We start from the raw sequence: 57,671 nt of genomic DNA, 5'->3' as shown, positions 1-57,671 counted from the left end.
CCATGATAGCCAAGTTAATTGTGCATGATGACAATCGCGAACAAGCGCTGAGCCGTTTACAACACGCGCTTGAGCAATTTCACTTAGCGGGCTTTAGTACTAACATTGGCTTTTTACATAACTTAGCTGTGCACCCTAGCTTTAAACAAGGCGCGCCTAGCACTCACTTTATTGCCGAGCAAGGCGATTCGTTAGTGTCGGTTGATCAATCTTTGCGCCAAGCAAGCCAGCTTATTGCAGCCTTTACTTATTTAGAGCAGTTAGTTAGCACCCAAGACAAAGCGCCAAATGCAAGCCCTTGGCAACAACTAAGTGGCTTTGCCCTTAATGCACCGCAAAGCGTTAAAATTGCGTTTGTTGATTTAACCCTTAATGCGGTTAAAACGAAAAATGGCTACAGTATTACCCATAATGAGCACGTATTTAATGTTCAAGGCACTTTAAATAATGGCCTTTGTAGTGTATTTATAAACGGCGAAAAACACACAGCCCACGTAAGTCGCGTTAATAACGTGATCACCGTAATGCACAAAGCACTGCAAACTCGCCTAGAGCTAGTAAATAAACACTATATTAGCGATCATCAAAGCGATGCCCTGCCTTTAGCTGCACCACTAAATGGTACGGTAGTAAAACACTTAGTTAAGCTTGGCAGTAGCATTACCAAAGGTGATCCTGTGGTTATTATTGAAGCGATGAAAATGGAATATACGCTCAATGCCCCGCACGATGGTATTTTACAAAGCTATTGTTTTGCCGAAGGTGAACTGGTAAGCCATGGCGCGTTATTGGCTATTGTTGAAGATACGACAGTTGCAAGTGACCCTGCTGAGGGAGGCGCATAATGAGCGTTTTTCCGCAAAAAGTACGTATTGTTGAAGTAGGCGCGCGCGATGGCCTACAAAACGAAAAAGCAGTAACCACTGCCGACAAAGTAGCGCTTATTAACGCGCTTGCTGCTGCGGGTTTAAAAGACATTGAAGCCGGTGCTTTTGTATCCCCTAAATGGGTGCCGCAAATGGCAGACTCAGCTGATGTGATATCGGCTCTTAATTTGCCCGATGTAAACTTAAGTGCGTTAACACCTAACTTAAAAGGCGCACAAGCAGCGCATGCTGCTGGAATTAAAGAATTTGCCATATTTACAGCGGCTAGCGAATCGTTTTGTCAAAAAAACATTAACTGCAGTATTGAGCAAAGTATTGAGCGCTTTAGCGAAGTTATGGAATTTGCCAAAGCGCATAACATTCGTGTACGCGGTTATGTAAGTTGTGTTTTAGGTTGCCCATATGAAGGCGAAATAGACCCTCAAGCTGTACTTTATGTTAGCCAAAAGCTACTCGCACTGGGCTGTTATGAAATAAGCCTTGGCGATACCATAGGTGTAGGCACAGCCAAAAAGGTAACTGAGTTACTTACTTTACTATTACAGCACATTGATAAGTCGCAGCTTGCAGTGCATTTTCATGACACTTACGGCCAAGCGCTCACAAATATTTACGCGGCACTAAACTTAGGTATAGCAACGGTTGACGCGGCAGTAGCAGGCCTTGGTGGTTGCCCTTACGCTCAAGGGGCGTCAGGAAATGTTGCCACCGAAGACGTAGTTTACTTACTGCAAGGGCTTGGCATTGAGCACGCAATTGATTTACAAAGGCTTAGTGATGCAGGATGGCAAATAACAAAAGCGCTTGGCAAACAACCCGTAAGTAAAGTGTCGATTGCATTGCAAGCGAAATAACATCCCAAATAATTTTTATACAAAGTACTTATAAACTAACTATCATGTAGTTAGTTAAACAATTTAAGCACACAATGAGGAGTGACTCATGGCCGGATTTGATAAGGTAGTTTCTAGTTACGAAGCTGCAATGGCAGGATTAAAAGACGGCGATACCGTAATTGCCGGTGGTTTTGGTTTATGTGGTATTCCTGAGGGCTTAATTAAACAAATTAAGCAAATGAAAACCAAAGAGCTCACTGTGGTGTCTAATAACTGCGGTGTTGATGACTTTGGTTTAGGCATTTTATTACAAGACAAACAAATTAAAAAAGTAATTGCCTCATACGTTGGCGAAAACGCCCTATTTGAGCAACAGTTACTCAGTGGTGAAATTGACGTAGAGCTTACACCACAAGGTACATTGGCAGAAAAAATGCGTGCTGGTGGTGCGGGTATTCCAGCGTTTTACACCGCAACAGGTTACGGTACGCCTGTTGCCGAGGGTAAAGATGTAAAAGAATTTAATGGTCGCCCTTATATTTTAGAAGAGTCGATAACCGGTGAATTTGCTATTGTTAAAGCATGGAAAGCCGACCGCTTTGGTAATTTAGTGTTTCGCCATACAGCTATGAACTTTAATCCACTTGCTGCAACTGCTGGTAAAATTACGGTAGCCGAAGTGGAAGAAATTGTAGAGCCGGGTGAACTTGAGCCAAGCCAAATTCATACCCCAGGCATTTATGTAAACCGCGTTATTAAAGGCAACTTTGAAAAACGCATTGAGCGTGTTACCACACGAGATTAAGCAGGAGCATTAATATTATGGCATTATCACGTGAACAAGTAGCAATGCGCGTTGCACAAGAGCTTAAAGATGGCTATTACGTTAATTTAGGCATAGGAATTCCGACACTCGTCGCAAACTATGTTCCAGACGATATTGAAGTTATGTTACAGTCCGAAAATGGCTTGTTAGGCATGGGACCATACCCAACTAAAGCAGAGCTAGACGCCGATATGATTAACGCGGGTAAAGAAACCGTGACAGCTGCAAAAGGTGCAGCCATATTTAATAGTGCAGATAGTTTTGCCATGATACGCGGTGGTCATGTAGACTTAACCGTTCTGGGGGCTTTTGAGGTAGATCAAAACGGTAGCATAGCGTCGTGGATGATCCCTAAAAAGCTAATTAAAGGCATGGGCGGCGCAATGGACTTAGTTGCAGGCGCACAAAATATTATTGTAACCATGACCCACGCCAGTAAGCACGGCGACTCAAAGCTATTAGAGGCCTGCACATTACCGCTTACAGGCGTTAATTGCGTTAAAAAAATAGTCACAGATTTAGCCGTACTAGAAGTTAAAGACGGCGCATTTCATCTGTTAGAGCGCGCTCCGGGCGTATCTGTAGATGAAATTATTAGTAAAACAGCAGGTAAATTACTTGTTGACGGTGATGTACCAGAAATGGTGTTTTAAGCCCTAGGTTTAAACTTTACCTTGTACCGACCTCATTCCCAGTGCCAATGGCGCTGAGTTACCCAAAATCCCTCTAACGAGGGATTTTTTTTGCCTATTTTCTGGGTTTTATTATTATTTTGAGAAGCTGAAATTTTGTCCTAACTTGTAACTGCCCTGCACCACCTTGTTACCTTGTTACCTTGTTACCTTGTTGCACCATTATTGTGAACTTAATGCAGTAAAAACTTCAACCTTCTGATATTATTGATTTTAATAATTGGTTCAGTTATTGCCTTATATAGGCGACTCAAACAACTTTATATTGGAAAACATGCAAACTCCTATACGTGGTCTTCGCTCATTTTGCTTCGCGGCACGAAGTTTAAGCTTTAAGCATGCAGTAAATGAAGTGTATTTAATTCCTTTGCCTGTAAGTCATCAAATTAAACAACTAAAAAGCAACTTGGTATAGCGCTATTCGAGCGCCCGCTTACCACTAAAGATAAGTACTATTTAGTGCAACAAGAGCCTAGTAATGTAAATAATTCGCTTGATTTATTTGCTAAGTGGGTTGTAGCTACTTTAAAAACACACAAACCAAGTCTGTAAATTAATTCAATACTGCTGTTAATTAAAGCCTTAATTAAAAAGCCCAGTAAGAGTTAACTTTACTGGGCTTTTATATGTCAGTGTATTTTATTTAATCCCTTGGCATAAATTCAAGTACCGTGGCGTTTATACAATAACGGTCTGTACCGCGAGGGCCTTCCCCGGGGAATAAATGCCCTAAGTGTATGCCAGTACTTTTAGAGCGCAGCTCAATGCGGGTCATTCCCCAGCTACTGTCGTCATGTTCAGTAACGCTACTTTTTATTGGATGCGTAAACGATAACCACCCAGTTCCAGAGTTAAACCTATCGCGTGTATCAAATAACGGCTCGCCACTGAGCTTATCGACAAAGGTGCCATCGGGTGTATTTTTAAAAATTTTGTATTCTTTGCAATAAGCGCGATCGGTTTTTGAATTAAATGCAACTTTATAGGCTTCACTATCGCCTAGTTTAAATGCGCCAAGGGCTTTGTAAAATGCCTCTGGGCTTGCATAGCCTTGACGTCCGTATACTTCAGTGCCATTTTCTAAAAATAAAATAGTGGGGGTTGCCCACGTTGCCGACTTAATGGTTAAACCTTGGAGTTGATCGGCGTGGCGAAAGCTCATAGCAATACTGCCTTTGTAGTCGTTCGCTACAGTGCTTTTAAATTTTTCACAGTATGGGCAGTATTCGCGTGAGTCTAATACCACTATTTGTTTACCCATTAATAAAGCGGAGTTATCTACTTGTTCGGGCGCTTTTTTGTTAAACACCACGCCAGTTGAGTGATCAGGGCAATAGCCATTTGGATTTTTTTCTAAATAATTTTGATGATATTCTTCAGCTGCATAAAAAGTGTTAAGTGGCTTAATGATAGTTGCAATAGTACCGTATTCTGCTTGTGTAAGCAGTTGTTGATATTGCGATTTAACTTGCTTTGCTACTTTTGCTTGCTCAATAGTGGTGGTTAAAACAATTGAGCGATACTGAGTACCTATATCGTTACCTTGGCGATTTTTTTGTGTTGGGTCGTGGCTTTCAAAGTAGTTTTCGAGTAGCTCCTTTGCGCTAATAATATTACTGTTATAGGTAACTTGTACAACTTCGGCGTAATTGTCCTCGTCAAAGCGGCGTGATTGACTGGTTATATTGCTGTAAGTAGCTTTAAAGCCGTTTCCATCGGCATAACCTGACTCAGCATCAATAACACCATTAAGTGCTTCGTAGCGCTTTTCAGCACCCCAAAAGCAACCTGAGCCAAGTACTAGCGTTTCTACGTGCATAGTCGCTTGAACATTACTTTGCACTACTTTTTCCATTGATAAAGCAACGCTGCTTGCGCTAAATAAAATAGCAACGCTAGATAAATAAATTAAACCCTGATGCGACATAAACTACCTCATAAATAAATGCTAAGGCCGGTTACTGTTGCGAATGTATTTTCAACAAAAAATAGTAACAGGCTTTAATAAAGACCTTACCTGTTGAATTATTATTTCAACTTGGTAAGTAATTAAATACGAGTGAGCGGCCTATAAGGTTTATATTTTATCTCTTAATCCATTTTGCTGGTCGCAATGGGTAAATAAATCAATAGAACTATGTTAGCTTTGAAATATGTTGTATTAACAGGTTTGTTTTATGAGTTCGGCTCCTACCATTTATGCACTTAGTAACAATAGTTTATTAATAGATGCAGCACATTTAGATGCAAACAATGTATTAACTATACAAAAGAAGATTTGGGCTTTAGCAGCGCACTGTAAAAACACGGCAGAGTTTACCGACTTAGTTGCGGGGATGAACTCCCTCACCTTGTATTTAAAGTCATCTGCGGGGTTAACTAAATGGCTAGAGGCATTGCCATTGTTATGGGATGAGCTTAAAAGCAGTGCTTTTACTGGTAAACACCATTTAATAGAAACCCTATACGAGGGTGAAGATCTTGCTTATGTAGCCAGCTTTCATAATTTAAGTATTGATGAGGTAATTAGTATACATAGCCAAGCTCAGTACCATGTTTTGTTTTTAGGCTTTCAGCCCGGGTTTGCTTATTTACATGGTTTAGATACACGCCTACATACGCCAAGGCGCGCTGAGCCTCGCATTAAAGTACCAAAAGGCGCGGTGGCTATTGGCGCTGCCCAAACCGGTATTTACCCTAGCGACACTCCCGGTGGCTGGCATATTATTGGCCACACAAATACCACATTATTTAACAGCACTCGTTCGCAGCCTTGCTTAATGCAACCAGGCGATACCCTTGAGTTTGTAGCGCTAAAAAATCAAGGAGCAGGCGCATGATAAAAGTACTAAAACCAGGCGTACAACTCACTATTCAAGATTTTGGCCGAATTGGCTATCGTCATTTAGGAGTAAGTAAAGCAGGCAGTTTAGACCCCTGTGCACAATTAATAGCTAATCGGCTACTTGGTAATAACGACAACGATGCGGTGCTTGAAGTAACTGTGGGCTTATGTGAGCTTGAATTTAACTGCGATACTGTCATTGCCATTCAAGGCGCAGATTTGCAAGCAAAGCTTGATGATCAATCTATTTACCCTGGTTGGACATACGCTATTAAAAATAAACAAGTATTAAGCTTTGCTATAGGACGAGCCGGTTTAAGAGCATATATTGCAGTAAAAGGTGGCGTGCAGTGCCCGCTAATAATGGGCTCCCGATCAACTGATTTAAATGCATGCTTTGGTGGGCTCGATGGCAAAGCACTCAACAGTGGTGACTGCATCCCAATTAAGCCTTTTAATGGCCCTTTTATAAAAACAGGGGCTCTTGCTCCGCCGCAGCGTAAAATTATCCGCTTGCACCCTAGCCCGTACGCAAAGTTATTAGGTAAAACACTTTTGCATAGTTTTACTTCAGGTAAATTTAAAGCCAGCCCTAACAGCAATAGAATGGGCGTAAGGTTAGTAAATAATGCAGATAACCTGATGCACACACATTCATTACCTTCTGTGGCTGTAAACCCAGGGAGCATACAACTGCCCCCCAACGGAGAGCCCATAGTATTACTTAATGATGCCCAAACTACCGGTGGCTATCCGCTACTAGGTACAGTGATCAGTGCTGACTTACATCAATTTGCACAGTTTAGAGCAGCCGATAATATAGAATTTGAGTATGTAACCTTAGAGCAAGCACGCACAGCCCAACATAAACAAAATGCTCATTTATATCAGCTCAGTTTGGCACTAAATAATAGCAATAATAAAAAATAAAGAGGTTATGCTCGATTTAAAGGTAGATACCGTGTAATAAAAGTACAAATTCCTACGGCAGTAACCTTACTCGCCGTTAATATTATTTAATGTATAGCGTGGTGTTCAATGACTAAATCAACTTACCCTATGGCGTGCGTGTTAATTACCGGTTTTGCTCCTTTTGATGGCGAAACCATAAACCCCTCTTGGCAAGCAGTGCAAAAACTCGACGACCATATAATAATGAAGCATAGAGTATGCGCTATTGAATTATCGTGTGAGTTTAATACCTCTATTGCACAACTACACCACGCGATAGAAGCGCATAATCCGGCGATAGTTTTATGTGTTGGCCAAGGCGGTGGACGCAGCGAAATATCTATAGAGCGCATTGCGATTAATATAGACGACGCGCGCATTAGAGATAATGCCGGTAAGCAACCTATTGATACCCCAATTGCAAAAAATGGCCCCGATGCTTATTTTAGCAATTTACCAATAAAACGCATGTTAAGCACCTTACATGAAAGCGATATTCCGGCGGCCATTTCTAATACTGCCGGTACTTATGTGTGTAACCATGTGATGTATGGTTTGCTGCATTATATAAACGAAAACTATACAAAAATGAAAGGCGGCTTTATTCATATTCCTTATTTGCCAAGCCAAGCTGTGCACCACAATGGCGCACCAAGCATGAGTGAAGAAGTGGTAATAAATGCGCTAAAAGTAATGATAGCCGAAGCTTTGAGTAATGAGCGCGATGTAAAAATAGCAACCGGCACCACACATTAATCATTTTGGTGCAATACGGGCTATATTGGTGCATAAATTATTCTTATTATTTTGTAAATGCGGTGTGACTTACGTTATTAATTCTGCTAAAACAAAGGTGAGTCGCAGGGCTATTTTGCTTTGCAATACACATAAAAACAAGAATGAGGGGTAGTCTATGTGTTCAATTTTTGGGGTGTTAGATATTAAATCTGATCCCGCGCAGTTACGTACGCAAGCCATCGAAATGTCGAAGTTATTAAGGCACCGTGGCCCTGATTGGTCAGGTGTTTATGCATCGAAGAAAGCAGTTTTAGTACATGAACGCTTAGCTATTGTAGGGGTTTCTAGCGGTGCACAGCCTTTATATAATCCAGAAAAAACACATATTTTAGCGGTAAACGGTGAAATTTATAATCATAAAGAATTAGCGGCTAATTTAACCACCGATTTTATCTTTCAAACAGAATCTGACTGCGAAGTTATTTTAGCGCTTTACAAACAAAAAGGTGCCGACTTTTTAGATGACTTAAATGGCATTTTTGCCTTTTGTTTATACGATGAAGAAAATGACAGTTACCTTATTGGCCGCGATCATATTGGTATTATTCCGCTTTACACCGGACACGATGAACACGGTAACTTTTACGTGGCCTCAGAGCTAAAAGCCCTTTCACCAATTTGTAAGCACATTGAAGAATTTCCGCCTGGGCATTACCTAAGCAGTAAAGATGGCGAGCTTAAAGCTTATTACAAACGCGATTGGCAAAGCTTTGATGCCGTTAAAAATAACAGCGCAAAGGCCGAAGATGTTAAAAGCGCACTAGAGGCTGCCGTTAAACGCCAGCTTATGTGCGACGTGCCTTACGGCGTATTGCTCTCTGGTGGCTTAGACTCGTCGCTTATATCGGCTATAACCCAGCGTTTTGCGGCAAAACGAATTGAAGATAACGACGAAAGCGATGCATGGTGGCCTAAGTTGCATTCTTTTTCAGTTGGTCTTGAAGGCTCACCCGATTTAGCGGCGGCTAAAAAAGTAGCCGATATGATAGGCACTATTCATCACCCTATTATATTTACTATTGAGCAAGGTATTGATGCTCTGCGCGAAGTGATTTATCACATAGAGACCTACGATGTAACCACTATTCGCGCCTCTACGCCTATGTATTTAATGGCCCGACAAATTAAAGCCATGGGTATTAAAATGGTGCTATCTGGCGAAGGAGCAGATGAACTGTTTGGTGGCTATTTGTATTTTCATAAAGCGCCGAATGCACAAGAGTTTCATGAAGAGCTTAACCGTAAAGTATCTAAACTGCATATGTTTGATTGCCTACGTGCCAATAAGTCGATGGCAGCATGGGGAGTTGAAGCACGCGTACCATTTTTAGATAAAGAGTTTGTGGATGTGGCAATGCGTATTAACCCACAAGCTAAAATGTGTACAGAGGGCAAAATAGAAAAGCATATTTTACGTGAAGGCTTTGCAGGTTATTTACCAGAGGAAGTGTTGTGGCGTCAAAAAGAGCAGTTTTCAGACGGTGTAGGTTATAACTGGATTGATACCTTAAAAGAGTTTGTAAACGAGCAAGTAAGCGATCAAGAGCTTGCCAATGCAAAGTTTAAATACCCTATAAATACCCCCGACTCTAAAGAAGCATATTTTTACCGCGCTATTTTTGAGTCTCACTTTCCTGGTGATGCCGCCGCTAAATGTGTACCTTATGGCAAATCGGTAGCGTGTTCAACACCTGAAGCGCTGGCATGGGATGCGTCGTTTCAAAACAATGCTGACCCTTCTGGGCGTGCTGCGCTCATTCATAACGATGCGTATGCTAGCAAAAGCTAAGCGAATTTGTTTAGCGCCACACAAGCCAGCATGGCTTAAGTGGCGCTTTATAACACTCACATCGTCCCAAGCTGTTTTTTATAACCACACAGCTAACTTAGCCGGTTCAAGTGCTTTAATTGTTATTTATAAAAAGGGCTTAACCTCTAAATTAATGCAATATATTGCGTCAAAATCGAATCACCCTGCGACTGTATTTTTAAATAAAAATGAGATAACTAAACCTTATTGTAAAATTCGCTGGTTTAACCAAACAAGCGAAATTAAACGCTGTGGGCATGGCACTTTAGCCGCAGCTAACTTTTTACTTAATTATTTTTTTTATTGCCCACAGGTATTTATTACAGGATGTAATGAGCGTTTTAAAATAAAAATTAAAAGGCAACAAGCTCAGCTAGTATTAGCAAGTATTGAGTCGATAGAATCCCCCTGCTACCGTAAATTACAGCGAGTGTTTTCATTATCAATAAAAGCCGCGTACAGCAGTGCCAATAAAAACGGTTACACCTTGTTATTGTTCAATGCACAAGACGATTTAACACGCTTACATGTTGATTTTAAAGCCCTAAGCCAGCTGCATAAAAATGCGGTTATTGCGCTAACAGTACAAAATACCCAAGCACAAAATGCCACTGCACATTTTAGATACTTTGCCCCGCAGTTTGGTGTAAACGAAGATACTGCAACGGGTTCAGCAGTATCGGTTATTGCGCCATTATTATTTAGACTATACGGTTTAAATAAAGTTACGCTTATACAGCAATCACCTAATGGCGCGTTGTTAAACTATAAATTTAACAACAACCAAGTTGTTATTTACTAATAAATTATAGCGGCCTTAACAGGCATAATGCAAAGTAGTTATTATCGTCTTGCCATGTTTGCTCTAAACTTAAGTTTGCTTGTGCAGCAAGCTGTTTAAACGATTCTAGCGTGTACTTATGAGAGTTTTCGGTATGAATACTCTCACCTTGTTTAAAATTAATTTGTTGGTTATTAATTATTACTGCTTGATCGCAAAGGCTCACTAAGTGCATTTCTATACGGTTATGCTGCTCGTTATAACGTGATTCATGCTTAAAATTAGCTAAATTAAATGACCCATTTAGTTCGTTATTGATTCTTTGTAATAAGTTTTTATTAAATGCAGCGGTTACACCGAGTTTATCGTCGTATGCATCTAACAGCACTTGCCGCTGCTTTACCAAGTCAATCCCAATTAAAACATAGCCATTTACACCACATAAATGCTGAAAGTTTCTCATTATTTCAATGGCTTTAAGCGTGTTAAAATTACCTATGGTGGAGCCTGGGAAGTACACTAAATTAGTTTGGCTATCGAGGGCGGTTTCTTTAATAAGCTGCTTAACTATTGCGCTATCGGTAAAGTCGCCCAATAACGGAGCAATAACCAGCTCAGGAAATAACGGCGATAAATGCGCTAATGAATAGTTAAGCATTTCTGTAGATATTTCGAACGGCACAAACGTTTTCACTTTGCTCATATGAGCTAATAAGTGGGCTATTTTTTTTCCTGAACCACAACCGGGCTCTATTATTGATAGATTTTCAGGTAGGATTTGTGCAATCTCTTTTGAGTGCCTTTCTAAAATAGCCAGCTCGGTACGGGTTACGTAATACTCTTGCAGCCTTGTTATTTGCTCAAATAGTGCTGCCCCTTTGTCGTCATAAAAATATTTACAGGGGAGTGATTTTTGTTGCTGAGTTAAGCCACTTATTACATCCGTTAAAAATTCACAGTTGCTTATAGTGGTATTTATATTGCACTGCTTTACTGTTGTCATTTGGCTCATATTTTATCCTTAGCGAGTCTTATACCACTACACATCCAGGCTTGATGGGGATAATAAAAGTTTCTGTAGGTTGTACGTAAATGATTTGCAGGAGTAAGCACACAACCGCCACGTAATACCGTTTGATTGCTCATAAACTTACCATTGTACTCTCCTGCCACGCCTGCAATTGGCTTAAAACCAGGGTAAGGTAAATAAGCACTGTTTGTCCATTGCCAGCAGCTATCTGTAAGCTGCCCAATAGCAGCGCTACTATCGGCCATATTTGGCAATAAAAGTGACGAATGTGTTGTATTGCTTGGTGCGTGTTGTTGGGCTGCATATTCCCATTCAAACTCTGTAGGCAGGCGTGCATTAACAAAACTTGCATAAGCGCTAGCCTCATAGTAACTAACATGACAAACCGGCGCGGCTAAGTTAAGGGGTAATAGTCCGTAATGGGTAAACTCAAACCACTCCCCGTTTATATAATACCAATACAATGGCTGTGTTAAATTATTAGCCTGTATATGTGCCCAGCCATCACTTAGCCAATGTTGCGGGTTGCTATAGCCAGAGCTATTAATAAAGGCTAAATACTCTGCATTAGTCACTAATCTATTAGCAAAGCTAAATGGATGAACCAGCACCGGGTGTTTCGGTTGTTCGTTATCGTAGGCAAATTGGTTTTCAGCATTGCTCCCTATATTTATAATTGCTTGGTCAAAGTTTATAAATTTTATAGCGGCACTGGATTGCTGGTTTGGTATTTGAGTTGGCTTTAGTGATTGGTACGCAGGAAATATTGGGTTAATAGAAAAGTTATACTTAATATCCATCAACATTAGCTCTTGGTGTTGTTGCTCATGATTTAGGCCAAGAGTAATTATTTGCTCTATTTCTGGGGTTATTGCAGTATTTAACACGCTAATAACGGCCTCATCAACATATCGTCTGTATGCTATTACGTCATCAAGACTCGGCCTCGATAGGCTTCCTCTGTTACCCCGCTTAAATTGCTCACCAATTCCGTTGTAGTAAGAATTAAATAATATTTTAAACTCAGGGTTAAATACTTTGTAATTACGGCTATGAATGCCAAGTAAAAATGTTTCAAAAAACCAACTGGTATGCCCAAGATGCCATTTACTTGGGCTTACATCGGCCATTACTTGTAATTGACAGTCTTCTGCACTTAACGCACTAATGAGTGATAGGCTATATTTACGTACCGATTTAAAATGATCACTAAGCTCATTTTTTCCAACTAAATGTTTAATATCATTAGTCATAGTCGCAATTTACTCCTTTAACTACTTTACTGTTAAAATATAACCTAATGTTAAATCATATACTAAGTATTCCTAGATTAAAGGTGCGGTTATATTAGGCACCTTTAATTAGCAGCTTATTAGTATTTACATACTTCGTGACAGTAATTATTTACCTATGTGTTTTTATAATTCTATTCTCGGATAATATGCGCTGATTTATAAGTGTTCTCGTATATGTATTAGGGCCTGTTGGCCTTTGCGGATTAAAATTTGTTCAAACTAGGGGCGATTTAATCGCGGCGCGAGATTTGTAACCTAGTGGGCTAAGTAAAAACCGAGCAAAGCTTCCGCGTCCTGCTCACGCCCCTTACCTACATCCATGTAGGCAACAAAGAGTCAATCGCTCCTAGGCAGAACCCTTCGGGCAGCGTATGTTTGGCATTGATGCTGCGTTATCGCCTATTTATGGGGAATAACCACACCACATAGGCTCTGCCTTGCCTTAATACCAAACACACGGCTGCAAATTTAACCTTGAAAGATCAACAGGCCCTAGTAAATAGTAAACTAATTTAACAAGTTAGAGAGTGTTTGTTTTTTATACTTAAAAGCAACAAATATCACCATTTTGACTATAATATCAGCAGTCTAAATACAAAATCATTTACATTTAGTATTTAACTCATACACTAGTAAAGTTAATGATCAAAAATCAGATTAGTTAGTCTTCTAATTATTTGTGTTTAAACTAATATAATTACAAGACTAATATAATTAATTACGACACTGGGTAACATCCAGGGTTAGAACAACAAATGAGGTATTGCATGAGCGAAGAGCATGACAAATATAGTATTGATAGTACGGACTATACCGTAGGTCAAGACAACGTACAAAAATGGGGGTTAGATATACATAACTCTGTTTTCGGCATAAGTGCTGGTCTGATTGTCATCTTTTTGATCGCTATTTTAGTTACCGATCCACAAACAGCTAAGTCTGCACTTGATAGTATAAAAACAGATATTATTAATAACTTTGACGCCTTATTTATGTGGGCTGCTAACTTTTTCGTTATTTTTTGTTTAGCACTAATTGTATCGCCTTACGGTAAAATACGTTTAGGGGGAGATGATGCAGTACCTACTCACTCTCGCCTTTCATGGTTAGCTATGTTATTTGCTGCAGGTATGGGTATTGGCCTAATGTTTTGGGGTGTTGCAGAACCGCTTGCTTATTATACTGGCTGGTTTGAAACACCTTTAAATGTAGCTCCTAATACACCAGAGGCTGCAAAACTAGCAATGGGCGCAACTATGTTCCATTGGGGTCTGCATCCGTGGGCTATTTATGCAGTTGTCGCACTTTCACTTGCATTCTTTACTTATAACAAAGGTTTACCACTGTCTATCCGTTCTATTTTTTATCCTATTTTAGGTGATAGAGCATGGGGATGGCCTGGCCACCTTATCGACATTTTAGCTGTGCTTGCAACACTCTTTGGTCTTGCAACTTCACTAGGGTTAGGAGCACAACAAGCCTCTGCAGGTATAGATCATGTATTTGGTACCTCTGGCGGTGTTGGTTCACAAATTTTAGTTATTATTGGGGTTTCACTTTTAGCTATTATTTCGGTAGTTAGAGGGATTGATGGCGGAGTAAAAGTACTTAGTAATGCCAATATGTTAATTGCCTTGGTTTTACTTGTGTTTGTATTTTTAGTTGGCTTTGCTGTTGCTATAGGTAATGTTCCTACTACCATAATGGGCTATGTAGAAAATATTATTCCTTTAAGTAATCCTCATGGTCGTGAAGATGAAACCTGGATGCACGGCTGGACTGTATCGTACTGGGCGTGGTGGATTTCCTGGTCACCGTTTGTAGGTATGTTTATTGCGCGTGTTTCTCGTGGTCGTACTATACGTGAATTTTTAATTGCGGTATTACTAGTGCCTACTGCTGTTACTATTTTGTGGATGTCTATATACGGCGGTATTGCTATTGATCAGGTGGTTAATAATGTAGGTGAGCTAGGTACTAACGGCCTTACTGAAGTACCACTTGCTATGTTCCAAATGTTTGATGCATTACCTTTGTCTAACATTTTATCGTTTGTAGCGATTATTTTAGTATTGGTGTTTTTTATTACGTCATCGGATTCTGGTTCATTGGTAATTGATTCGATCACCGCTGGTGGCAAAATTGATGCACCTGTACCACAACGTATCTTTTGGGCTGTGACCCAAGGTGCGGTAGCTGCCGCACTACTTTGGATAGGTGGTACTGAAGCTATACAAGCGCTGCAAGCTGGCGCTATATCTGCCGGATTACCTTTTACTATTGTATTGTTGTTTATGTGTTTAAGCTTAGTGTTGGGCTTACGTACTGAACCTCGTACTAAAAAGTAACCGTACTTATTACCCTTACTGGTAACTATAAAAAGTACTAATAAAAACGCCGCAAGTTATGCGGCGTTTTTTTATAGCTATAAAATAAAGTTTATACCCACAAATCATCTATCGGCGTATCTAAGCGATAATGATGACTCAGCTGCGCTTGTAACAACTCAGCTGTGGCCAATGCATCTGTTAAGGCATTATGATTATTATACGCAGGGAGTGAGTAGCGCTTACGACAATCGTTTAATCGCAACGAGCCTATTTTAGAGTTAAATAGCCGCCCTATTAAACCCTGACGTGCTGTTAATGCTCTTTTCTCAATATCCATAGTATCAACTAACGCAAACTCTATGCCTTCGTGCAGCCTAAGTAGCAACGCATTATTTAAAAATGGCCGCTCTATTGCTGCATAATGTACCACCACTACTTTACCGCTTAGCGCGGCAAGCAATGGCTCAATAATACGATTAAAGTCTGGTGCATCATCAACCTCTGAGTGCGTAATACCATGAATGATTATAGATTCTTCATGTAAGTTTCTGCGCGGTTGTACTACCCAATGGCGGCTGTGCTTGCAGTATATTCGCTGTAAGTTAAAAGGCACTAAACCCACACTCACTATGTCATCTGCTTCGCTATCTAAGCCGGTGGTTTCAAAGTCCATTGCTACAAATGGCACATCAGCTATTGCTGCACCAGGCTGATTAAAAGCCGATGCATAAAACTGCTGTAACAATGCACTTTCACTGCCATTTGCTAATTGCTGATACCTAAGCGACCAGTCAACTATTGCTTGCTTTTGCTTGCTCATAGAAAAATCACTTCACACTTGTATTTGAAATAAAGCTAAATTTTAGATAATTTTGCGCTTTTTCAAGGATCGCAAATGCCTCTTTTAAATTACGCTGCTCAAACGGTGAAAGTTGATGTGGATCTAAATTATTATCGGGTTCTTCACCTTGCTCTATTTGTAATGCTTGATGACGAATTCGCATCATAGCTATATATTCCAGTGCATCACGTAAATCTTGTGCTTTACCCTCGGGTAAGCTTTTTGCAGCAATTATATCCTCAAGGCGGTCAAACGAGTTTTGTTTTCGTGAACCAATCGCTAATGCATGCACCCGTATTACATCAGAAAGTGGTGCGGTACCACGGCGTTTTAAGTTCATTGAGTGCTTATGCTGGCCGTTATGCTCTAAAACAAAACCCTTGAAGAACCCAAGAGGCGGCGTTCGATTACGCGCATTAGCAGCCATATTTGCCAAAAACACCCTATTTGCTTTGCTTTGTTTAGCAACAAAGACTTTGAGCTCATCGGCCCATTTTGTTTTACCCCAAACGCCGTCCAAATCAAAAAATATGGAGCTGTGTAATAACGTTTGTGGCTTTGGCTTTGCTATCCAATCTGCAAATTGCTCAAACCACTGGGAGCGAGTTTTACGCCACTTTTTGAATGACGCCATAATTTCGCCATCACAATAGGTGTAGCCACATTGTGCTAAACCATCGCAAACAAAGTCTGCAATATTTTGAAAGTATTCGTTATGCAACTCATCGTTGTAACTGTCATCTAAAATAAGCGCATTATCTTGATCCGTCACTATAAGTTGCTCATCGCGTGCCATGGAGCCTAAAGCAATAAAACAATAAGGCACGGGAGCTGGCCCATACTTTTCTTCAGCTAATATTAATAGCCTTTGCTTAAAAGTACGGCCAATCACTGCCATGGCTGTACCAACCATATGAGAGTTTGCATCTTCGTTAACCATACGTACAAATACATTAGGTAACTGGCGGGCATAATGGGTTAAGTCTTCCACTGATTGCTGGGCCAAAATACCACGCACTAATAACAAGCTACTTTGCGACTCGTAACGTAAAATATCAGACAGTGATATTACCCCAATCGGCCTGCGTTTTTGCACTACCGGCAAATGATGTAGGCTATCTCTTAACATAGCTAATACAGCTTCGAAAACGTAGGCATTAGCATCTAAAATCACTAAGTTAGTAGACATAATATGCTGTGCTTGAGTGTCAAACGACAGCCCTGGGGCAACCACTTTATTACGTAAATCTCGGTCGGTAATTATACCAACTACTTGGCCATCATCTTCTTCAGGATCGTCGTTAACGGGCTTATTTATATCTGTAACCAGTACTGATGAAACCGCTTCTTCACTCATTAATTTGGCAACATCTTGCACCGTAGAAGTGGTTAATACTGTCACTACATCGCGATGAATAAGCGATTTTACTTTTGCTGTCGTTAAATCGTTACTATCGGCTTGCTCAACAATAGCTTGGTGCAAACGTACATTGCCGTCGGTTTCAAAGTAATCAGCAAATGCATCAAACTCATCGCAATAACGATTAAACAATTCAACATTAATACAATAAACCAACGTGTCTTCAAGTGCAGTGGCCGGAAAGCGCACTTTGCGGTTCATCAATAGGCCCATTTGGCCAAATATTCCACCCACAGCTAAACGATTATAAAGCTCGCCATTACGACGATACATTTCTACCGAACCGCTTCTTATAACGTACAAGTCGGCAATATCTTGGCCTAACTGTAAAATTTCTGTTTGCGCTCTAAAGTATGCAACTTCAACTTGTTGCGCCAGCTCGTTAAGCGCTTTAGTGGGTAAATCGTTAAAAGGAGGGTGTTGTGCTAAAAACTGCGCTATTTCTATTTGTTCGGCTTGCATAGTTGCTTCCTACATAGCGATATTATGATGTGTTTTATACTAATTTAATGCAATAGGTATTACCTAAAGGCTAACATTATCAATCTTAGGTTAAAACATACAGTGGATACAAAAAAAGAGTCAATAAAGACTCTTTTTAAATTAATTTAATAAAATATTATTTACTACGCTGGGCTTGTTTTTTAGCATTTTTAGCCTCTTTACGTTGCTGTAAAATAGCCTGAGCCTCATTACCAATATGGCCTTCGCCACGCGCTTGTGCAAGCTCTATTTGCTTTTGACGCTCAGCAAAACGTTCTCTCTGCTCATCACTTACATTATCAATACAATGATGACACGACACGCCTTCCATATATTCAGCTTTTAACTTTTCGTCTTCGGTGATCGGCATACGACACGCATGACATTGGTCATACGAGCCTTTTTGCAAGTCGTGATTAACCGCTACGCGATTATCAAATACAAAACATTCGCCTTCCCACATGGTTTCATCTTTTGGTACTTCTTCAAGGTATTTTAAAATGCCGCCTTCAAGGTGATACACTTCATCAAAGCCCTGCTCTTTCATATACGCTGTTGATTTTTCACAGCGGATACCGCCGGTACAAAACATAGCTACTTTTTTATGCTTGCTTGGATCAAGGTTTTCTTTAGCCCACTGCGGAAATTCACGGAATGTTTTGGTGTTAGGATCAACCGCGTTTTGAAAAGTACCTATTTCAATTTCGTAATCGTTGCGGGTATCTATAAGTATCACATCTGGGTCTGAAATTAATGCGTTCCATTCATTTGGCTTAACATAACTACCCACTACTTTTAGCGGATCGATGCCCTCAACCCCCATAGTCACAATTTCTTTTTTTAGTTTTACTTTGGTGCGGTAAAATGGGCATTCGTCATCGTAAGATTCTTTAGTAACAATGTTATCAAGGCTTGGCTGTTGTTCAAGCCATTTGAGAAGATTATCTATGCCAGCACGTTTAGCTGAAACCGTACCATTAATACCCTCAGAGGCGATTAGTAAAGTACCGCGAACTTCATTTGCCTCCATTACATCTAGTAATGGTTTTCTAAGCGCTTCAAACTCAGGTAATGCTACAAATTTATACAGTGCACACACTATAAAGTGCTCGCTGGTTAAATTATCTTTATGAACAGCCGTCATATTTATTCCTATTTTGCTTTTTAATATATACCGAATCGTAAATCCGGCGCATCTTGGGCGCGTATTTTACGCTTTTTGTGATTAAATGCAAAAATTAGCCTTATAATTTGCATTTTACTGTTAGCCATACGCCTCTGTGGGCTATAATGCGCCGATAGAATTAAAGATATAACTTGCTCATTTTGGAGAAACACACCTTGCACTTTACTGATCTTGGGATTGATAATCGCCTTGAAACACAACTAGCACATCAAGGGATCACCCAGCCTACCGACATTCAAGCACATGCAGTGCCTACAGCACTTGCAGGGCATGACATTTTCGCCCAGTCTAAAACAGGGTCAGGCAAAACCTTGGCGTTTTTATTACCCGCTGTTCAACGAGTAATGAAACAAAAAGCACTCAGTAAACGCGATCCTCGGGTACTTATTGTTGCTCCAACACGTGAGCTTGCTACGCAAGTATTTACACAACTGCGTTTATTAATAGCGGGTACAAACATTAAAGCCGTAAAAATACTCGGCGGCGAAAATTTTAATGACCAAATTAAAGCGCTTAGAAACGATCCGCAGTTTGTAGTTGCAACACCAGGTCGTCTAGCCGATCACCTTACAAAGCGTACGTTACAATTGAGCGGCCTTGAGCTACTTATTTTTGATGAAGCAGACCGCATCCTGGATTTAGGCTTTACCGAACAGCTTAAAATGATTAATGACTTGGCCGACCATCGCCTGCGCCAAACATTATTGTTTTCGGCTACGCTGGATCATGCACAAGTAGATGCACTGTCGCGCAACTTATTAAAAAAGCCTAAGCAAATAATGCTCAGCGCTGCAAACGAGCAACACTCAGATATTAAACAAAGCTTGTACCTTGCTGATCATCTTGATCATAAAGAAGCCTTGCTTGAGCACTTTTTGAATCAAGACGATGTTGGCCAATGTATTATATTTACAGCTACCCGTGCAGATACCAGCCGTTTGAGCGAAGCGCTTTGCGCTAAAGGTTTTAAAGCACAGCCATTAGCGGGTGATTTAGCACAAAATAAGCGCCTCGATATTATGGATGCGTTTAGCCGTGAAAACTTCAAAATATTAATAACCACAGATGTTGCGTCACGTGGCTTAGATTTACTCAGTGTTACCCATGTTATAAATTTTGATTTACCTAAACACGCTGAAGAATATGTTCACCGAATTGGGCGAACAGGTCGTGCTGGTTTTAAAGGCAGCGCACTGTCGTTAGTAGGCCCTAAAGATTGGCCAAGTTATTTAGCAATTAAAGCATTCTTAAATGATGAATTAAAGTTTGATAGCGTTGATGGCTTAAAAGCTAAATTTAAAGGGATTAAAGAAAAGAAACCAGTTGCAGTTTTAGCCACAGAAAAAACAGTAGCAGCTAAAAAGCCAGTGTTTAAACGCAAAGCTAAGCCTAAAAAACCATCAGCTCCCATTAAAGCCCCTATTAATATTGATGGCGATACTCCTATGCGCCGCAGAAAAAAGCCTGAACAGGAATAATTATGAGTTACCTTGGAACCACACAAACCTTATTTGTAAAAGAAGTTAGTAACGAAGGTGCTTACCTAGACGGCCACGATTTAGGCGAAGTATTTTTACCAAAACAAGAAATAAAACATGAGCTTGAAGCTGGTGATAGCATTAGCGTATTTATATTTTTAGATAATGCTAATTTACCTACAGCAACAATTAAAAAGCCTCATGCACAAGTAGGTGAATATGCCCTACTGCGTGTTAAAGAAATTAATAGTATTGGTGCCTTTTTAGATTGGGGCTTAGAAAAAGATGTACTAGCGCCGTTTAATGAGCAAAAACCGCGTATGCAAGAAGGCCATTCGTATTTAGTGCGTTTGTACCTAGATAATGCCAGTAAGCGTATTTGTGCATCAAACAACTTTAATCGTTTTTTATCTAAAGATGAGCCGCAATATACTCATTTACAAGAAGTCGATTTGATCATAGCCGGCAAAACAGACATTGGTTACAAAGTCCTTATTGAAGAATCTCACTTTGGTGTTATTTTTTACAATATGGTATTTAAAAGCTTATTTGTAGGGCAAAAATTAAAAGGCTTTATTCAAAAAGTACGTGAAGATGGCAAAATTGACGTTGTTTTAGAGAAACCAGGTATGGCTAAAGTTAGTAACCTTGGCGATGTTATAATGGAGAAGCTAAAAGAGGAAGGTGGCGTTATTGCTTTAGGCGATAAGTCAGATCCTGAAACAATTAAGAAAATATTTTCGACCAGTAAAGCTAATTATAAAAAGGCAATTGGTGGATTATTTAAACTAGGATTGATAGAAATTGAAGCGAAATCCATTCGCTTAAAATAATATTTATTATTATGCGTTGAGTGTAGCCTAAGTGCTGCACTTTGCGCTTATAACTAACCTTTCACTACCCAATAATATATTTATACGGCAAAGTACATTGTGTATATTGCTTAGAGTAATTGAGTACGTCTTCTTTATTTTGTAAATTTAATGGCGCTAAACGAAACACTTTATCTTCACACTCTCGTTTAAGGCTATCGTGGCTATCTACACATTCATTTGTAGATACATGCTGCTGACTTAATCTATCCTCATTTTTATAACAAAGGTGATATGCGTAATTTTGCATTGTTTGTTTAAAATCGAATATATTTACGGGATATATAGCAACAATATCCGTAACTGTCGTCACTCCATCATACACTTTACTAGAAAAAACATATTTGTTTACTGAAAACCCAGCAACAATAATCACTATAGAACCTAATATTAGTCTCAAAATAAAACCCTTACTGCATTTTGATTTTATTAATGTAACATAAAACAAACATCTCGCAAGGGTTCTGGCAATAAAGTCTGAATTTTTGTTAAGTTATTCTATAGATTTATTAACATCTGCTAAAACAGCAACAGGATTGTCTGCTTGAGTAATTGGACGTCCGATCACCAAGTAATCGCTACCTGCATCTATAGCTTGTTTAGGAGTCATAATGCGTTTTTGATCGCCGGCATCACTTCCTACTGGGCGAATACCAGGCGTTACTAGCTTAAAGCCTACGCCTAACTCTGCTTTTAATTGTTGTGCTTCTTGAGCAGAGCAAACAACACCATCAAGCCCCGCTTCTTTTGCCAGCTTCGCTAAATAAATAACTTGCTCTTGTGGTGTTTTTTCTACGCCTAAACGCTTTAACTCTGTCTCATCCATACTCGTTAGCACGGTAACAGCAATTAATAATGGGGCTTTATCGCCAAATGGAGCTAGTGCTTGTTTTGCTTTACTCATCATCTCAAAGCCACCACTTGCATGTACATTAACCATCCATACACCCATTTTTGCCGCTGCAGTCACTGCTTTTGCCACTGTATTAGGAATATCATGAAATTTTAAATCTAAAAATACATCAAAACCTAAATCAATTAACTCTTTTACAAATGCAGGGCCAAAGTAAGTAAACATTTCTTTACCTACTTTAAGGCGACATGAATCAGGTGATAGCTGTTTTACAAAGTCTAAAGCGGCTTGCTGATCATCGTAATCGAGTGCAATAAGAATTTTTTTTGATTTTTCGAAAGGCATAACTATCCTACTTTATAGCGAAAGTGTTATTTGAAAACTAAAAGATTAAAATCCGTCTAAGCCCTTGCTTGGTACAGTAGTTTCCCAATGCTTGCAAGAAGGACAATTCCAATAAATTGTATAACTAGTAAAGCCACAATGCTGACATTGAAAGTCTGGTTTGGTGGCAATATAAGAGGTGACCAGTTTATCTATTTGGTCGAGCACATCTTTAGTGTTTTTATCTTGAGCGCCCATTAGTTGTAATAAAAAACTAAACCCGCGTATGGTTGGTTGGCGCTTTAAGCTATCAGTTAAAAATTCAAAAGCTTGCTCTGTATTACCTTGCTCTAATAAAGCTTGGCAATGTTGTATTTTTATTAGCACGCCACCTTTGTCGAGTAACTCACTGACCAGCTGATGAAATTGATGAGTTAAATTTAGATGCTTATAGCAATGTGCTAATTTGTCGACAAATAAGGGAGCAAAAAATGTAAATTGGCAAATTAATTCGCGCCAATAGTAAATTGCTTTTACGTAGTCTTCTTTAGTATATGCAGACAAACCAAGTTCGTATAAAGGACGTATCGCTTTATGATTCAAACTAATGGCTTTGCGCATTAATGAGGGGTTATTATCACTTAACGCCAGCTCACAGTAAAAGTTAGCTATGGCTTTAAAGTGTTGTTCTTTTGAAAATAATTCACTATGCGCTTCAAACATATTAATCCCTTTTTGCCACTCTCGGGTTTGCGAATATAGAGTGATAATAGGATCTAATGCTTCACTGTGGTCCATTTTAACAAGCCAAACTAAATGCTCTTCGGCACTATCTAATAGCCCAGCCATAACATAATCTTCTGCTAATTCTAAACGACTGGCAGCAGCTTGTTGCTCATTAAGACTTGGGTGTTTTAAAAGGAGTTCGTGAATTTTTATTGCGCGGTCTAGCTCGCCTCTGCGACGAAACATAGTTGCAAGCGTTGAATAATGTTCAACCGAGTCAGCTGCAACTTCTAGTAAATTAATTAAATGTTCAAGGCCTTGATCTTCTTCCCTATCGAGTAAAAACTTTAAGCCTTTACTATATTCAGAGGTGATCTGCCGATTAAATTGATGAGCTTGATTTTTAGCACTGTTTTTTCCCATTATCCAGCCGTAACCGGCAGCCACAGGAAGTAGTAAAAATAACAGCTCAATCATAATTATGAGTCTTTATCAGCAGCAGGCTTTTTTTTATTTTGTTCAGGTGCTAACTGTTTTTTTAAACGATAATTTTGCCACTTAAGTTGTGAAAACAATTTAAAGCTTACAAAACAACCAATTACAACACCTAATAAAAAGCAAATACTTATTATAACGGCTAAAGGCAATGTATTGCTGGCTATAATATAGTTTATTTGTACTAATTGTGGATTTTGAGAACCCAATACAAATGCACTGATCAAGCAAAGTGCAACCAGAATAATTTTTAATACCTTAAACAAGTACCCTACTCCAATAAGTTAACTAGGCAATGCTCTCGTTTACACGATCACGTAATTCTTTACCTGGTTTAAAATGTGGTACATGTTTACCATCTAGCTCTACTGTTTCACCAGTCTTAGGGTTACGACCAGTACGTGGAGCACGGTAATGCAAAGAAAAACTACCAAAACCTCTGATCTCAATACGATCTGAAGAAGATAATGAGCCGGCCATTTGTTCAAGAATTTCTTTTACTGCATTCTCAACATCTTTCACTGGAACGTGTGCGTGTTGCTGTGCAAGTGTTTCTATCAGTTCTGACTTAGTCATAGCATTTCCTTAAAAGAAATAATGGAAGGGCATAAACTGCCCTTCCAATTAAAGACTGATTAATTAGTCTTTTTGTGCATTTGCGAAAGCAGCAGCCATTGCGTTTTCAAACACTGGCTCGTCTTTCTTAAGCTTTTCTATTACTTCTTTCTCTTCAGCTTCGAAAAGAGCTTTAACAGATAAGCTTAAAGTGCGGTTCTTGCGATCAACACCAACATATTTAACTTCAATTTCGTCGCCTACAGAAACAACAGTAGTTGCATCTTCAACGCGCTCTTGAGCGATATCAGCTACACGGATGTAACCTTCAACGCCTTCGATAAGTTCAATAGTTGCGCCTTTAGCATCAACTTCAGTCACTTTACCTTTAACAATAGCACCTTTTTTGTTTGCATCAAGGTAGTTATTGAATGGGTCAGCTTCGATTTGCTTAACACCTAGAGAGATACGTTCGCGCTCTGGGTCAACTTGCAATACGATAGCAGTGATTTCGTCGCCTTTCTTGAATTCACGTACAGCGTCTTCGCCAGGTGTATTCCAAGAAATGTCTGAAAGGTGTACAAGACCATCAATACCACCGTCAAGACCGATAAAGATACCGAAGTCAGTGATTGATTTGATCTTACCAGTAACTTGATCGCCTTTGTTTTGTAGACGAGCAAATTCCTGCCAAGGATTAGCAATACATTGCTTAAGACCAAGAGAAATACGACGACGTTCTTCGTCAATTTCAAGAACCATAACTTCAACGCTGTCGCCAAGGCTAACAACTTTTGAAGGATGGATGTTCTTGTTAGTCCAATCCATTTCAGAAACGTGAACTAAACCTTCAACGCCTTCTTCGATTTCCACGAAACAGCCGTAATCTGTAAGGTTAGTAACACGACCAGAAAGTTTAGAACCTTCTGGGTAACGACCAGCGATAGCTGCCCATGGATCTTCGCCAAGCTGTTTAAGGCCTAGAGATACACGAGTTTTATCTTTGTCGAATTTAAGAACTTTAACTGCGATTTCGTCGCCAACATTAACGATTTCTGAAGGGTGCTTAACACGCTTCCACGCCATATCAGTAATGTGTAGTAGACCATCAACACCACCAAGGTCAACGAATGCACCGTAGTCAGTAAGGTTCTTAACGATACCTTTAACTTCTTGGCCTTCAACAAGGTTAGCAAGAAGCTCTTCACGTTCTTGTGAGTTTTCAGATTCGATAACTGCACGACGTGAAACAACAACGTTGTTACGTTTTTGATCAAGCTTGATTACTTTAAATTCAAGCTCTTTGCCTTCAAGGTGAGTTGTGTCACGTACTGGACGAACATCAACAAGTGAACCAGGTAGGAAAGCACGGATTGAATCAACTTCAACTGTGAAACCGCCTTTAACTTTACCGTTGATAACACCAGTAACAGTTTCTTGCTCTTCACATGCTTTCTCAAGACGGATCCACGCTTCGTGACGCTTCGCTTTCTCACGAGAAAGGATAGTTTCACCGAAACCGTCTTCAATTGCATCTAGTGCAACATCTACTTCGTCGCCAACAGCAACTTCAAGTTCACCAGCAGCATTTTTGAACTGCTCAGCAGGGATAGCACTTTCTGATTTAAGACCAGCATCTACAAGTACAATGTTGTTCTCGATTGAGATTACTGTACCTTTAACGATAGAGCCTTGCTCTGCTTCAAAACCCTTTAAGCTTTCTTCAAATAACTGCGCAAAATTTTCTGACATACGAATATACGTCTCTATATATTATACCAATAAGCAACCATGCTGCATGGGGTTGTTAAAATAGCACTGGCATCCTGCTGGTGCATAAAATGTGTTTAGCTTCGTTTAGGAAGCCGACCTTCAGAGATAGCCGCATCCAATAAAGTTAATACCTTATCATATACTTGCTGTGCATTAAGCTCGCTAGTATCAAGCTCAATAGCATCCTCTGCAGGCACAAGTGGCGCAACGGCGCGATTCATATCGCGATCATCACGCTCTTGAATGTCTTTTAATAGACCACTCAGTGTAACATTAAGACCGCGAGCATTCAACTCAACAAAACGTCGTTTGGCGCGTTCTTGTGCACTGGCGGTTAAAAATATTTTTAGCGGTGCATCTTTAAAAACCACAGTGCCCATATCGCGACCATCAGCAATTAGACCTCGTTCAGTTCTAAATGCGCGTTGGCGACGTAATAACGCTTCGCGTACGCGAGGTAGTGCTGCTACTTTTGATGCTGCAGCGCCTACTTCTTCGTTACGGATTGTGGTGCTTACATCCTCACCTTCTAAAACAATCTTTCCTGCACTAGTTTGACTATCTACCAAAAACTGCACATCTAAATTAGCAGCTAAGGGGACTAATGCATCTTCGTTATCTAATGCGATTTGATGGTGAAGTGCTGCTAGTGATAAAACGCGGTAAATTGCGCCACTATCAAGTACATCCCATCCCAACTTTTCGGCTAACAAGCGACAAACAGTTCCTTTACCTGAACCACTTGGGCCATCTACGGTGATCACGGGCATTAATAACGCCTGCATTTAAACCTCCTACAATGCACACCTAAGTAAACCGCAATATTATACGTCAGTTATTTAAATAGATCGCTATTAGTGTGTAACTTTTTATCAATTAACATCAAAAGCCTACTCACTAACTGATGCTAATACATTGAAAAATGTCGGAAATGTTTTATAAGTACACTTAGGATCATTAATCGTGATTGGCTTTCCACCTACGGCAATCATAGCAAAGCACATGGCAATGCGATGGTCATCGTAAGTATCAATTGCCACATCGTTAAAGTGTTTAGGCGGGGTGATTTCTATAAAATCGTGCCCTTCTACAACCTCTGCGCCCACTTTTCTGAGCTCAGTTGCCATAGCGTGTAGTCTATCGGTTTCTTTTACGCGCCAATTATAAATATTACGAATAGCCGTTGGGCCTTTAGCGAAAAGTGCCACAGTGGCTAATGTCATTGCTGCATCCGGTATGGCATTGGCGTCAATATCTACGCCATTAAGCTCGCCTTTACGAACAACTAAACGCTCATCATACCAATCTATTTTAGCACCCACTTGTTCCATTACTTTAGCAAAGCCAATATCGCCTTGCACCGATTTAGCACCAACACCTTTAATTTCAATTTCGCCACCGGCAATTGCAGCTGCGGCTACAAAGTAAGATGCAGAAGACGCATCGCCTTCAACCATAATGCGATCAAGTGACTGGTACTGTTGACCACCTTTAACGGTAAAAGTTGCATAATTACTATGTTCAACTTCTACTCCAAAGCGTGCCATTACATCAAGGGTTATATCAATGTAGGGTTTAGATACTAAAGTGCCTTTAATCGTTATTTTGGTATCGCCGTTAAACAGTGGTGCAGCCATTAGTAATGCTGTTAAAAACTGGCTTGATATACTGCCGTCAATGGCAACTTCACCACCGTTAATTTGCCCACCTATAATTTTAAGCGGTGGGTAATCTTTATTTTTGCAGTAAGTAATATCACCGCCAAGTGCTTGCAGCGCATCGACCAAATGCCCTATTGGGCGCTCTTCCATGCGTGGCTCACCAATCAGTTCATATTCACCAGCAACTGCGGCAAGTACAGCCGTTAAAGGGCGGTAAGCCGTACCTGCATTACCTAAAAACAAAGGCTCTCTTGGGGTTTTAAATACCCCACCAACACCTTGTTCAGTAGCAACTGTTCGCTCTTGATTTAAACTAACGTTAACACCTAATAATTGTAATGCGCCTAACATATGGCGTATATCGTCGCTATCAAGTAAGTTTTCAACAACAGTAGTGCCATTCGCTAATGCCGCCAATAACAATATACGGTTTGATAAGCTTTTTGAACCTGGCAGAGTGACGCTGCCATTAACACGCGAAATAGGTTCTAAGCGTAATTGTTCCATTAGCTATTTTCCTTTGCAAAGGCAGCCATAAAGTCAACAAGCGCTTGCACTCCCTCAAGTGGCATTGCGTTGTAAATACTGGCGCGCATTCCACCTACAATTCTATGGCCTTCGAGTGCTAGCAAGCCCGCTTCGTTTGATTGAGCAACAAATTTACTGTTTAAGCTTTCGTCATTTAACCAAAAAGGGACGTTCATACGCGAGCGGCTATGCTTAGCTACTTTATTAGAATAAAAATCAGAATTATCAATAAAATTATAAAGTAGTTCAGCTTTTGCAATATTTTGTGCTTCCATGGCTTTTACACCGCCATTTTGCTCAAGCCATTGGAATACTTCAGCCGCTAAATACCATGCAAATGTTGGTGGCGTATTAAACATACTGCCCTGCTTGGCCTCTAGTGCATAATCTAAAATACCTGGCTTAGGTAGTCCTTCACGTGCTAGTAATGTTTTACGTACGATAACGATTGCAATGCCAGAAGGACCTATATTTTTTTGTGCGCCGGCGTAAATTAAATCAAATTGATTAACGTCAATTTCACGCGATAAAATAGTTGACGACATATCTGCGATAATTGGCGCTGTTGGATGACTCGGTACATCAAAAATCTCTAAGCCATCAACGGTTTCGTTAGGGCAATAGTGAATGTACGACGCATCTGCTGGTAATTGCCAGTCAGCCACTGCTTTAATCGAGAACTGACCATCGGTATCGTTACGTACATCAATAGCAGTAGTTTGGGTAAACTTATTTGCTTCATCCGTTGCACTTTTTGACCAAACGCCGTTTTCGCAGTAAACCGCTGATTTATTTTCCTGATGTAAATTTAATGGCACAGCACTAAATTGACCGCGACCGCCACCATGCATAAACAGCACTTCAAATTTATCGCTAATATTCATTAAACGACGCAGGCTCGCTTCACATTTTTTTGTGAGCGCTAAAAACTCTTTACTACGGTGACTCATTTCCATCACCGATACACCCAAACCTTGCCAATCTATAAATTCTTGTTGTGCTTTTTTCATTACTGCTGGCGGTAACATGGCCGGCCCCGCACAAAAGTTATACTTACTCATTACCTTTTCCTCATTCCAGTAATTAAAAAATTAAACACCCGATTACTATTTAATCAGGTTATACACATTAAATTAAAGCTATGATCATTAAGCAGGCTATATCCTCGCTTATAGAATTTAAGCTTTCATTACCTATAAGGCTGCATTAATGCAGCCAACAGAGCAATATAAAACAATTACTGAGAACAACTATATATATAAATTAACGTCTTGCAATTGAGTCTTTTTGCTATTGTAATAATTATTTTATTGCGCAGTATTATTAATATTAGTTTTATTCAACACGATTAAAAAAAGCGGCCAAGGCCGCTTTTTTAATCTCAATTATTCTGAAGGAGGATTATCATCCGCTACTTCATCAATAACCGTATCAACTGTTTCGACGTCTTCGATATCGATTAAGTCACTTTCGGTAACTTCAATCTCTTCTATACGTTGTAAACCAACTACTTGCTCTTCGTCAATAGTTCTGATCAAAATAACACCTTGCGTGTTACGTCCAACCGTAGAAACTTCATTAACGCGAGTTCGTACTAAGGTACCACGATTTGAAATAATCATTATTTCATCGTTATCGTCAACTTGTACAGCACCGACAACCGCACCGTTACGCTCACTTACTTTAATAGACACTACACCTTGAGTCGCACGACTCTTCGCTGGGTAGTCTTCAAGTAAAGTACGTTTACCGTAGCCGTTTTCAGTCACGGTTAAAATAGCACCATCCGTTTTAGGTACAATTAGCGATACTACGCGTTGTTCTTCAGGCATTTTAATACCACGAACACCTGTAGCTGTACGACCCATAGGACGAACACCTTTGAAGCGAATCTCAGGGTTACCTTCTTCGTCTAGTACTGGGTTACCGTTTTCATCAACAACCGTTGTTTCTTCTGCTTCTTTAAAGCGTACTACTTTACCTGCATCGGTAAACAACATAATTTCGTTGCTGCCATCGGTAACATCAACACCAATTAGGCTATCGCCTTCATTTAGGTTAACCGCAATAATACCGCTTGCACGTTGACGGCTGTATGCCGTTAGTGGTGTTTTCTTTACTGTACCAAATGCGGTTGCCATAAAGATGTATTTATCTTCTGCGTACTCGCGTACTGGCAATATAGCGGTAATACGCTCATCTGCCTCAAGTGGTAATAAGTTAACAATTGGTTTGCCGCGCGCTGCACGACTTGCAAGTGGTAACTGATACACTTTAAGCCAATATAAACGACCAGCCGTTGAGAAACACAATATAGTATCGTGCGTATTAGCAACTAATAAACGTTCAATGAAATCTTCATCTTTCATCTTAGTTGCCGATTTACCCTTACCACCACGACGCTGTGCTTCGTAATCAGACAGAGCCTGATACTTAACATAACCTTCGTGAGAAAGCGTTACGACTACGTTCTCTTCGGTAATTAAATCTTCAAGGCTAATATCGTGTGCTGCGGCGTTAATTTCAGTACGACGCTCATCACCATATTGCGCTTTAATTTCAACTAACTCATCGCGAATAACTTCCATTAAACGCTCTGGTGTTGCCAAAATATATAATAGCTCAGCAATTAAATCTAATAACGATTGGTATTCAGTTAGAATCTTTTCGTGTTCTAAACCCGTTAGCTTATGTAAGCGTAAATCTAGAATTGCTTGGGCTTGTTGCTCAGAAATAAAGTATTGACCATCGCGAATACCTAACTCAGCAGCCAACCAATCTGGGCGTGCAACGTTGTCTTCGCCTGCTTTATCAAGCATGGCTTTTACATTACCTAATTCCCACGAGCGCGCTGTTAAAGCAACTTTTGCTTCAGCAGGTGTTGGTGAATTACGAATAAGCTCAATAATTGGGTCAATGTTTGCCAGTGCAATTGCTAAACCTTCTAGCATATGTGCACGGTCACGTGCTTTGCGTAAATCAAAAACAGTACGACGAGTTACTACTTCACGGCGATGAATAATAAACTCTTCAAGCATTTCTTTTAAATTAAAGCACTTAGGCTGGTTGTTAATTAACGCAACCATATTCATACCAAACACAGTTTGTAACTGCGTTTGCGCATATAAATTATTTAAAATAACTTCGCCTACGTCACCACGTTTAATCTCAATAACGATACGCATACCGTCTTTATCTGATTCATCACGTAGCGCACTAATACCTTCAATTTTTTTATCTTTAACCAGCTCGGCAATTTTTTCAATTAGGCGCGCTTTGTTAACTTGATAAGGTATTTCGTGAACAATAATAGTTTCACGATGCGTTTTTTCATCTACTTCTATTTCAGCGCGGGCACGCATGTACACTTTACCACGGCCAGTTAAATAGGCTTGCTCTATGCCTTTTTTACCGTTGATAATTGCAGCAGTTGGAAAATCTGGGCCCGGGATATAATCCATTAACTCTAAAATAGATAATTCAGGGTTTTGAATGAGTGCTAAACAGCCATTTACCACTTCAGTTAAGTTATGAGGTGGAATGTTTGTTGCCATACCTACCGCAATACCCGATGAACCGTTTACTAATAAGTTAGGAACTCTGGTCGGTAAAACGTCAGGGATTTGCTCAGTGCCGTCGTAGTTAGGAACGAAATCAACCGTTTCTTTTTCAAGATCGGCTAATAATTCATGCGACATTTTTGCCATACGTACTTCTGTATAACGCATTGCCGCTGCTGAATCACCATCAACCGAACCGAAGTTACCTTGACCATCTACTAGCATATAACGCAGTGAGAATGGCTGTGCCATACGTACTATAGTGTCGTAAACAGCACTATCGCCGTGTGGGTGGTATTTACCGATTACGTCACCGACAACACGTGCCGATTTTTTGTAAGGCTTGTTCCAATCATTACTAAGCTCGTTCATTGCAAACAAAACGCGGCGGTGAACAGGTTTTAAGCCATCACGCACGTCTGGTAATGCACGTCCTACAATTACGCTCATTGCGTAATCTAAGTAGGAGTTTTTTAACTCGTCTTCAATATTGACTGGCAGAATGCCATGGGCGAGATCAGTCATTGATATCACATTCCTTCAGTATCAGCTCTTAAACACCCACTATTAGGTATCAAGAGAATTTGTTATTATTGCTAAAGAAACATGCTACCACAATTTATTTAGATTTACAGGCGCAAAACTTTGCGATTTACCAATTTAGCCCTATATAATGCCCCCAGATTGACGAGGAAGTATTTTATGACCGAACATCAAAATGTAGATCACGCAGAAATTGCAAAATTTGAGGCCATCGCAGAGCGGTGGTGGGATTTAGACGGGGAATTTAAACCGCTTCACGAAATAAACCCCTTACGTTTAGACTTTATAGCCAATAAAACTGGCGGTTTATTTGACAAAGAAACACTAGACGTAGGTTGTGGCGGCGGTATTTTAAGCCAAAGCATGGCGCGCATGGGGGCAAAGGTAACCGGCATAGATATGGGCCAAGAGCCTTTAACTGTTGCCAAATTACACAGCCTAGAGACAGGCGTACATGTAGAGTATATTAAAGTACCAGCTGAACAATACGCATCCGAGCACCCTGCTCGCTTTGATGTAGTAACCTGTATGGAAATGCTGGAACATGTACCCGATCCGGCTTCTATTATTCATGCTGTTGCTGAGCTTGCAAAACCCGGTGCTAATGTGTTTTTCTCAACACTTAATAAAACCCCTAAAGCCTATTTGTACGCCATTATTGGTGCAGAAAAGCTATTAAAAATGGTGCCTGAAGGCACTCACGATCACAAAAAGTTTATTAAACCAGCACAGTTAATTGCCTGGGCTGAACAAGCGGGTTTAAAAGTACGCGCCAGTGCTGGGTTATCTTATAATCCATTATCTAAGCAGTACTCGCTTAATACCGACGTAAGCGTAAATTATATTCTGCATTTTGAGAAGTTAGCGTAATGGCCAGCTCTCAATCAACGTCACCCACTATAGAGTACGATGCTTTTTTATTTGACTTAGATGGCACTTTACTCGATACCGCCGATGACTTAGGTGCAGCTTTAAATACCGTGCTGCGTTCACAGCAATTAGATACAGTAAGTCGTGAGATATATCGCGCTGCTGCATCTAATGGCGCAGCAGCCTTGTTAGCAGTCGGCTTTAAAGATAAATGGTTTGAGCAACCGCAAGCACAACTCGTTAAGCAATTAATTGACGCTTACGCGGCTAACATAGCCAAACACACCACGTGCTTTGCTGGTATTGAGCCACTACTTATCGAACTGGAGCGAAAAAACATCAAATGGGGGATCATGACTAACAAACCCGGATTTTTAACCGATCCTTTAGTGGCCGCTATCCCTGCTTTAAAAAATGCCTGTGTGGTTATTAGTGGCGATACTTTAGCTGAAGCTAAACCTTCGCCTTTACCATTACTGCATTGTGCCAAGCTAATGGACGTTGCGCCAAATCGCTGCTTGTACATTGGCGATGCTTTGCGTGACATTCAAGCAGGTAAAGCGGCGGGTATGCACACCGCAACTGCACTTTGGGGTTACGTGCCTAACTTAACCGAAGTTTTGAGCTGGCAGGCCGATTTTAATTGGCAAAGCCCTATTGAAGGTTTTAACCATATATAGTGCTATGTTAATTATTAAACACTATATATTGTGATTGTGTTAGTTTTCACACAAAGCCTGCTGATAAAAAAAGCAGTCAAAATATATTTTTAAAAAGCGTAAATTTAGTAGATCCTGCGTTTACTTTTGTAAATTTTAACTTAACTGAATGTTAGAAGGTTAATGCCTACTAACACAAATGTGTTATCCCGACGTTATCCACAATTAGGGGCAATTCTGCCCCTTGCAAAACAACGCAGACCACATTATCTTTCTCAGTAACGCTTTGATGAAATTAACATTTTATAAAAGTGGAGGGGCTAACACCATACTGATATATGGTGTTAGTAAAGACACTTGCTAAAATTTCAGCAAAGCGCTTGGTTTTACAAAATTTAGCGTAACTTATTCTGAAATTGTCGGCAAGTACAAGATAAAATTTCGGGTAATTAAAATTGAAAATAAGTATTTCTATAGAAGTTTCGGAAAATGTTATAATGATTGTTTCTAAAGCTATTATAACTCTGTGCAGTTTGTTCATAATCTAAATCTAAATGGGCTAATTTTTAGCCCTTTTTTATATCTAGCATTCCAATACTACTATATCTGTGAAAACAGCCTTGCCTCAATCTTATATATAACAACCAAGTATCTCATACAAAAACTCAGCTCAACCATATATAGTGCTATGTTAATTAATAAACACTATATATTGTGATTAAGTTAGTTTTTACGCAAGGCTTGGTGATAAAAAAAGCAGTCTGAATTTATTTTAAAAATACATAAATTTAGCAGATCATTAGTTGATTTTTGCATATTTCACCTTAAATGATTGTTCGAAGGTGAGTGTCTACTAACACAGAGGCTATATCTCCTCATTATCTACTAATAGAGCTAATTCTACCTCTTGCAAATGAACTCAGACCACACTATCTTGTGATCATTAAATAGAACAGCACCAGATATTGTGGCCAAATGTTATTCAATTAAATTCTCCAATTTAATGTAATTTATACTAAACAAGTATCAACCTTGCTTCAGCGAGGCATAAACATTGGTCAAAATACATAATTCCCAAGGAATACAGGCAAAACTATGAACCAACAGTTATCTGTAAGCAAACGTGACGGCCGTAAAGAGCCACTTGATCTTGACAAGATCCATCGCGTTATTGAATGGGCCGCCGAAGGGTTAAATAACGTTTCGGTTTCGCAAGTTGAATTAAAATCACACATTCAATTTTACGATGGTATTCGTACTAAAGATATTCACGAAACCATCATTAAAGCTGCAGCTGATCAGATTTCAAAAGAATCTCCTGATTATCAGTATTTGTCTGCACGTTTAGCTGTATTCCATTTACGTAAAAAAGCGTATGGCCAATTTGAGCCACCACGTTTATTTGATCATGTAACAAAAATGGTTGGCGACAAGCGCTACGACGCTCATCTACTGGTAGATTATACCGAGCAAGAGCTTGACGAATTAGACGAATACCTAGATCACAGCCGCGACCTTAACTTTAGTTATGCTGCGGTTAAACAGCTTGAAGGTAAATACTTAGTTCAAAACCGTGTAACCGGTGAGATTTATGAAAGCGCGCAGTTTTTATATATTTTAGTCGCTGCTAGCTTATTTGCTGACTACCCTCGCGACACACGTATTGCGTATATAAAACGTTTTTACGATGCGATTTCATTGTTTAAAATTTCATTACCTACGCCAATTATGGCAGGTGTACGTACCCCAACACGCCAGTTTAGCTCGTGTGTATTAATTGAATGTGGCGACAGCCTTGATTCTATTAACGCCACCTCGTCTGCAATTGTTAAATACGTATCGCAACGTGCCGGCATTGGTATTAACGCAGGCCGTATTCGTGCGCTGGGCAGCCATATTCGCAATGGCGAAGCGTACCATACTGGGTGTATTCCTTTTTATAAGCACTTTCAAACAGCGGTTAAAAGCTGTTCGCAAGGTGGTGTACGTGGCGGCGCAGCAACCTTGTTCTACCCGCTTTGGCATTTAGAAGTAGAAAACCTGTTAGTACTTAAAAATAACCGCGGGGTTGATGACAACCGCGTGCGTCATTTAGATTACGGTGTGCAGTTTAATAAACTAATGTACTCGCGTTTAATTAAAGACGACTACATTACCTTGTTTAGCCCCTCTGATGTGCCAGGCCTTTACGATGCATTTTTTGAAGACCAAGACGAGTTTGACGCGCTTTACGTAAAATACGAACAAGACGAATCAATTCGTAAAAAACGCATTAAAGCCATTGAACTGTTCTCAATGTTTGCTCAAGAACGTGCAAGTACTGGTCGTATTTACTTACAAAACGTTGACCACTGTAATACGCACAGCCCGTTCATTGCTAAAGTGGCACCTATTCGTCAATCTAATTTATGTTTAGAAATTGCATTACCAACTAAGCCGTTGGATAACGTAAACGACGAAGAAGGCGAAATTGCGCTATGTACACTTTCTGCCTTTAACTTAGGGGCTATTGAGTCACTAGATGAACTTGAAGAATTAGCTGAGCTTGCTGTACGCGCTTTAGATAACTTACTTGATTTTCAAGACTACCCTGTACCGGCTGCAAAAAATGCCACTATGGGTCGTCGTACTCTAGGAATAGGCGTAATTAACTACGCATACTACCTAGCTAAAAACGGTAAACGTTATTCAGATGGCAGCGCAAATGCACTTACGCACAAAACATTTGAAGCAATTCAATACTACTTAATGAAAGCATCAAACGAGCTTGCTAAAGAGCGTGGTGCATGTCCTAAGTTTAACGAAACAACCTACTCTCAAGGTATAATGCCAACAGATACGTACAAGCGAGATCTTGACAAAATTTGTGATGAGCCATTGCACCTTGACTGGGATGCATTACGTGCCAGCATTAAAGAGCACGGTATGCGTAACTCAACAGTAAGTGCGCTAATGCCATCAGAAACATCGTCGCAAATTTCTAACGCAACAAACGGTATTGAGCCACCACGTGGTCATATTAGCGTTAAAGCAAGTAAAGACGGTATTTTAAAGCAAGTTGTACCTGAATATGAACGTTTAAAAGATAACTACGAGTTACTGTGGGATATTCCTTCAAATGATGGTTACTTACAACTTGTGGGTATAATGCAAAAATTTATTGACCAGTCTATTTCGGCCAATACAAATTATGATCCAGGTAAGTTTGAAGGCGGTCGTGTACCGATGAAAGTCTTATTAAAAGATTTGCTTAGCGCCTACAAACTGGGTGTTAAAACCTTGTACTATCACAATACCCGCGATGGTGCATCTGATGCACAAGAAGATACACCGGATCTTGAAGATGATGATTGCGCAGGCGGCGCATGTAAAATTTAATTTTTGAGTTTTTATTTTAAGCGGGCACTAAGCCCGCTTTATTCTGATAGTTTTTTGAGTGATAAACATGTCTTATACTACCTTTAGTCGTAAACATAATAACCAAATGGAAGAGCCAATGTTTTTTGGCCAAACCGTTAACGTATCTCGTTATGATCAACAAAAATACCCTATTTTTGAAAAACTAATTGAAAAGCAGCTTTCGTTTTTTTGGCGCCCAGAAGAAGTAGACGTAAGCAAAGACCGCTTAGACTTTCAAGCATTACCTGATCACGAAAAGCATATATTTTTAAGTAACTTAAAATATCAAACATTGCTTGATAGCGTACAAGGGCGTTCACCAAACGTGGCCCTACTGCCTATTGTATCGCTACCAGAGTTAGAAACATGGATAGAAACGTGGGCGTTTAGTGAAACGATTCACAGCCGCTCGTACACGCATATTATTCGTAATGTTACCCAAGCACCTGAACTTATTTTTGATGACATAGTTAGCAATGATAAAATTAGTGAACGTGCCGATGCGGTAACAAAATACTACGACGATTTAATTAACTCAGTGTCGCTTTACAATTTATACGGTGAAGGCAAACACGAGATTAACGGTAAATCTGTTGTTGTTAATTTATTTGAGCTGAAAAAGAAACTTTACCTGGCAATGATGTCGGTAAATATTTTAGAAGCGATTCGCTTTTATGTCAGCTTTGCATGTTCGTTTGCGTTTGCTGAGCGTGAATTGATGGAAGGTAATGCTAAAATAATCAAGCTTATTGCCCGCGACGAAGCACTGCATTTATCTGGCACTCAGCATATTTTAAATATTATGCAAGACGGTAAAGACGATCCAGAAATGGCGATTGTTGCTGCGCAGTGCCGCGACGAAGCAATTAAAATGTTTGTTGACGCTGCAGAGCAAGAAAAAGAATGGGCCGAGTACTTATTCAAAGATGGCTCAATGATTGGCTTAAATAAACACATTTTATGTCAGTACGTTGAATATATTACCAATGCCCGAATGACAGCCATTGGTTTTCCTGCACAGTTTAAAAACAACAGTAACCCTATCCCATGGATAAACTCTTGGTTGGTGTCTGATAACGTGCAAGTAGCACCACAAGAAGCTGAAATTAGCTCCTACCTTGTTGGTCAAATAGACTCACAAGTTGATGCCTCTGAATTTGGTGACTTTGATTTATAATGACTGATCGACCTACTGCAAGCATTACGCTTGCAGAAACCAGCCAGTGCTTAGAGTTTAGTGCTGGCTGCCCTTCAATTTTACATTGCTTAGAATCCATGAAAATAGACGCAGCTTTTCAATGCCGAGAAGGTTATTGCGGCGCTTGTAGAGCAACTTTAGTGTCGGGTAAAGTTGATTATAACGAAGAGCCTCTAGCGTTTGTACGCGATGGTGAAATACTGTTGTGTTGCTGTAAACCTAATGGCGACATACATATTAAACTAAAGTAGTGCCCCTATAAGTATACCAGCTTAACGAGTTAATCATCTGAAGGGGCATTATTTTCTTGCTCTGCTGGTACGAATACCCATCTTTTAAATACTAATCTGCCAGGCGTTGTTGGTGTATTTACCACTGTCCCACCAAAACTTGCTTTTCCTAGGGCTCTATCATAATGAATTGCACCACCACCGTTAGCAACTAACTTTCCTGCCAGTACCGATCCCTTAAACCCAGAGTTGGATCTAATCGTCACTTCTGTATAAGGCGCATATACGACGGCATAAACTTGTTTATGCCCACCTGAAAGGCTTACGCCAGCATTACCCTCATAAGCACTATAAATACTAAATACTGGACGTCCATCCTGAGTTACACCTTTATTGGGAGTATTAACTATAGAGTTTGACGTTATATCAACCTGGCCTTTAACAATTAATGTGAGGCTACTATTTTCTGGAATTGTAATTAATCCCTTAGCAGCTAAAGAAAAGTTCCCATTTACAAACATCACTACATTATGATTATCTGCAATTTTCAGCTCGCCTTTTTTAATTTGTACATTATTAAAATAATAAATATCTGTTGCTACATTTAAGAAGGTACTTGGTATTGCCGTAAATGAAGCATTATTAGCTGCTGACTTAGTTTTTAAAATTAATGTATTACCAAGTGTTAAGTCTGCAAGAGGAAAGTTCGGTTTTATATTTTGAACTTCTTGGCGTAAGTTCAAAGAGTCACAAACAGCCGCTTGCTTTGTATCTACCCCAGTAATTGCAACTTGTTCTACTAATCCTGCAGCTGACTTTACTTTCCCATACACTTTAGCGCTACCTGATATATTAACCTGCCCATTAGCAGTCACATCTCCTAGTACTGTTCCAGAAGATTGAGTGTAATTTGTAAATGCTGCGGCATTCCCACCTATTTCAGTTTTCCCTATTATTGTTATACTTGCATTGCTATGCACATTACCACTAATAGTCCTACCGTCTATGGTTAAGTCACCTACTGCAAATATGTCACCATAAATAGCAGATTTAGCTCCGCCTAAACTAATCACAGCGGGATCACCTAACACCTTTATAATAGCTTTTTTAGTAACATTGGTAGATCCATCTATTAATCCGTCATTGTAGTCGCCTAATGACGAATCGTAACTGTCTATTGCGGTATGTCCACCATATGTAATATCAGAACAAGACACCACACCCGAGGGGAAAGCTGACTTGGTTGTTGTACCTGCTTGACCTTGTATAAACTCAAATTCGGCTTGCATTCTTGCTTCGCCTTCAAAACGATTACCTTGACTGATAATTAAAATATTTCCTGCACCGTCAACTTCAATCGCACTATGATATTTACTTGCTTCTAAAGAGCCATCACCATGTGATTCGCTATTAGTGGCTACTAAATCCTCAATGTTAATCAATGGTTTATTTGACAACCCTAAATGCAAGTTTTCCATACTCACATAAATACCTTTTTCACTCATTAATCGGGCATTGAGTTTTTTTTGAAAGTTACCACTTAACCGCTCTTGAAATACCGTATCTTTTAACGAACTCAGTACAACAATGGAGGCTAATGAAGTTAGTAAAAGCACAATAATAAGTGTAAAACCGGAAGAGTTTTTCATTTAACTAAATGCCTTATTCATAATAATTTGCGACAGTGCAATATCTATAGCCAATGCATTATTAAACTGCCCTGGTAAATTAATAGCCGTTACAAACACAGTAACCACCTTGTCATTAATGTTAAAATTAATTGCTGTGAGCCCTTTAAGTATTTTAACTTTACCATCACCAATATCACAAAATAGCGAGTCATCTTCGTGACTATATTGCTCAGTAAATGGTGTATTAACAATCTCTCCCGTACACGCGCGAGCGCCGGCGTTTTGCTGTACCGTTAATATGTTATTTAAATAAACAGGAACGCTTGAGGTTTGTCTAAAACTGCGGGTAAAGACGTTGCTGCTAAAGCGAATTACCTCTAGGGTGTTTTCTAATCCTTTAGCCGTATTAGTCGTTGAATTAATTGAAGAGTACGCTAAACTCACCCCCCCTAACAAAAACATACTGGCCGCAAGTGCTACCATTAATTCAACAAGGGTAAAGCCACGCTGCTTGACGATTACCTCACTCATGGCGTACACCCTGCTGGTAGCGTGGGAAAGCTTCCGCTAAGCGCTACCCTATTTTCTAAATTATCGGTTAAGCGCTGATCTTGCCATGCTATTTCTACCGTTAAATCGTTTGAAAAATTAGCAGGTAAAGTCAATGTGTATGCACTAATTTGTGGCGCTAAATAGGCTCTAAAGTCACTTTCATTATATAAACTGGGGTTTGTTTGCTGCAATTCACATAAATGAGGCCAAATACGTTCTAATACATTATTTGCTTGGATAATAGACACAGTGTAATTAAAGCTATTAGTTATATACTGTAACGATTTTAATTGTGCCGTAGCTAAGCCTAATAAACCCACACTTGCAATGACCATTGCAATCATCACTTCTAATAATGAAAAACCTTCATTATATTTCCTTAACATATTGTAGTTCCTTCTACTAACCAGCTTTGTCCGCTCTGTAAAATACACAAAGTAAAATTGCCACTGTTGTCATCATCAGTTACTTTAAGTGAATAGCTGGAACCTAACTCGCCAGTACTAGAAATTTCGAGTTCCACCAAATTTATATTGATAGTATCGTGGGTCACTGTAAAAATATTAAGTGTTGTTTGCGAGCCATCTATGTCTGTTTTTACCTGCCACTGGTCATTATTGGCAATTAAGCTAACTTGTTGATCACGTTTTATTGCTTCACTGCGGGCAAACTTATAGATCCCATGCAACTGATTTGCATTGGTAACTAATCTATCGCGTTTTATAAAGCTACTGAAAGAAGGGGCTGCCACAACGGCTAATATACCAATAATACCTAGCACCACCATCATTTCAATTAAGGTAAAGCCCGCTTTTTTATTTACCAACATTTTTCGGTAGCCGCTGATTTAATACCACTTTGATTAACCACTAATGCACCACATTTATCTGAACTCTGAGCACCTTTTGGGGTTGCTTTTAGGCTAAATTCACTACCATCAGAGCCACCTTGGCTAGCATCGGATTGATAACTAAATGCATAGTAATCTGATGCGGGAAATGTGTAGGTTTTGGGGTAACCACCCACGCGCGTGTATTGGCGTTCTAAAACAGCTGTTTGCTGCAGCAATACTTGCTGTACGTCAGCACGTCGGCTATGTTGGATATAAGAAGTGTAATTAGGTAAAGCAACAGAATATAAAACACCTAATATAGCAATAGCTATCATCAGCTCAACCAAGGTAAAACCCTGCTCTCGCGCCAGTTTAAGCACTTTAGTGGTCATATCAACTTTTCCCTTTGTACTACATTAAGATAAATATTTATTATAAACAATTACGATAACAATAAATTTGACCATACTCTGAGGCATCATATCTATCGCAATTTTATTGTCAATTGATATTAGTTTGGGTAACAATTAACTACAAAAACACATAGTATTAAACAAAGAGTAAAACGACCAAGCCAGCTAATTTTATTTCAAGTCCATCCGTTTAGAATAAATAAAGTATTTTTTAATCACAATACAACTTTGGAATAACAAGTAACGTTAAAGTTATACTATAACATCATTGAACTGTCGCTTTTGTAGTGTTATATTATATCACAACATAACAACCACGAACTTAAAGACTCATGACTAAGCTAACATTAATTTCCTCTGCAATTTTTTCTGTTTTATGCTCTCACTCTGCACTTGCTGCCACTGTTAATGGCAAAGTAACAGATGAAAAAAATCAACCTATTGAAAACGCTACTATTCATGTACACGGTAAATCTCAAAGCGTTAAAACTAACAAGCTTGGCGAGTTTGCCATTGATATTGATTCGAGCGGCCAGCTGCATATTAGCAAAGATAACTATAGCGATTCACGCATTACGGTAACCGAGTCATCAAACAATATTGCAATTGCTTTAAAGCCAACCTCTATTGAAACCGTAGTTGTGTTTGCATCAGCCTTGCACAAAAGTAGCTTAGAAATGATTTCTCCGGTAAGTGTACTGTCGGGAGATGAGCTAAGAAACAAGTCAAAACCAACGCTTGGCGAAACCCTAAAAGGCTTACCGGGCGTTAACGCGAGTTATTTTGGCCCTGTTTCATCAAGCCCAATTATTCGTGGTTTAGATGGCCCTCGAGTTAAAATTATGCAAAATGGCTTAGACAGCAGTGATGCATCGCGCATTGGCCCTGATCATGCTACTTCTAGCGACAGCTTAGCTGCTGAACAAATAGAAGTACTACGTGGCCCAAGTACCCTACTGTATGGCTCTGGTGCTATTGGTGGTGTGGTAAACGTAGTTGATAACCGCATTCCTACGAGTAATATAGATGAATTAACCGGTGCGGTAGAATATAGTCACGATTCGGTATCCAACGCGAATACCTACGCTGCAAAGTTAGAGACGGGTTATAACAATTTTAACTTTCATTTTGATGGCACTAAACGCAGCGGCGATGACTATCAAACACCACAATTTAACCAGCTTGACGAAGATGGTGATGTTGAAAGTAAAGATTCTGTAGAGAATACCTTTATCGACAGTGAAACCGTTAACTTTGGTACTAGCTACGTAGGTGAGCATTTAACGGTTGGATTTTCTTACGGCAAAATAAAAACGGATTATGGTATTCCTGGCCATGAGCATGATCATGAACACGATCACGCAGCCGACGGCGATGCCCATAGTGATGAAGCACATGAAGAAACACCGGTTTTTGCCCAGTTAGAGCAAGATCGCTGGCAAGGCCTATTAAGCTATGCGCTGCATAATAATTGGATTGAAACCATTAATTTACGCTTAGGCTATACAGATTACTTACACAGTGAAATTGAAGATGGTGAAATAGGTACTACGTTTAAGAATAAAACCACTGAAGCACGCTTAAACATAGAACATAGATTAGCTGATTGGCACGGTATGGTGGGTTATCACTACAGTGATTCTGATTATGATGCCAACGGCGAAGAAGCATTTACGCCAGCCAGTGTAACTACCACTAATGCTTTATATTTATTAGAAGAACGTGAGTTTGGTGATGTAACTATTGAGTTAGGTGCGCGGGTAGAAGACTATAAAATAAAAAGCCAAATAGCAACGCATCAGCATAGCCATGATGACACGCAAACAAGCAATGCTGAAATACTTGACTACACTAAAAGCTTTACTAACCTTAGCGCTTCAATGGGTGCTATTTGGCAATATACCCCTGGATATAGTATGGCAATGAGCCTTTCACATTCAGAACGTGCCCCGCTCTCTGCAGAGCTATTATCTAATGGCTTACACATTGCAACTGGTACCTATGAGCTTGGCCTAGGCTATCATATTGAAGACGGTGAAGCGCATTTTGAACCCGAGAATATCAAACAAGAAACTTCAACTAATATTGATTTAGGTTTTAGACGCTTTAGCGGTGACTTTGGTTACTCTGTAAACTTTTTTTATAATGATATTAAAAACTTTTACTTTCAAGAAAATACTGGCTTAGTATTTGATGAAGAACATGGTTTAGAAGCGGCTGATAACGGCCACGACCATGGTGTAGCGGTGTATCAGTTTACCAGTAAAGACGCCGAGCTGTATGGCTTAGAGTTTGATGCGCATTATAAAGTTAACGCAAGCACCTTGGTTAAAGTATTTGGTGACTCTACGCGAGCAAAACTCAAGCAAGACGATGAAAACTTACCTCGTATTCCTGCTAATAAGTTAGGCTCTGAGTTGCAATACACCTTAGGTAACTGGCAATTCGCATTAACCGGTACCCATTATTTTTCACAAAACGATATTACCGCCTATGAGACTAAAACCGATGGTTATACTTTATTTGATGCACAAGCTAACTATCAGCTAGATTTAGGTAACCTTGATACACAACTGTATATCAACGTTGATAACATTACTGATGAGCTTGGCTTTGTACATAGCTCATTTATTAAAGACACCGCCCCATTACCAGGTAGAAACTTGCGATTTGGTATTCGCGGCTACTTTTAACAATATACTTTAACTACCGCTAATCATTAATAAGCCCCCTTGCTATGCTGGGGCTTATTGCTTGCTAAAGTGCAGTGTTTTACATCTTCTTTATACATATTTCACTTTAAATACTTTTCACAAAAAGAAAAGAATAAACCTGAACTCTGGTTAAGAGATTTACTAACGTATTGAATCATATTTATATTTAATTTTATTTTCTCTAGCCAGAGGTTTTCAGTGAAAACAAGGCGAATTTACGCGTCAATAGCTGGCCTATTGCAAGAAAATTCAACGCAGTTAGCGCTGAAAATAGCTGCTTGAGATAAGTTTATTATCCGGAGCTCAGGTTGATAAGCATAGATGAGCAAATAAAAAGTTAAATATACCGCTAGACACAAAAAAACCGCATTCAATTTAATGAGTGCGGTTTTTTATTTATTGTTTAAGAAAACTTAAGCAATAATTTCGTGTAGCTCAACATCAAATACTAGTGTTGAGTAAGGTGCGATTGCAGCACCGGCACCACGTTCACCATAAGCAAGGTCATGAGGAACGTAAAGACGCCATTTAGTACCCGCTGGCATCATTTGTAATGCTTCAGTCCAGCCTTTGATCACGCCACCTACTGGGAATTCAGCAGGTTGACCGCGCTCGTATGAGCTATCAAAAACAGTACCGTTAATTAATGTACCGTGGTAATCAACACGTACAGTAGACTCAGCTGTTGGCTTATCGCCTTCACCTGTAGTAATTACTTCGTATTGAAGACCTGACTCAGTTACTGTGATTTCAGGACGTTTTGCATTTTCTTCTAAAAATGCAATGCCTTCAGCAGCAAGTACTTGTGATTCTTGCTCACGACGAGCTTGAATTTCTTCATTGATTTTTTCAAAAGCAGCTTGGATCTCAGGGATCTCAACTTGAAAAGCGCTACCTGCGTACGCATCTTTCATGCCTTCAAACACTGAATTTAGGTTTAAGCCTTCAAAAGGATTAGACTTAAGTTGCTCACCCATTTGTAAACCAATACCGTAACTTGCTTTTTCAGCATCTGTAGTAAAATTATCTGACATAATGTGTTTTTCACGTTTTGTTAGTTAAAAGACGCGACTATGCTATCACAAAATAAACCCGCTTTGGGGCTAGTTTTTGCTGTGTTTTACTTTAATTAGGCCAACAATATAGGTACTCACCGGTAAACTGCATAAAATTCCAGCAAGCAGCGCTAAAGTGAGTAATCCACTGGCACCAAATAATAAAAACGGAATTACCACAAGCCCAACTAAACCTATAAATACTGAGCCAATAACCGGCCAAAATTTATCGTATTTAGTAATTAAATGAGCCACTAAAATATTAAAACCGAGGGCATAAACAAAAGCGGTAATAACAGGGTTATTTGGTTGCGCATCAAGTGCCATTTTGACTAATAAACTTATTGCACTTTGATATAAATAAGCAAACACAATCCATAATAAAACGTGTTTAATTAATTGCTGTGAGGTTGAAAGGTTAGTTGATTTTGACATACAAGTTCCACAAAGCAAAAAACCGCCAATAAGGCGGTTTTTTTAAATAATGGTGGAGAGATAGGGATTTGAACCCTAGATGGGCTATAAACCCATGCCGGTTTTCAAGACCGGTGCATTCGACCACTCTGCCATCTCTCCGCACGGCGCGAATAATAGGGGGAAATGCCAAGTTTGTAAAGGCTTAAAAGCATAAAATCGTTAAAAATAATTTTATGCTTAAAATTAAAGCAATCTATTAAAATACCAAGGGTTATTAATTTAGCGACTGCTAAATTTAACAAAGGTGTTTATTTTAGTAATATTGCTTTGGCCTGCGTGCAATCCAAGAACAAAGCAAACACACAAATAAACTTAAAGTTAAAAATGTTACACTTTGAAATATTAAATCAAATCGATTTAAATCATCATTAGGTACTACTACAACCACAAATGCAGGCAATACGGTTAGTAATAACACATAACAACATATTTTAAATGCACGACCAAAGTCATAGCGTTTAGATTGTTGCATCCACCAGGTTAAAACAACTAATACAGCCATTGATGAGGCAACAATAAAATGTGCTTTACTGGTACTCATTGCAACATAAAGGGTTATTAAAGCGCCTATGGCGCCCCAAAAAGACCAGGCTAGCCAACTTTCTTTTTCACGTAAAAATAAATTTCCCATTAATTTCGTCTTCTTTATCTTTGTTTTTATTAAGACTTTCCATACTTTATCAAAAAACAATCGATTAAAAAACAAACTGCAGAAGGAGTTTTATAGATTACGCATCCTAGCACTTCTCACAGCTAAACTACTTAACATGAACTCTGGTTAAGATATTTACTAACAACTTTAATAATAATGATATTTAAACGTATTTTCTCTAGCCAGAGATTTTCAGTGGCCTATTGCAAGTAAATTCAACGCAGTTAACGCTGAAAATAGCTGCTTGAGATAAATTTATTATCAAGAGTTCAGTTACACATCTACTTTAACATACAAGCGTTAATGGTGTATGAGTATAAGTAGGGCAAAAAGTTCATCTTATTTTATAAGTAGCTGAAAAAATCAGCAGCTTTATGACGAGGCGACTTTTTACACTCAACAGCAGGTGTGCCTAAATACAAATAGCCTACTATTTCGTCTTGCTCATTTAATTTTAATGCCTGTTTAACTGCAGGGCTTTGCGCAAAAAAACCAGTTCGCCAAATACCACTAAGCCCTTGTGCAAAAGCCGCTTGTTGCATAGCAAACACGCTACACCCTGCGCTTTGTATTTGCTCAATTCGAGGGACTTTTGGGTGTTCTTGATACTTTGCTATAGCAATAATAATCATAGGCGCGCGCAACGGATGCTCTTTAGTACGCTCAATCATTTTTTCAGCTTGTTGCTCTGCAATTGCACTTTGCTGAAAAATGTCGCCTAATTTATGGCGCGCATCACCCTCTACAACAATAAATTGCCAAGGTGCAATACAACCATGATCGGGAACACGCAGCGCAGCTTGCTGGATCACTGCGAGTTGCTCTTCATTAGGGCCTGGCTCTGTTAATTTGGCGTCAGATTGACGGGTCAATAATAATTCAATCGCGTTCATAACCATCTCTCAAAATAAAAGCTAGCATAGCATTGATTTAACATAGAAAAATAAAGCGCTGTAATATCAGTGCTCACTTTAGCAAGAATAATAGATAAACAGCCTAAGCTGTATATTTACAGGCGGGATAAACTTATACCCCGCCTTAATAGCGGGGTATAGTATGCAGTAGCTAATTGGTTATAACAAGCAGACTAACCTATTGGTTAAGCTGGGGTGTTATATCTCTCTGGCAATTTGCAGCGCTTCATAAATAGCACGTTTGGCATCAATTGCGGTGGCAAGCTTAGCCCCCCCAATAACATGCACTTTGGCGTTGTCGCTTTGATTTGCCAATACTTCATTATTAGAAACCTGACCAATACAGGCAATCACAGTATCTACAGCTAATACTTGCTTATCTCCTGCAACCGTAACGGTTAAACCATTTTTATCAAAACTATGGTACTGACAATCAGCAATTTGTTTAACGCTATGTTGTTTAGCTACTTGGCGATGTATCCAGCCTGTTGTTTTACCCAAATCACTACCAAAGCGCCCTGCACTGCGCTTTAACATATACAGTTGGCGATCATCTTTATGGGGTTTAGCTTCGCACTCAATACCCCACTGGCTTTTAAAGTCACTAATACTTTGCGACTTTTGCTCGCTTAAAAAAGCCACCATATCAAACCCGATTCCACCGGCGCCTAATATAGCAATTGATTTACCTAACTCTACTTCACCACGAATAACTTCATCGTAGGCAAATACGCGTTTACCATCACTGCATTCAATACTTGCCTCACGCGGCCTTACCCCTGTGGCAAATACAATGTCATCATAGTGTGCAAGCATGCTGTCGTTGTATGCTTTACCTAACTCAACCGTTACGTTTAAACGCTCAAGCTCATTAGTGTAATACGCTAAGGTATGATTAAAGTCTTCTTTTCCAGGTATTTGCATGGCTAAATTGAATTGGCCACCCATTTGCATTTTTTGATCAATCAGCGTTACCGTATGGCCTTTTTCTGCCAAATAACAACTTGATGATAAACCCGCAGGCCCTGCACCAACTACTAATACCTTTTTAGCTTTAGTGGTTTTTTCTAGTGGGTAGTCAAGTTCAAAAGCTGCTTGTGGGTTAACTAAACAAGTAGCACGTTTACCTTTAAATACGTGATCTAAACACCCTTGGTTACACCCTATACAAATATTAATATGCTTTGATAACTGATTATTATATTTATTGAAAAATTCCGGATCAGCCAGTAAAGGCCGCGCCATCGAAATTAAGTCGGCATCGCCTGCGTTTAGTATTTCGTTAGCTATTTCTGGGGTGTTAATACGGTTTACCGCTATAACAGGTACTTTAATGACATCTTTTAAGCGTTTTGATGCTTCTTTAAACGCCCCAGGCGGAACCATACTAGCAATTGTAGGAACTCGCGCTTCGTGCCACCCTATTCCAGTATTAAAAATATCAACACCCGCTTTTTCAAGTTCAAGCGCTTGAATAGTTACTTCGTCAGGGGTCGAGCCATTAGGAATTAAATCCATAACCGACAGCCTAAAAATAATTAAAAACTGCTCCGATACCTTAGCCCTAACCGCTTTAACTATTTCAACGGCTAAACGCATTCTATTTTCTAAACTGCCACCAAACTCATCGTCTCGTTTATTAGTATACGGCGCCATAAACTCGTTAATTAAATACCCTTCAGAGCCCATTACTTCAACGCCATCGTAACCTGCACATTCAGCCATGTAGGCTGAATGTGCAAAGTCTTTAATGGTTTTTTTAATTGAGCTTAACGACATTGCCTTTGGCTTATAAGGACTAATAGGTGCTTTAATTGCGCTCGGAGCTTGATTAAAAGGGTGATACGCATAACGCCCGGCGTGAAGTAGTTGCAAACATATTTTGCCACCATGTTTATGTACTGCGTTGGTGTAAGCACGATGTTTAAAAACATCGTAATAACTATTAAAGGATGACGAAATAGGCGTTAATTTACCGCGTAAATTTGGGCTATAGCCCCCGGTAATTAACATGGCAGTACCACCTTTAGCACGTGCTTCGTAAAAGGCACGTAGGCGTTTGCGGTTGTGCCAACCTTCTTCAAGGCCGGTGTGCATTGAGCCCATTACTAAGCGGTTACGTAATTGTGTGTGTTTTAATTGTAATTGTTGTTCTAACATCCTGTGCCCCATTAACTGGTCTAACCTGTGTGCATTGATCAATTCTGCTTTAATACCGACCAATAAGCAATATCTGAACTTAGTATTTTAATAAACTGTTACACATTAGGCTAACAATACCCATTTTTCGGCTATTGCAAGCCTACTTTTTAAATTCCAAAAAACGAAATTGAAGTTTATTTTGATAAAAATGTGAATAGCAACAGTGGCATAATTAGCTTTATAAATACTTCGTTACGATTTAGCAGTTAAATTTATTTATATTCTGAGCTAAGATGCTTGTAATGTATTAGTTGTACCAAATTAAGGATCTATTTTGATTGCAAAAGTATTTAAAGGTATTTGGACTGGGATAAATTTTTCTCGTCGTTTAATACTAAACATTTTATTTTTATTACTGGTTATTGTTTTTATTGTGTCTATTTCTAGTGATGGCGATAAAATAATTGTAGAAAATGGCTCAGTACTTAGACTAAATCTAAACGGCCCTATTGTTGAAGAAAAAACCTACATAGATCCTATTGAAGCGGCAATTAGTGATGCTACTTCAAACGCTGAATCACCGGGTGAAATTTTACTTGATGATATAGTTGAGGTTATTAATGAAGCCGCAAAAGATGACCGTATCAGCGTAATACTGTTAGATTTACAAGAAATGCCAAAAGCGCATTTAAATAAATTAAAGCAAATTACCAAGGCACTTGAAGCATTTAAACAAACGGGTAAAAAAGTTATTGCCTCTGGTTATTACTATACTCAAGCTCAATACTATATTGCAGCACATGCAGATGAAGTTGCTATGCACCCTTATGGCAGTGTAGCAATTGAAGGCTTTGGTATGTACCCACTGTACTTTAAAGAAGCACTTGAAAAGTTAAAAGTAACACAGCATATATTCCGTGTTGGTACGTTTAAATCGGCTGTTGAGCCGTTTATTCGCAATGACATGTCGGATGCAGCTAAAGAAGCTAACCGCGTATGGTTAACTGCACTTTGGAATGAATACAAACAAGATGTTGCTGCAGTACGTCCTTTTGATGAATCAAACTTTGACGAAACCATGGATGTGTTTTTAGCAAAAATGACAGCCGCAAATGGCGACGCGGGTCAGTATGCGCTTGATAATCAATGGGTCGACACATTAAAAACCAATCAACAAGTTCGCCAACAATTAATTGATTTAGTTGGCGCTGATGAAAAAGGTAAAACCTTTAAACAAGTTTCATTTCGTCAATATTTAAGCTTAGTTAAGCCCCCTGTTGTATTTGATAACCCAATGACAGAAAAAGTCGCGGTAGTTGTTGCTAGAGGTACAATTGTAGATGGCGAGCGCAAAGCCGGTGAAATTGGCGGCGACTCTACAGCGGCGCTACTACGTAATGCACGTTTAGATGACAAAGTTAAAGCTGTAGTACTGCGCATTGATTCGGGTGGCGGCAGTATGTTTGCCTCTGAAGTTATTCGCGCTGAAGTGTTAGCACTTAAAGCAGCAGGTAAACCTGTTATTGCTTCAATGAGCTCTGTTGCAGCTTCTGGCGGTTATTGGATTGCTTCAGCAGCAAATGAAATTTGGGCTGCGCCAAGCACAATTACCGGCTCTATTGGCGTATTTGGCACCTTTATGACCTTTGAAAACACCTTATCTAACCTTGGTGTTTACTCGGATGGCGTGGCAACTACCGACATGGCTGGGTTTTCTATTACTCGCCCGCTTGATGACAAAATGGCGCAAGTAATTCAAATGAGTGTTGAGGAGGCCTACGGACGCTTTTTAGATGTGGTTGCAGATGCACGTAACATGACACCTGAGCAAGTTGATAATATAGCGCAAGGCCGTGTATGGATTGCAGCAAAAGCACAAGAGCTAGGCTTAATCGATAAACTAGGTGATAAGCAAGACGCAATTAAAGCGGCAGCAGCACTTGCTAAACTAAATCATTACGATGTGAAAACGATTAAACAAAGCTTGAGCCCGCAACAAAAAATGATTCAAGATATTTTGGGTAACGCATCAGTTAAGTCAATGCTTGGCAGTAACAACGCAACAACCTCGGTGCTTGCAACGCAAGCTAACTTACAAAGTGTGGTTAAGCGTTTAAGTAGCGAAATAGATAACCTTAAAGATTATAACGATCCACAAGGTGTTTATGCGCGCTGTTTAGCTTGCTCTGTCGCACAATAAAAGTGCATCTGCCTTTATAAGCAGTTGTATTTAAAGTTATACTAAGCCCAGTTATTTTACTGGGCTTTTTTATGAAACGTAAACGCATTTACATCGCTTATACTGGCGGTACAATTGGGATGAAAAAATCGAGTCGCGGCTATATTCCTGCAGAAGGGTTCTTAACTCAGACTGTGGTCAATAATGCAGAGTTTAACCGTGAAGAAATGCCACTTTTTGATATTCACGAGTATTGCCCTTTAATTGATTCCTCTGATATGACGCCAGCCCACTGGCAGTTAATAGCAGATGATATAAAAAACAAATATCAAGACTATGATGGCTTTGTTGTCCTCCATGGCACCGACACTATGGCGTATACCGCCGCCGCATTATCTTTTATGTTTGAAAATTTAACCAAGCCTGTAATCGTTACCGGCTCACAAATTCCCTTGTCGCAACTGCGCTCAGATGGGCAAGTAAATTTACTCAATGCCATGTACTTAGCAGCAAATTACCCTATTGCTGAAGTAAGCTTATTTTTTAATAATCAGTTATTTCGTGGTAATCGAGCCACTAAAGCCCATGCCGATGGATTTGATGCATTTGCCTCACCAAACCTTGAGCCTTTAGCGCTTTCAGGTATTAATATTCAACTTATAAAAGGCCAATTAAGCCCCTATGTTGAAAATGATTTACAGGTAACCCCCATTACTACGCAGCCTATTGGGATACTGCATTTATATCCGGGCATTAGTACTGAAGTTGTGAAAAGTTTAGTAAACGGTAGCATTAAAGCATTGGTGTTATTAAGTTTTGGCGTGGGCAATGCACCACAAGATCCTGAGTTTTTAACTATTTTAGAGCAAGCCAGTAAGCGCGGCGTTATTATTATAAATTTAACCCAATGCATAAAAGGTCATGTAAATATGGGCGGCTATGCAACGGGTAACGCGCTACTTAATATAGGTGTGATCAGTGGTTACGATATGACATTAGAGGCTTGCTTAACTAAGCTGCATTACTTATTAAGTCAAAACCTTGAAGTAGAGACAATTCGCCATTTAATGCAAGACAATTTACGCGGTGAGTTAACCCGTTAATTCAGCGGACTTAAAATTAAAAAAGCACGCTAAATTTAGCGTGCTTTTTTGTAGTTTTAATAATTAACCTGAACTCTGGTTAAGAGATTTACTAACGTATTGAATCATAGTTATATTTAATTTTATTTTCTCTAGCCAGAGATTTTCAGTGAAAACAAGACGAATTTACGCGTCAATAGCTGGCCTATTGCAAGTAAATTCAACGCAGTTAGCGCTGAAAATAGCTGCTTGAGATAAGTTTATTATCCGGAGATCAGGTTGATTAACGTACTTTCGCGTCAATCTCAACTAGGTCTGTTAAATGACACACTTCACCTGTATGGGTTTTAACCCCATGCTCACCAAAGTAATCACGCTGGGCTTGTACTAAATGCCCATTACTTGGAGTGGTTAATGTAGCAAAGTAAGTTTGCGATGAGCTAAGCACCGGAAACGCTAAGCCTGTCATCATTGCTTGGCCTGTTATTTTACGCAGTGCAAATACTTCTTTATCAAGGGTGTCAATAAATTCAACGCCTTGTGCAACACTGTCTAAATAATCAGCACGAATAATACAACCCGCACGCCATGTTTGCAGTGTTTTAGATAAATCTACTTTCCACTGATGCGTACGCGACGCGCCTTTAATTAAAGCCAAACCTTGGCGATAAGCAAGTAAGCTGGCTAAAGTAAATGCATCTTTAAGCTCAACTAAGTCAATTTCAACTTTAGTGGTTGCTCTATCGGCGTAAGTCATCTCTTGTGCAGCAGTTGTGTCATAAACATTAGTTAAATGACGTGCTTGCACTGCAGCCACTAAAGACGGTACCGCAATACCTAACTCTAATGCATTTTGTGCAGTCCATAAACCTGTGCCTTTAGCGCCTACTTTATTATCAATTAAGTCCACAAGTGGTACATTATTTTGATTTTCAAGTGACAATATGTGGCTAGAAATAGACAATAAGTAACTGTTTAAATGCTCTTGCGACCAGTCGTTAAAAATTTCTGCTACTTCTTTAGGTGAGCGCCCAGTGCCATGACGCAGCAATTGATACACTTCAGCAATAAGTTGCATTAGCGCATATTCAATGCCGTTATGAACCATTTTTACAAAATGACCACTGGCTGATTGGCCTACACGAGCGAAACACGATTCACCCTTATAACTTGCAGCAACCTTTGTAAACCATGGCTCGACACGCTCCCAACCACCTTCAGATCCGCTTGCCATCATAGCAGGACCATGACGAGCACCTTCTGCGCCGCCTGAAATCCCCATAGTGGCAAACTCAAATTTATTTTGGTATTTAAGCTTACGGTTAATACCGTCTTTATAATTACTGTTACCACAGTCAACTATAATATCGCTGCACTGTACACCTGCTTCTATGAGCTCACTGCATACAGCATCAACCAACTCGCCCGCAGGAACAAGCAACAAAATAGAACGCGGTGCTTCTAAACGTCTAACCATGTCTCCTAAATCAGAAACAATATGCAGCTTATCAGCTAAACCTTCTGACTTAGCGCAGCTCAATAACTCTTCACCCGCATGGGGGTTTTTGTCATAAGCGACCAGCGTTATGCCCTTTTCAATTAAGTTTAGGGCAAGGTTTTTCCCCATAACGCCTAACCCTACTAATGCAACTTGCATTTAGTGCCCTCCTCGGTAACAACTAATTGGTTAGTTAATTTAAATAAATACTTTGGCACGTGTATTATATCATGAGCAAAAAAATATACTTTTATCACAATGTAATTATATCAAACAACAGCGGACTCAGGGGGAGAAATAGTCGCTAGATTAAAAATTTATAGATCATTGACGCCCCCTGACACCGGTGTCATAATGATTGCACATTCATTTTGTATATAATAGTGGCAATACAATAAAAATTGTCCATAACTAAAACTTACCAGCTAATGGTAACTGTTTTATAAAACAAAATAACCGTCAATCTGCTTAAAATTAAGCATACAGGAGAATTAAATGCTAAGACGCACAAAAATAGTCGCGACACTAGGGCCTGCTACTGATAGAGATAACAACTTAGAAAAAATTATTTGCGCAGGTGCAAATGTCGTACGTTTAAACTTCTCACACGGTGTGGCACAAGATCATAAAGACCGTGCCCAAGCGGTACGCGAAATTGCTAAACGCTTAGGCAAACATATTGCTATTCTTGCTGACTTACAAGGCCCTAAAATTCGTGTTTCTACCTTTAAAGAAGGTAAAGTAACCCTTGCTGTTGGTGCCAAATTTACCCTTGATGCAAAAATGGGATTAGGCGAAGGCGATATTAACGCTGTTGGTATAGATTACAAAGAACTACCTAACGATGTAAGCGCTAATGATTTACTGCTGTTAAACGATGGCCTTATTCAGCTACGCGTTAACGAAGTTGTTGGCCACTTAGTACATTGTACTGTAACTGTTGGCGGTGTTTTATCTAACAATAAAGGGATTAACCGTTTAGGCGGTGGCTTAACTGCTCCTGCATTTACAGAAAAAGACAAAGAAGACTTACTTACTGCTGCAGAAATTGACGTTGATTATATAGCCGTTTCATTCCCACGCAGTGGCGATGATATGCGCTACGTACGCTCACTAGCAGAAGCCGCAGGTTCGAAAGCGCAGTTATTGGCAAAAATTGAACGTGCAGAAGCCGTTGAAACACAAGAAGCCGTTGATGATATTATTCTCGCGTCTGATGCGGTGATGGTTGCCCGTGGTGATTTAGGTGTTGAAATTGGTGATGCCGCGCTAATGGGCAAGCAAAAACTCATTATTCGCCGTGCGCGTTCATTAAACCGTACCGTTATTACTGCGACGCAAATGATGGAATCGATGATCGACAATCCAATGCCAACACGCGCTGAAGTAATGGATGTTGCCAACGCTGTGCTTGATGGTACTGATGCAGTGATGCTTTCGGCTGAAACAGCCGCTGGTGATTACCCTGAAGAAACTGTTGCTACTATGGCACGTGTTTGTTTAGGTGCTGAGTCGCAAAAAGAAACTCATGTTTCTAAACATCGTTTAGATAGTCGTTTTTCAAGTAACGCAGAATCTATCGCCCTTTCGGCTATGTATGCAGCAAACCACTTAGATTCAGTAAAAGCAATTGTAACTTTAACTGAATCAGGTAGTACGGCTAAGTTAATGTCGCGTATAAGCTCTGGTTTACCTATTTACTCGCTTTCTCGCCACGCCAGTACACTAGGGCAAACTGCACTATACCGTGGTGTTTATCCAGTATTTTTTGATTCTACTAAAACTGAAAAAGACGGTATGGTTAAAGCGGCACTTGCAACACTTGTTGAACAAGGTGCTTTAGAGTCTGGTGATACTGTTATTATTACTCACGGTGACTCTATGGAAACTGTGGGCGCAACTAACACCATGAAAATTGTTACTGTAAGCTAATACTTAATACAGTAACTTAAATACAAAAAAGCGAGCTTAGCTCGCTTTTTTTGTATTTACCCTACAACAACTAACTGCAATATTAACTCGCTAATGCTGCTTTTACTTTATCGCGGTAGCTACGGCTCACTTTAAGCTCTTGGCCGTTTTCAAGTACTAATAAATATTCACCACTTACTTGAGTAACCAATTTACTGATTTGTTTAGTATTTACAATTGCACTGCGATGCACGCGTACAAACAACTGTGGATCAAGCTCTTGTTCAAGCTCTTTCATGGTTTTGCGTAATATATGTGTTTGCCCATCTTGGCAATGTAGGCACATATAATCACCCGCAGCATCAACCCATTGAATAGTAACAACTGGCACACGAATTATTTCGCCCTGCTCTTTTACGGCAAGCGACTCTGGGTAACGTCTATCAGTTAATGTGTCGCCTGTGGCTAATTTTTTAAGTATTTCTTCGCAATTATTACCTGTGATCCCAGCGACAAAGCTTGCTAGTTTTTTCTTATGAGCGTTGTCTTGCTGCGTTTTTAAATAAGTATGCACTTTTTCTACCGCCTGCTTAAGTCTGTTGTCATCAACGGGTTTTAAAATATAATCTAAAGCATGTATTTCAAATGCTTTAACTGCAAACTGATCAAAAGCAGTAACAAAAACAATCGCTGGTAATACTCGCGTACTTTCGCTTAACGCGCGGGCAACTTCAAAGCCGTTCATGCCAGGCATTTGAATATCTAAAAAAATGAGATCTATTTTTTGACTTTTACATATTTCAATCGCATCTGCACCGGAACTACATTGTTTGATCACTTCAATGTCAGCAAATTCTTCAAGCCTTACAGCTAAGCCCCTACGT

49 protein-coding genes, 1 tRNA gene and 1 pseudogene (2 of these 51 cut by a window edge) are annotated in these 57,671 nt (G+C 39.6%); 22 read left to right on the top strand and 29 right to left on the bottom strand.

The features are described 5' to 3' along the window. From PTRA_RS07890 to PTRA_RS19245, 5 genes and pseudogenes are all read left to right on the top strand, one after another. Window positions 1–845 carry the end of an acetyl/propionyl/methylcrotonyl-CoA carboxylase subunit alpha gene (locus PTRA_RS07890; RefSeq protein ID WP_058374565.1) on the top strand. 1,162 nt of this gene lie to the left of the window's left edge, so only the last 845 of its 2,007 coding nucleotides appear in the window; its start codon lies off the left edge, out of view; it ends in the stop codon at window positions 843–845. After that, window positions 845–1,741: a hydroxymethylglutaryl-CoA lyase gene (locus PTRA_RS07885; protein WP_058373350.1), complete on the top strand. Its 897-nt coding sequence runs from the start codon at window positions 845–847 to the stop codon at window positions 1,739–1,741. The genes PTRA_RS07890 and PTRA_RS07885 overlap by 1 nt, the downstream gene beginning before the upstream one ends. Window positions 1,742–1,829: 88 nt before the next feature. Further along, window positions 1,830–2,528, top strand: a complete 699-nt coding sequence (locus PTRA_RS07880) for a CoA transferase subunit A (protein WP_058373349.1) — start codon at window positions 1,830–1,832, stop codon at window positions 2,526–2,528. 17 nt (window positions 2,529–2,545) lie between these two features. Further along, entirely contained in the window at window positions 2,546–3,202 is a 657-nt protein-coding gene (locus PTRA_RS07875) for a 3-oxoacid CoA-transferase subunit B (RefSeq protein WP_058373348.1), read from the top strand. Between the two features lie 313 nt (window positions 3,203–3,515). After that, window positions 3,516–3,697 (top strand): annotated as a pseudogene (locus tag PTRA_RS19245) (LysR family transcriptional regulator); the annotation flags it as partial. Window positions 3,698–3,884: 187 nt separating this feature from the next. On the opposite strand, the gene msrA reads toward PTRA_RS19245, so the two are convergent. Then, a complete protein-coding gene (gene msrA, locus PTRA_RS07870; protein ID WP_058373347.1) occupies window positions 3,885–5,168 on the bottom strand; it encodes a peptide-methionine (S)-S-oxide reductase MsrA in 1,284 nt (427 codons plus the stop codon). Between the two features lie 250 nt (window positions 5,169–5,418). Here msrA and pxpB point away from each other — a divergent pair, with 250 nt between their 5' ends. From pxpB to PTRA_RS07845, 5 genes are all read left to right on the top strand, one after another. Further along, window positions 5,419–6,081, top strand: a complete 663-nt coding sequence (gene pxpB / locus PTRA_RS07865) for a 5-oxoprolinase subunit PxpB (RefSeq protein ID WP_058373346.1) — start codon at window positions 5,419–5,421, stop codon at window positions 6,079–6,081. Continuing rightward, window positions 6,078–7,016, top strand: coding sequence for a 5-oxoprolinase subunit C family protein (locus PTRA_RS07860; protein ID WP_058373345.1), 939 nt, complete (start codon window positions 6,078–6,080; stop codon window positions 7,014–7,016). Before pxpB ends, PTRA_RS07860 begins: the two co-directional genes overlap by 4 nt. Window positions 7,017–7,124: 108 nt before the next feature. Further along, window positions 7,125–7,793 (top strand): pyroglutamyl-peptidase I, encoded by a 669-nt coding sequence (pcp, locus tag PTRA_RS07855; protein ID WP_083497510.1) that lies wholly within the window; start codon window positions 7,125–7,127, stop codon window positions 7,791–7,793. Window positions 7,794–7,950: 157 nt separating this feature from the next. Continuing rightward, window positions 7,951–9,624 (top strand): asparagine synthase B, encoded by a 1,674-nt coding sequence (gene asnB, locus PTRA_RS07850; protein WP_058373344.1) that lies wholly within the window; start codon window positions 7,951–7,953, stop codon window positions 9,622–9,624. Next, window positions 9,608–10,447 carry a PhzF family phenazine biosynthesis isomerase gene (locus tag PTRA_RS07845; protein ID WP_058374563.1) on the top strand — a complete coding sequence of 280 codons (840 nt, stop codon included), beginning with the start codon at window positions 9,608–9,610 and terminating at the stop codon, window positions 10,445–10,447. The genes asnB and PTRA_RS07845 overlap by 17 nt, the downstream gene beginning before the upstream one ends. A 4-nt stretch (window positions 10,448–10,451) precedes the next feature. Here the strand turns inward: PTRA_RS07845 and egtD are convergent, their stop codons facing one another. Then, window positions 10,452–11,438, bottom strand: a complete 987-nt coding sequence (gene egtD / locus PTRA_RS07840; RefSeq protein ID WP_058373343.1) for an L-histidine N(alpha)-methyltransferase — start codon at window positions 11,436–11,438, stop codon at window positions 10,452–10,454. Further along, window positions 11,435–12,709 carry an ergothioneine biosynthesis protein EgtB gene (egtB, locus tag PTRA_RS07835; RefSeq protein WP_058373342.1) on the bottom strand — a complete coding sequence of 425 codons (1,275 nt, stop codon included), beginning with the start codon at window positions 12,707–12,709 and terminating at the stop codon, window positions 11,435–11,437. Before egtB ends, egtD begins: the two co-directional genes overlap by 4 nt. Before the next feature lie 809 nt (window positions 12,710–13,518). On the opposite strand from egtB, the gene PTRA_RS07830 reads away from it, so the two are divergent. Continuing rightward, complete coding sequence (locus PTRA_RS07830) at window positions 13,519–15,099, top strand: BCCT family transporter (protein WP_058373341.1); 1,581 nt, start codon at window positions 13,519–13,521, stop codon at window positions 15,097–15,099. Between the two features lie 91 nt (window positions 15,100–15,190). Here the strand turns inward: PTRA_RS07830 and PTRA_RS07825 are convergent, their stop codons facing one another. From PTRA_RS07825 to trhO, 3 genes are all read right to left on the bottom strand, one after another. Then, window positions 15,191–15,901 (bottom strand): 3'-5' exonuclease, encoded by a 711-nt coding sequence (locus tag PTRA_RS07825; RefSeq protein ID WP_058373340.1) that lies wholly within the window; start codon window positions 15,899–15,901, stop codon window positions 15,191–15,193. 7 nt (window positions 15,902–15,908) lie between these two features. Next, the gene (locus PTRA_RS07820) at window positions 15,909–17,804 is read right to left on the bottom strand and encodes a putative nucleotidyltransferase substrate binding domain-containing protein (RefSeq protein ID WP_058373339.1); all 1,896 of its coding nucleotides are present in this window, start codon (window positions 17,802–17,804) and stop codon (window positions 15,909–15,911) included. Between the two features lie 157 nt (window positions 17,805–17,961). Further along, a complete protein-coding gene (gene trhO / locus PTRA_RS07815) occupies window positions 17,962–18,969 on the bottom strand; it encodes an oxygen-dependent tRNA uridine(34) hydroxylase TrhO (protein WP_058373338.1) in 1,008 nt (335 codons plus the stop codon). A gap of 197 nt (window positions 18,970–19,166) precedes the next feature. Between trhO and PTRA_RS07805 the strand changes: the two genes are divergently transcribed. Continuing rightward, on the top strand, window positions 19,167–20,489 hold the full coding sequence (locus PTRA_RS07805; RefSeq protein WP_011328112.1) for a DEAD/DEAH box helicase: 1,323 nt from the start codon (window positions 19,167–19,169) through the stop codon (window positions 20,487–20,489). A 2-nt stretch (window positions 20,490–20,491) separates the two neighbouring features. Further along, window positions 20,492–21,322 carry a CvfB family protein gene (locus PTRA_RS07800; protein WP_058373336.1) on the top strand — a complete coding sequence of 277 codons (831 nt, stop codon included), beginning with the start codon at window positions 20,492–20,494 and terminating at the stop codon, window positions 21,320–21,322. 64 nt (window positions 21,323–21,386) lie between these two features. Here PTRA_RS07800 and PTRA_RS07795 read toward each other — a convergent pair whose 3' ends face one another. The 10 genes from PTRA_RS07795 to gyrA all read right to left on the bottom strand — a co-directional run bounded on the left by PTRA_RS07795 (window position 21,387) and on the right by gyrA (window position 32,361). Further along, window positions 21,387–21,761: a hypothetical protein gene (locus PTRA_RS07795; protein ID WP_083497509.1), complete on the bottom strand. Its 375-nt coding sequence runs from the start codon at window positions 21,759–21,761 to the stop codon at window positions 21,387–21,389. A 93-nt stretch (window positions 21,762–21,854) separates the two neighbouring features. Continuing rightward, complete coding sequence (gene pyrF / locus PTRA_RS07790) at window positions 21,855–22,559, bottom strand: orotidine-5'-phosphate decarboxylase (RefSeq protein ID WP_058373335.1); 705 nt, start codon at window positions 22,557–22,559, stop codon at window positions 21,855–21,857. Between the two features lie 45 nt (window positions 22,560–22,604). Then, window positions 22,605–23,741: a lipopolysaccharide assembly protein LapB gene (gene lapB, locus PTRA_RS07785; RefSeq protein WP_058373334.1), complete on the bottom strand. Its 1,137-nt coding sequence runs from the start codon at window positions 23,739–23,741 to the stop codon at window positions 22,605–22,607. Window positions 23,742–23,743: 2 nt separating this feature from the next. Continuing rightward, window positions 23,744–24,025 (bottom strand): lipopolysaccharide assembly protein LapA domain-containing protein, encoded by a 282-nt coding sequence (locus PTRA_RS07780; protein WP_011328107.1) that lies wholly within the window; start codon window positions 24,023–24,025, stop codon window positions 23,744–23,746. Window positions 24,026–24,047: 22 nt separating this feature from the next. Then, window positions 24,048–24,335, bottom strand: a complete 288-nt coding sequence (gene ihfB, locus PTRA_RS07775; protein ID WP_011328106.1) for an integration host factor subunit beta — start codon at window positions 24,333–24,335, stop codon at window positions 24,048–24,050. Window positions 24,336–24,398: 63 nt separating this feature from the next. After that, window positions 24,399–26,066, bottom strand: a complete 1,668-nt coding sequence (rpsA, locus tag PTRA_RS07770) for a 30S ribosomal protein S1 (protein ID WP_011328105.1) — start codon at window positions 26,064–26,066, stop codon at window positions 24,399–24,401. A 95-nt stretch (window positions 26,067–26,161) separates the two neighbouring features. Beyond that, window positions 26,162–26,872, bottom strand: a complete 711-nt coding sequence (gene cmk, locus PTRA_RS07765; protein ID WP_058373333.1) for a (d)CMP kinase — start codon at window positions 26,870–26,872, stop codon at window positions 26,162–26,164. 105 nt (window positions 26,873–26,977) lie between these two features. Further along, window positions 26,978–28,255, bottom strand: a complete 1,278-nt coding sequence (gene aroA / locus PTRA_RS07760) for a 3-phosphoshikimate 1-carboxyvinyltransferase (RefSeq protein ID WP_058373332.1) — start codon at window positions 28,253–28,255, stop codon at window positions 26,978–26,980. Then, complete coding sequence (gene serC / locus PTRA_RS07755) at window positions 28,255–29,337, bottom strand: 3-phosphoserine/phosphohydroxythreonine transaminase (RefSeq protein WP_058373331.1); 1,083 nt, start codon at window positions 29,335–29,337, stop codon at window positions 28,255–28,257. Before serC ends, aroA begins: the two co-directional genes overlap by 1 nt. 324 nt (window positions 29,338–29,661) lie before the next feature. Next, on the bottom strand, window positions 29,662–32,361 hold the full coding sequence (gyrA, locus tag PTRA_RS07750) for a DNA topoisomerase (ATP-hydrolyzing) subunit A (protein ID WP_058373330.1): 2,700 nt from the start codon (window positions 32,359–32,361) through the stop codon (window positions 29,662–29,664). Between the two features lie 177 nt (window positions 32,362–32,538). On the opposite strand from gyrA, the gene ubiG reads away from it, so the two are divergent. The 5 genes from ubiG (at window position 32,539) to yfaE (ending at window position 38,756) form a co-directional block, all read left to right on the top strand. Continuing rightward, window positions 32,539–33,249 carry a bifunctional 2-polyprenyl-6-hydroxyphenol methylase/3-demethylubiquinol 3-O-methyltransferase UbiG gene (gene ubiG, locus PTRA_RS07745; RefSeq protein ID WP_058373329.1) on the top strand — a complete coding sequence of 237 codons (711 nt, stop codon included), beginning with the start codon at window positions 32,539–32,541 and terminating at the stop codon, window positions 33,247–33,249. Further along, a complete protein-coding gene (locus PTRA_RS07740; protein ID WP_058373328.1) occupies window positions 33,249–33,929 on the top strand; it encodes an HAD family hydrolase in 681 nt (226 codons plus the stop codon). The genes ubiG and PTRA_RS07740 overlap by 1 nt, the downstream gene beginning before the upstream one ends. A gap of 1,074 nt (window positions 33,930–35,003) precedes the next feature. Next, window positions 35,004–37,286, top strand: coding sequence for a class 1a ribonucleoside-diphosphate reductase subunit alpha (gene nrdA, locus PTRA_RS07730; protein WP_011328098.1), 2,283 nt, complete (start codon window positions 35,004–35,006; stop codon window positions 37,284–37,286). A 67-nt stretch (window positions 37,287–37,353) separates the two neighbouring features. Continuing rightward, complete coding sequence (gene nrdB / locus PTRA_RS07725) at window positions 37,354–38,484, top strand: class Ia ribonucleoside-diphosphate reductase subunit beta (protein WP_011328097.1); 1,131 nt, start codon at window positions 37,354–37,356, stop codon at window positions 38,482–38,484. Next, window positions 38,484–38,756 carry a class I ribonucleotide reductase maintenance protein YfaE gene (gene yfaE / locus PTRA_RS07720; protein ID WP_058373326.1) on the top strand — a complete coding sequence of 91 codons (273 nt, stop codon included), beginning with the start codon at window positions 38,484–38,486 and terminating at the stop codon, window positions 38,754–38,756. The genes nrdB and yfaE overlap by 1 nt, the downstream gene beginning before the upstream one ends. Window positions 38,757–38,785: 29 nt before the next feature. Here yfaE and PTRA_RS07715 read toward each other — a convergent pair whose 3' ends face one another. Genes PTRA_RS07715 through PTRA_RS07695 form a run of 5 tightly spaced genes read right to left on the bottom strand, consistent with a single transcriptional unit; the run spans window position 38,786 to window position 42,142 of the window. Then, entirely contained in the window at window positions 38,786–40,384 is a 1,599-nt protein-coding gene (locus tag PTRA_RS07715; protein WP_058373325.1) for a DUF7305 domain-containing protein, read from the bottom strand. After that, window positions 40,385–40,897 (bottom strand): PilW family protein, encoded by a 513-nt coding sequence (locus PTRA_RS07710; RefSeq protein WP_058373324.1) that lies wholly within the window; start codon window positions 40,895–40,897, stop codon window positions 40,385–40,387. Further along, the gene (locus PTRA_RS07705) at window positions 40,894–41,304 is read right to left on the bottom strand and encodes a type IV pilus modification PilV family protein (RefSeq protein WP_058373323.1); all 411 of its coding nucleotides are present in this window, start codon (window positions 41,302–41,304) and stop codon (window positions 40,894–40,896) included. The genes PTRA_RS07710 and PTRA_RS07705 overlap by 4 nt, the downstream gene beginning before the upstream one ends. Further along, on the bottom strand, window positions 41,298–41,747 hold the full coding sequence (locus PTRA_RS07700; protein ID WP_058373322.1) for a GspH/FimT family pseudopilin: 450 nt from the start codon (window positions 41,745–41,747) through the stop codon (window positions 41,298–41,300). The genes PTRA_RS07705 and PTRA_RS07700 overlap by 7 nt, the downstream gene beginning before the upstream one ends. Continuing rightward, window positions 41,738–42,142, bottom strand: a complete 405-nt coding sequence (locus tag PTRA_RS07695; protein ID WP_058373321.1) for a type IV pilin protein — start codon at window positions 42,140–42,142, stop codon at window positions 41,738–41,740. Before PTRA_RS07695 ends, PTRA_RS07700 begins: the two co-directional genes overlap by 10 nt. Before the next feature lie 353 nt (window positions 42,143–42,495). On the opposite strand from PTRA_RS07695, the gene PTRA_RS07690 reads away from it, so the two are divergent. Further along, window positions 42,496–44,856, top strand: coding sequence for a TonB-dependent receptor (locus tag PTRA_RS07690; protein WP_058373320.1), 2,361 nt, complete (start codon window positions 42,496–42,498; stop codon window positions 44,854–44,856). Window positions 44,857–45,290: 434 nt separating this feature from the next. On the opposite strand, the gene PTRA_RS07685 is transcribed toward PTRA_RS07690, so the two are convergent. The 6 genes from PTRA_RS07685 to PTRA_RS07660 form a co-directional block, all read right to left on the bottom strand. After that, window positions 45,291–45,911, bottom strand: a complete 621-nt coding sequence (locus PTRA_RS07685) for an FKBP-type peptidyl-prolyl cis-trans isomerase (protein ID WP_011328094.1) — start codon at window positions 45,909–45,911, stop codon at window positions 45,291–45,293. Window positions 45,912–45,980: 69 nt separating this feature from the next. Continuing rightward, window positions 45,981–46,367 (bottom strand): hypothetical protein, encoded by a 387-nt coding sequence (locus PTRA_RS07680; protein WP_083497508.1) that lies wholly within the window; start codon window positions 46,365–46,367, stop codon window positions 45,981–45,983. Window positions 46,368–46,417: 50 nt separating this feature from the next. After that, window positions 46,418–46,508, bottom strand: a tRNA-Ser gene (locus PTRA_RS07675). 154 nt (window positions 46,509–46,662) lie between these two features. Next, entirely contained in the window at window positions 46,663–47,040 is a 378-nt protein-coding gene (locus PTRA_RS07670) for a hypothetical protein (RefSeq protein ID WP_058373319.1), read from the bottom strand. A gap of 365 nt (window positions 47,041–47,405) precedes the next feature. Then, on the bottom strand, window positions 47,406–47,954 hold the full coding sequence (locus PTRA_RS07665; RefSeq protein ID WP_058373318.1) for an NAD(P)H nitroreductase: 549 nt from the start codon (window positions 47,952–47,954) through the stop codon (window positions 47,406–47,408). A gap of 219 nt (window positions 47,955–48,173) precedes the next feature. After that, entirely contained in the window at window positions 48,174–50,135 is a 1,962-nt protein-coding gene (locus PTRA_RS07660) for an oxidoreductase (RefSeq protein WP_058373317.1), read from the bottom strand. A gap of 316 nt (window positions 50,136–50,451) precedes the next feature. On the opposite strand from PTRA_RS07660, the gene sppA reads away from it, so the two are divergent. Then, complete coding sequence (sppA, locus tag PTRA_RS07655; RefSeq protein ID WP_058373316.1) at window positions 50,452–52,317, top strand: signal peptide peptidase SppA; 1,866 nt, start codon at window positions 50,452–50,454, stop codon at window positions 52,315–52,317. 71 nt (window positions 52,318–52,388) lie between these two features. Further along, window positions 52,389–53,399 carry an asparaginase gene (gene ansA / locus PTRA_RS07650; protein ID WP_058373315.1) on the top strand — a complete coding sequence of 337 codons (1,011 nt, stop codon included), beginning with the start codon at window positions 52,389–52,391 and terminating at the stop codon, window positions 53,397–53,399. A gap of 262 nt (window positions 53,400–53,661) precedes the next feature. Here ansA and gndA read toward each other — a convergent pair whose 3' ends face one another. Continuing rightward, window positions 53,662–55,035, bottom strand: coding sequence for an NADP-dependent phosphogluconate dehydrogenase (gene gndA, locus PTRA_RS07645; protein WP_058373314.1), 1,374 nt, complete (start codon window positions 55,033–55,035; stop codon window positions 53,662–53,664). Between the two features lie 336 nt (window positions 55,036–55,371). On the opposite strand from gndA, the gene pyk reads away from it, so the two are divergent. Beyond that, window positions 55,372–56,808 (top strand): pyruvate kinase, encoded by a 1,437-nt coding sequence (gene pyk / locus PTRA_RS07640; protein ID WP_058373313.1) that lies wholly within the window; start codon window positions 55,372–55,374, stop codon window positions 56,806–56,808. 82 nt (window positions 56,809–56,890) lie between these two features. On the opposite strand, the gene PTRA_RS07635 is transcribed toward pyk, so the two are convergent. Then, a protein-coding gene (locus PTRA_RS07635; RefSeq protein ID WP_058373312.1) for a LytR/AlgR family response regulator transcription factor crosses the window boundary here: on the bottom strand, window positions 56,891–57,671 show its 3' portion. It continues 44 nt past the right edge of the window; the window shows 781 of its 825 coding nt (coding positions 45–825); the start codon falls outside the window, past its right edge; it ends in the stop codon at window positions 56,891–56,893.

Source organism: Pseudoalteromonas translucida KMM 520 (genome assembly GCF_001465295.1).
Classification (GTDB): domain Bacteria; phylum Pseudomonadota; class Gammaproteobacteria; order Enterobacterales; family Alteromonadaceae; genus Pseudoalteromonas; species Pseudoalteromonas translucida.
The sequence above is the reverse complement of the archived record's forward strand: the minus strand, read 5'-3'. Positions and strand labels throughout refer to the sequence as shown.

Coding starts and splice junctions, on each gene's coding strand:
- PTRA_RS07885 (WP_058373350.1), top strand. CDS start 845: ATGAGCGTTTTTCCGCAAAAAGTACGTATTGTTGAAGTAGGCGCGCGC.
- PTRA_RS07880 (WP_058373349.1), top strand. CDS start 1,830: ATGGCCGGATTTGATAAGGTAGTTTCTAGTTACGAAGCTGCAATGGCA.
- PTRA_RS07875 (WP_058373348.1), top strand. CDS start 2,546: ATGGCATTATCACGTGAACAAGTAGCAATGCGCGTTGCACAAGAGCTT.
- msrA (WP_058373347.1), bottom strand. CDS start 5,168: ATGTCGCATCAGGGTTTAATTTATTTATCTAGCGTTGCTATTTTATTT.
- pxpB (WP_058373346.1), top strand. CDS start 5,419: ATGAGTTCGGCTCCTACCATTTATGCACTTAGTAACAATAGTTTATTA.
- PTRA_RS07860 (WP_058373345.1), top strand. CDS start 6,078: ATGATAAAAGTACTAAAACCAGGCGTACAACTCACTATTCAAGATTTT.
- pcp (WP_083497510.1), top strand. CDS start 7,125: ATGACTAAATCAACTTACCCTATGGCGTGCGTGTTAATTACCGGTTTT.
- asnB (WP_058373344.1), top strand. CDS start 7,951: ATGTGTTCAATTTTTGGGGTGTTAGATATTAAATCTGATCCCGCGCAG.
- PTRA_RS07845 (WP_058374563.1), top strand. CDS start 9,608: ATGCTAGCAAAAGCTAAGCGAATTTGTTTAGCGCCACACAAGCCAGCA.
- egtD (WP_058373343.1), bottom strand. CDS start 11,438: ATGAGCCAAATGACAACAGTAAAGCAGTGCAATATAAATACCACTATA.
- egtB (WP_058373342.1), bottom strand. CDS start 12,709: ATGACTAATGATATTAAACATTTAGTTGGAAAAAATGAGCTTAGTGAT.
- PTRA_RS07830 (WP_058373341.1), top strand. CDS start 13,519: ATGAGCGAAGAGCATGACAAATATAGTATTGATAGTACGGACTATACC.
- PTRA_RS07825 (WP_058373340.1), bottom strand. CDS start 15,901: ATGAGCAAGCAAAAGCAAGCAATAGTTGACTGGTCGCTTAGGTATCAG.
- PTRA_RS07820 (WP_058373339.1), bottom strand. CDS start 17,804: ATGCAAGCCGAACAAATAGAAATAGCGCAGTTTTTAGCACAACACCCT.
- trhO (WP_058373338.1), bottom strand. CDS start 18,969: ATGACGGCTGTTCATAAAGATAATTTAACCAGCGAGCACTTTATAGTG.
- PTRA_RS07800 (WP_058373336.1), top strand. CDS start 20,492: ATGAGTTACCTTGGAACCACACAAACCTTATTTGTAAAAGAAGTTAGT.
- pyrF (WP_058373335.1), bottom strand. CDS start 22,559: ATGCCTTTCGAAAAATCAAAAAAAATTCTTATTGCACTCGATTACGAT.
- lapB (WP_058373334.1), bottom strand. CDS start 23,741: ATGATTGAGCTGTTATTTTTACTACTTCCTGTGGCTGCCGGTTACGGC.
- ihfB (WP_011328106.1), bottom strand. CDS start 24,335: ATGACTAAGTCAGAACTGATAGAAACACTTGCACAGCAACACGCACAC.
- rpsA (WP_011328105.1), bottom strand. CDS start 26,066: ATGTCAGAAAATTTTGCGCAGTTATTTGAAGAAAGCTTAAAGGGTTTT.
- cmk (WP_058373333.1), bottom strand. CDS start 26,872: ATGCAGGCGTTATTAATGCCCGTGATCACCGTAGATGGCCCAAGTGGT.
- aroA (WP_058373332.1), bottom strand. CDS start 28,255: ATGGAACAATTACGCTTAGAACCTATTTCGCGTGTTAATGGCAGCGTC.
- serC (WP_058373331.1), bottom strand. CDS start 29,337: ATGAGTAAGTATAACTTTTGTGCGGGGCCGGCCATGTTACCGCCAGCA.
- gyrA (WP_058373330.1), bottom strand. CDS start 32,361: ATGACTGATCTCGCCCATGGCATTCTGCCAGTCAATATTGAAGACGAG.
- ubiG (WP_058373329.1), top strand. CDS start 32,539: ATGACCGAACATCAAAATGTAGATCACGCAGAAATTGCAAAATTTGAG.
- PTRA_RS07740 (WP_058373328.1), top strand. CDS start 33,249: ATGGCCAGCTCTCAATCAACGTCACCCACTATAGAGTACGATGCTTTT.
- nrdA (WP_011328098.1), top strand. CDS start 35,004: ATGAACCAACAGTTATCTGTAAGCAAACGTGACGGCCGTAAAGAGCCA.
- nrdB (WP_011328097.1), top strand. CDS start 37,354: ATGTCTTATACTACCTTTAGTCGTAAACATAATAACCAAATGGAAGAG.
- yfaE (WP_058373326.1), top strand. CDS start 38,484: ATGACTGATCGACCTACTGCAAGCATTACGCTTGCAGAAACCAGCCAG.
- PTRA_RS07715 (WP_058373325.1), bottom strand. CDS start 40,384: ATGAAAAACTCTTCCGGTTTTACACTTATTATTGTGCTTTTACTAACT.
- PTRA_RS07710 (WP_058373324.1), bottom strand. CDS start 40,897: ATGAGTGAGGTAATCGTCAAGCAGCGTGGCTTTACCCTTGTTGAATTA.
- PTRA_RS07705 (WP_058373323.1), bottom strand. CDS start 41,304: ATGTTAAGGAAATATAATGAAGGTTTTTCATTATTAGAAGTGATGATT.
- PTRA_RS07700 (WP_058373322.1), bottom strand. CDS start 41,747: ATGTTGGTAAATAAAAAAGCGGGCTTTACCTTAATTGAAATGATGGTG.
- PTRA_RS07695 (WP_058373321.1), bottom strand. CDS start 42,142: ATGACCACTAAAGTGCTTAAACTGGCGCGAGAGCAGGGTTTTACCTTG.
- PTRA_RS07690 (WP_058373320.1), top strand. CDS start 42,496: ATGACTAAGCTAACATTAATTTCCTCTGCAATTTTTTCTGTTTTATGC.
- PTRA_RS07685 (WP_011328094.1), bottom strand. CDS start 45,911: ATGTCAGATAATTTTACTACAGATGCTGAAAAAGCAAGTTACGGTATT.
- PTRA_RS07680 (WP_083497508.1), bottom strand. CDS start 46,367: ATGTCAAAATCAACTAACCTTTCAACCTCACAGCAATTAATTAAACAC.
- PTRA_RS07670 (WP_058373319.1), bottom strand. CDS start 47,040: ATGGGAAATTTATTTTTACGTGAAAAAGAAAGTTGGCTAGCCTGGTCT.
- PTRA_RS07665 (WP_058373318.1), bottom strand. CDS start 47,954: ATGAACGCGATTGAATTATTATTGACCCGTCAATCTGACGCCAAATTA.
- PTRA_RS07660 (WP_058373317.1), bottom strand. CDS start 50,135: ATGTTAGAACAACAATTACAATTAAAACACACACAATTACGTAACCGC.
- ansA (WP_058373315.1), top strand. CDS start 52,389: ATGAAACGTAAACGCATTTACATCGCTTATACTGGCGGTACAATTGGG.
- gndA (WP_058373314.1), bottom strand. CDS start 55,035: ATGCAAGTTGCATTAGTAGGGTTAGGCGTTATGGGGAAAAACCTTGCC.
- pyk (WP_058373313.1), top strand. CDS start 55,372: ATGCTAAGACGCACAAAAATAGTCGCGACACTAGGGCCTGCTACTGAT.